Here is a 57,671-nt window from a genome sequence, read left to right as displayed (position 1 = left end):
GCGGCAGTTATCAAAATCATTCAGACGCTCAACCGGGACCGGTATAGCGGTAAAAGCCTCGGCGATGCCTTTTTGCACATCCGCAAGGTCAACACGTTTAAACCATTTATCCTGCTGTTCAATGTGCTCTATTTTTTGGACCTGCCCGTGCAAAACCCCGGCACTGACATCGCTCATTTCAACGCTCCAGCTCTGCCAGACCTTGAGCAAATGCTGATAAAAACGCTGCGTTTCCTGCCATTCCGTGCCGTGCAGTCGCACGACTTTTTCGTCCGGCAGTTCGAACTCCAGCTCACCCCAAACAATGCCGCGTTTGCAGCGGATTTGGATCAACTGATTGAAAGGGATCAGGTAGTGATGTTTGTCTCCGCTGACTTCAACGCCCGCGTTCAGCATGCGTACCCGGTTGTAGGGGTGCTGTGCCAGATGTTTCCCGAAAGAAGTCGATTTCAATTCCATATCATCACACCGTATTTTCTTTTTATTCCTGACGGAAAAATAGTATGCGTTATTTTACATGTTCGGATGAGTAAAGCGTATTTAGGAGTCCTCCTTTGAACAGCAGAGGCGATCCGCTCCACAAAACAAGGTAGAATAAAGCAGGTGTTTCCATTTAGTGAACATGAAATCTTTTAACATTTTTAATAACTTCGGGAAGATCCCAACATGCGCACTGTGCTCAATATACTTAACTTTGTTTTGGGTGGTTTTTTCACCACACTCGCCTGGCTGTTCGCCACGCTGGTCAGTATTGTGTTGATTTTCACTCTGCCGCTGACCCGATCCTGCTGGGAGATCACCCGCCTGTCATTACTGCCATTTGGTAATGAAGCGGTTCATGTCGATGATTTATATCCTGAGAGACGCAATGCTCTGCTTTCGGGCGGCGGCACCCTGTTGAATATTTTCTGGCTGATTTTCTTTGGCTGGTGGTTATGTATTTCTCACATCGTCGCAGGGATCGCTCAATGTATCAGTATTATCGGCATTCCTGTTGGCATCGCCAATTTTAAAATCGCCACGATTGCACTCTGGCCTGTCGGCCGCCGCGTGGTTTCTGTCGAACTGGCTAAGCAGATGCGTGAGGCCAATGCCGCCCGCCTTCGCGAAAATGGCCGTATTCGCTAAATAAAACCGCTTATTCATGACCGTAACTTTTTGTATATCGTGGGGTTTTCGTGCTCTCTATTGCACCAGGTTTAAGGCGTTACGCCTATAACAGCAATGTTCTTTATCACATCAGGATTTTCATTGCTTTGGCGGGTGCCGCAGCGGTGCCATGGTGGTTAGGTCAGATTACGCTGACCATACCTCTGACGCTGGGCGTGGTTGCCGCCGCGCTGGCCGACCTCGACGACCGGCTGGCTGGACGTCTGCGCAATTTGCTGATCACGCTGGTGTGTTTTTTTATTGCCTCGGCTTCAATAGAGTTGCTCTTTCCCCATCCCTGGTTATTTGCGCCCGGTCTGATGCTTTCGACCTGTGGATTCATCCTTTTAGGCGCGCTCGGCCAGCGCTATGCCACTATCGCGTTTGGCGCGTTACTTATCGCGATTTACACAATGCTTGGCACCAGTATGTATCATATCTGGTATCAGCAGCCGCTGCTCCTGCTGGCAGGTGCCATCTGGTATAACTTGCTGACTCTTGCAGGGCATCTTATCTATCCTATCCGCCCGCTTCAGGATCAGATTTCACGCTGTTTCACTCAACTGGCAGCCTATCTGGAAGCCAAAGCGACTTTGTTCGATCCCGATCAGGAAGACAATAATCAGCAGTTGGTGGAACTGGCAATGGCCAACGGACAACTGGTTGCCACGCTAAATCAAACGAAAAATACACTGCAAACCCGCCTGAAAGGTGACCGGGGGCAGAAAGGCACGCGCCGCACGCTGCATTACTATTTTGTCGTGCAGGATATTCACGAACGAGCCAGTTCTTCCCATGTGAAATACCTGAAACTCAGCGAACAGTTCCACCACAGCGATATCCTGTTTAGATTCCAACGCCTGATGAGTATGCAGGCACGCGCCTGCTTACAGCTTTCACAATGCATTCTTTATCGGCAGCCCTACTCGCATAACAGCCAGTTCGAACGCGCCTTTGTGCGGCTCGAAGAAGCACTCAAACGCCTGGAAACGCAGGGCGAGCATCGGGAAATGTTACAGGCATTGCGTCATCTTTTACGCAACCTGCATGCGATTGATGCACAGCTGGCAAACATCGAATCCGAGCAGTCGGAACCAGAGAACCAGTCAGGTAAGAGTCCATTTGCCGAAGACCGGTTAACCGGGTTGGATGATATCTGGCTGCGTATTTCGCGGCATTTTACACCGCAGTCGGTGCTTTTTCGCCACGCCATCCGCATGTCTGTCGTCCTCTTTGTCGGGTATGTGTTTATTCAGGTAAGCGGAATGAATCACGGATACTGGATTTTGCTGACCAGCCTGTTTGTCTGTCAGCCCAACTACAGCGCCACACGTCGCCGGTTGGCGCTGAGAATTATCGGCACACTGGCGGGTATCGCACTGGGTATTCCGATCCTGTATTTCGTCCCTTCCATTGACGGTCAGATGATCCTGATTGTCATCAGTGGACTGTTATTCTTCGCATTTCGTACCGTGCAATATGCGCAGGCCACCATGTTTATCACCCTGTTGGTATTGTTGTGTTTCAATTTGCTGGGCGAAGGCTTCGAAGTGGCCATACCGCGTATTATCGATACGGTGATTGGCTGTGGGATTGCGTGGGCGGCAGTGACCTATATCTGGCCTGACTGGAAATTCCGCCAGATTGACAAGGTGGTCAGCAAAACCTTTGAAGCTAACTGCCGCTATCTGGATGCTATTTTGGTGCAATATCATCAGGGCAAAGATAACAGCCTGGATTACCGACTGGCACGCCGCGATGCGCACAACTGCGATGCAGAACTGGCTTCCGTGGTCTCCAACATGAGTTCCGAGAAAAATAACGATCCTGCTACGCTCGAAGCCGCATTCAGACTGTTATGCCTCAATCACACCATGCTGAGTTACATTTCAGCGCTCGGTGCGCACCGAGAGAAACTTGAAGATACTGAAACACTTCGCCTGCTTGATGATGCAGCGTGTTGTGTGGATGGTGCTCTCAATCATATGCCTACAGAAACAGACCGGATACAGCGTGCGCTTAATCATCTGACTGCGCGGATCCAGTTACGAACGACAGAATCCGACAGTAAAGAACAACTTGTACTTCAGCAGATTGGTTTGCTGGTGGCTCATTTGCCTGAGCTCACCAGCCTGAACAACAAAATTCTGCCCGGACAAAGTCATCTCTGATACGCATACCCTATGCGAATCAACTTGCTGCGACGTTGTGTGTATTTTGTCGTTGCCGCTCCAGCTGCTCTTGCTGATGGTTATACCACTGAGTTAACAACTCACGGGATGCCATTGGCAGAGCCGCTTCATGAAAGCCCAGAATTGCGCCCTCAAGGGCCATCAATATATTAATACTCAGATCCTTTTTGACTGCGCAGAGCTTTTCATACGTTACGCATGCCCCTTGCAGGCGGAGATCATCTGAATTTTCGATACCCACTTCCCACAGCATTCTTTCCAATGCCAGCGTCAGATTAGGTAAGTCTTTGAGCCGCCCGGCTTCGTTATTTTTTCGTCTGTCGATATCACGTTGCATTCCTCGCAGAGAAAGGATTGCCATCTGACGCAATGTTCTGGGTTTCTCCCACTGGGTTTTGCTCACCTTAAAATAACGGAGTAGGACGGCCATCCCTCGTTTACGATAAATCAGCCTTTCCATGCCCTGCTCACAAAAATACTGTTCGGTTTCATGGCTCGCACGCAGATACAGCTCACCATCTGACACCAGGGCAAACATCACGCGATTGGCCGATAAACTGTACCCTCCAAACTGGGAACGGGCGCGAATATTGCCTAATGAGGCGAAGAGTTCCATACACTGAAGAATACGTTTTTTTGACTGACTTATCATTGCGTTATCCTTTTCACATTAATTCCATACACCCCATTTATGGGTTAGCTAAACAGCTAAAATCAAAATACGCAATGTGACGCATCCCGCCAAATACAAAATGCATTTGCAGCCTGTTACCTTCGAAATTTGCGAGATATCTTGGAAAAAATTGGGTTGATCTTTGTTCGCCGCCAGAGTACTGTACATTCATACAGTAACTCACTGGGGTATATCATTATGCGAACTCAACAACATGCAAATCATCATTTTAGTCAGCTTGCTTTGCCGGTAAGTCATTCACAGGTAAATATGTCTGCATCCCTGAATAATGGTCTGATCACAGAGTTCGTCTATAGTGCGAGCCAACCTGCTTTTGCCCAGTTATTATTGCCTCTGCTTCAACATCTCGGCACACAGTCCCGCTGGTTGTTATGGCTTACGCCACAACAAAAACTGAGTCGTGTATGGCTGTCTCAATCGGGTTTACCCGTCGATAAAATGGTTCAGGTGAATCAGATTACGGCGATGTCGACAGTAGATGCGATGGAGAAAGCATTACAGACAGGAAATTACAGCGTAGTGCTGGGATGGCTACCCGAATTGAACGATTTGGAGAGAGAAAGACTGCAAATTGCAGCACGTCAGGGAGAGGCTTACGGGTTCATCATGAAGCCAACAAATGAGCAAAGTTCAGCCAATGGACATCACTCAACAGTAAAAATTCACTCATCTGTATATCATTAGTTCAAATTAGGAATGTTCTGATGAAAATAATACGGAACTTAGTGATTTGTGCTGTAACAAGCGCCAAAGCCAGTAAAAACGGGCATTCCTGACGCAGATATCCTTCATGTTTTGTCAACAAAAGGTCAAACACGTTAAGAAATGTGTACATTTTTCCCTTTTTTTCCACGGTGTTAACACTTCAAGCTTGTAAGTTTCGCGCCACGTTGTAGACTTTACAACGCCAAGGTTGCTCTATAATGCCAACGTAAAGTGGCAAGTTCCTAATTGAAGCAATAACCTTGGCGTAAGGATTTTAACCAAGGGCTTACAGCTTAAAGCTCAATTGCCTATTTGGATGATAACGAGGCGCAAAAATGAAAAAGACAGCTATCGCATTAGCAGTGGCACTGGCAGGTTTCGCTACCGTAGCGCAAGCCGCCCCTAAAGATAACACCTGGTATACCGGTGGTAAATTGGGCTGGTCCCAATACCATGACACTGGTTTCGCAAATGCTTACGAAGGTATCGGCAACGGCCCTACCCACGAAAGCCAACTGGGTGCAGGTGCGTTCTTGGGTTACCAAGCGAACCAATACCTGGGCTTTGAAATGGGATATGACTGGCTTGGTCGCATGCCTTCTAAAGGCAGCGTAAACAACGGCGCGTTCAAAGCACAAGGCGTTCAGCTGGCTGCTAAATTGAGCTACCCACTGACTGACGATCTGGACATCTACACCCGTCTGGGTGGTATGGTCTGGCGTGCAGACTCTAAAGGTAACTTTGACAATGGTGCAGCTGGCCGCATCAGCGACCACGACACCGGTGTTTCTCCACTGGCAGCCGTTGGTGTTGAATACGCAGTTACCAAAAACTGGGCTACCCGTCTGGATTACCAGTGGGTTAACAACATCGGTGACGCGGCTACAGTTGGCGCACGTCCTGATAACGGCATGCTGGCTGTGGGTGTTTCTTACCGTTTCGGTCAAGATGAAGCCGCTGCTCCAGTTGTTGCTCCGGCACCAGCTCCAGCTCCAGTTGTAGAGACTAAGAAATTCACTCTGAAATCTGACGTTCTCTTCAACTTCAACAAAGCGACTCTGAAACCAGAAGGCCAACAGGCTCTGGATCAGCTGTACAGCCAGTTGAGCTCGATCGATCCTAAAGACGGTTCTGTTATCGTTCTGGGTTACACCGACCGTATCGGTTCAGAACAATACAACCAGAAACTGTCTGAGCAACGTGCTCAGAGCGTAGTAGATTACCTGGTATCTAAAGGTATCCCTGCTAACAAGATCTCTGCACAAGGCCAGGGTAAATCTAACCCAGTTACTGGTTCTACCTGTGACTCCGTTAAAGGCCGTGCTGCTCTGATCGACTGCCTGGCACCAGACCGTCGTGTAGAAATCGAAGTTAAAGGCTACAAAGATACTGTTACTCAGCCACAGGCTTAATAACACTCTTTAGCTTTTGCTATAGATATCAAAAACCCCGCCAAGGCGGGGTTTTTTTATGTCTTATTTTTATGACTGAAAGTGGGTTTTAATTCAGCAATGTCGCCATTATCCATGTCACATTGATCACGAGAATTTCAGCTGTCTTGTTTACCCAGAATTTGCTGTAAATCTTCTTTCAGTGAAGACATCTGATTTGCGTACTTCTCTTTGCGCTCAGCGTCTTCGAGCAGCTGAATAATCGTATCAGATAACGTCGCGCCACGCCGTTGAGCAAGTCCAGCCAAACGCTGCCAGACCAGAAACTCAAGATCGATGGACTTCTTACGAGTATGCTGATGCTCAGCGTTGAAATGACGTTTGCGGCGCGCACGGATAGTTTGTTTGAGACGATTTTCCAGTGCCGGATTCATATTGTTAGCAATCCAGTCCATGACCTTCACTGGCTCATTTTCCAAACTGAGAAGTTGATTCACCGATTCCTGAGCAGCGCTGTTTTCTAAATGGCGTGTGATCCGCTCACCTTCCCGGTGTTTTTTGACCAGGTACTTCCATTTCCAACCACTTTCAAGATTTTCCAGTTGCTGATATTTCATCGTGAACTCTTATGTGACCACGTAACTTTACTAAGCATAACAGCTTTATTTGATTTTTCACTGCAAATAAACCCGCATATTTTGTTTGTTTTTTGCGCACCCGTTCAGCAATGTGCAGTAACTCGGATTCGGTCGTGACTCTCATTGTATGCAGCCGTGTTTATTCTTGTATAATCGCACTTTCCCTTTTTATAGAAAACAGCTAACACATTGACCAATAACCGACTTGACTGGCAGCTTTTACTGCCCGACTCCGCGCCTTATGAGGCAATTTTTGCAACGGCTGCCCAGTTAGCCCCTGTCGATTTCGCTGGAACTCAGCCTCGGCTGGAAAATGGTTTAACGCTGTTTTGTCACCCCCGCTCGCGCCCCCGCTTTATGATCCTTAAAGCGCAAGAAAATCGCGAGTATCTTTCACGTATCTCCAATGTGGTCAGCGAGCTGGTACCTGAACCAGATGACGTCGTCGGGAACCGGTATCACATTGAAGGTAACAAAGTGACATTACTGGCGGCTAAATCGGCAGAAGATGCCTTTGCAGCCAGGTTTACCTGCCAGTACCGTGAATGGATTGAGCCCGAACAGCTGTTTGGTTGCGTCCGCGTGTATAAAGACCAGATTCAGCTTGAACCAGGTCTCGTACATCACATCAACGGTGGCGTGCTGGTATTGTCGATTCGCAGCCTGCTCGCTCAGCCCCTGATGTGGTTACGTCTGAAGCAGATGATTACTGAAGGGCAATATCATTGGGTTTCACCTGATGAAACACGGCCTCTGCCCGCGACCATTCCGCCGATGCCGTTGGATATCCGCTTGATTTTGGTCGGTGATCGCGTGTCTCTGGGGGATCTCAGTGATATGGAACCCGAGCTGATGGATTCTTCCATATACGGTGAATTCGAAGCTGATCTGCCACTGACCGAACCGAGCGACATGGAAACCTGGTGCGGATATATCAATACGCTGGCGGATGAGCTGGAGGTTCCCCGCCTTGCTCCGGATGCGTGGCCAGAGTTTCTGAAAATTGCAATCCGACAGAGTACCGATCAGGGCAGCCTGACATTAGATCCGGTTTGGCTGAATATGCAACTTAGCGAAGCGGCACTCTATAATGAAGACGAGCTTCTGAGCGCGAAAGCGTTAGAAGCGGCGTCCAATGCCCGTGCATGGCGTGAGAGCTATTTGCAGGAACGCATGCAAGATGAAATCGAGCTGGGGCAGATCCGCATTGAAACCGAAGGTGAAGTCGTTGGCCAGATCAACGGCCTCTCCGTTCTGGAATATCCAGGTCACCCGAGGGCGCTAGGTGAACCTTCGCGCATTAGTTGTGTCGTACACACCGGCGACGGTGAATTCACTGATGTCGAGCGTAAAGCTGAACTGGGCGGTAATCTTCATGCCAAGGGTATGATGATCATGCAGGCCTTTTTGATTTCAGAGTTAGAACTCGACCAGCCACTGCCCTTCTCCGCCTCGATTGTGTTTGAGCAGTCTTATGGAGAAGTGGATGGCGACAGCGCTTCCCTGGCTGAACTTTGCGCATTGATCAGTGCGCTCTCGATGCAGCCGATTAACCAGCAAATTGCGGTGACAGGTTCTGTCGATCAGTTTGGGAACGTGCAACCTATTGGTGGCGTTAATGAGAAAGTCGAAGGTTTCTTCGAAGTTTGTCAGCGTCGCGGTTTGACCGGTAAGCAAGGGGTCATTCTGCCAACCAGCAACGTGCGTAACTTGTGCCTGCATCCACAGGTCCTGGACGCCGTTCGCGAAGGCCAGTTTCATTTATGGGCAGTCGATAATGCAGCTGAAGCGCTGCCTATCCTGACCGGACTGATTTACTCAAACGAAGGGGAAGGTGAGGAAGAACGCCCGAGTTTGTTGGGGTTGATCCAGCAGCGCATTGCGCTGGCAACATCGCAAGGTGGCCCACGTTATCCCTGGCCTCTTCGTTGGTTGAACTGGTTTAATCACAGCTGATCGGAGTTGTTCAGCTTACAGCTGTAAGCTAATCTTCGCCCTTCATTAAAATAAGGCTTACATAGAACATGGTAGATAAACGCGATTCCTATACGAAAGAAGACCTCATAGCTTCCGGGCGCAGTGAACTCTTCGGCGCTGGCGGTCCTCCGTTACCGTCAGGCAACATGCTGATGATGGATCGCATCGTCAAGATGCAAGAAGATGGCGGCACCCATGGCAAAGGCTATGTAGAAGCTGAACTGGATATCAATCCTGACCTGTGGTTCTTCGGCTGCCACTTCATCGGTGACCCGGTGATGCCTGGTTGTCTGGGTCTGGACGCCATGTGGCAGTTAGTGGGCTTCTATCTTGGCTGGCTCGGTGGCGAAGGCAAAGGCCGCGCACTCGGTGTCGGCGAAGTGAAATTCACCGGTCAGGTTCTGCCTACGGCTAAAGTAGTGACTTATCGCCTGAACTTCAAACGTGTCATCAACCGTAAACTGATCATGGGCGTTGCCGATGGTGAAGTGCTGGTTGACGGTGTGGTGATCTACACCGCGACCGATCTGAAAGTCGGTTTGTTCAAGGACGCAGCAGCGTTCTAAACGTTAAAATACCGCGTTTGACAGAACGGCGAGCCTATAAGGTTCGCCGTTTTTTATGTCTAATGATTTTTATGTCTGATGATTTTTGTTTTTGATTATTTTCATTGAGAACATTTTCGGAAACCGCGTCTGTGCCACTGCCAGCCCCACAAACGAAAACCTCCGCACGTAGCGGAGGTTGTTCCTTATTCTGACAGAGTCGTCGCTTAAGCGTTTACGGCCCTGACCTCCATGGCTTGTCGCCAACCCCCGAGCCAATGTGATCGGGCATCTAATGATTGGTATGGGCAAATCTCTTTTGAGCGCCCGCCAATACCTGCTTGATAACCACGTGATTGTGCCCGTTCCAGGCGATCGCGTTTTTGTCTCTTCATGCCTTGTATCCCTCATTTATTCAGGTCTAGGTGGAAAGAAAACAGTGGTACGCTTCTGCGTCCACCTCTAACAAATAGCCGCTATCGCAGACGAGGTCAATGCTCAAAATTCACGCCAATGTCATAAATTTGAGATATTTTATCGGATTGCGCGCAAAACAATCGCGCCTTAAGATTCACATCTGGCTGATCACAAATAAAAAATCCCGGCGTCTAAAATTTAGATACCGGGATTTTTGTTATTTAGCTTAAATAAAATTAAGCTTAAAAAGTTTTTATCTTACCTGTGCTGCGATCTGGCTTGCTTCTTGCTGCCATCCAGTCGCCAGAGTTCTGACCAGAGCGTCATACCCGTCTTCCCCCTGTTTCAGATTCAGTGCGAAATCACGCTGAACGGTCTGCCCCTGGCGAGTCAGTGTCCAGCTACCGCTTACCACGACAATGCCATCATAACGGCCGTGGAAACCGGTGACGTTCACATTCAGCACATCTTGATCGTCAGAACTGGCAGGCTGACCGGATACCAGATAGCCTGGCAAATCCCGGCGCAGATAGGTCACCAGTGATTGCTGAAGCTGCTGATCCAGTGGGCTGGCCCACAGGTTATTTTGCGTCAGCGTGTATTGCACATCATTGGTCTGATATACCAGCCCTGACCCTGCCAGATAATCAGCCACGCTCACGTGCTCCACCCACAGCTTACGCTGCTCCATTATGCCTGATGACATCACGCTGCCCGTCGCCGGTGCACTGCTCATCACCGGTAACTGGTAGTAGGTTTTCTGATCGCTGCTACTACAGGCGGTCAGGAATAATGCTAAGACGACAGGTATCCATTTTTTCATTATTTGGCCTTCTTCGGCTGAGGATCATCTTGCCCTGGGGCTGCGAAAATCAAAGCGTTACTTTTCTGGTTCAGGGTTTTCAGGACCGGCTGAAGCTCACGCAAGGTCTTATCCAGACTTTGCATATCGCCCACCAGATTACCGTACGCAGGTGAACCCGGCTGGAAACCTTTCAGGCTGCGGTTCAGCTGGATCAGCGTCTGCTGCATATCCTGAGGCAACGCCTTCATCTCTTTGCTGCTGACAATCGCATTCAGAGACTCAATCGTTTTTTGCGTTGACTTCATGGTTCTCTGACTTTCGGCGAGCGTACTGGTGGCTTCACGCAACATAGGTTCAATCGGCAGATTGTTGATTTTATCCAGCGTGGTCATCAGTTTCTGCTGGATCTGCGCGAATCCGCCACTCACAGTCGGCAGCAGTTTATGTCCGGCAATTTCCAGCGGCCCTTTCCACGGTTTTTCATTCGGATAGAAATCCAGATCGATAAACATTGAACCCGTCAGCAGGTTGGCAGATTTCATCGAAGCGCGCAGGCCGTGCGCGATACCATCGCGGATATGATCTTCGATATTGAAATTACTACCCAACAGTTGGTCAAAGCGATCAGGCTCGATGCGGATCAGCACCGGAATGCGATAATCGTCGGTGATTTGCTGGTTCATCACATTCAGCGGATAAGGCACTTCGGCTACGGTCCCCAGACGGATGCCACGGAATTCAACCGGAGCACCCGGTTGCAGGCCGCGAACGGAGTCAGAGAAGAACATCACGTAATCCATGTGGCGTGTATACAGCGATTCCTGAATACTTTTCTGATCGTCAAACAGCTGATAATTGTCGCCGTTTTTGGCGGCCTGACCTTGCGTCCAGCCATTGGGAATATCAAAGCTGACGCCTCCGCTAAACAAGGTGGTCAGAGAGCCCATCTCCACACGCATACCCGCAGCTGACATATCAAAATTCACGCCGCTGTCTTTCCAGAAGCGAACATTGTCGGACACCAGCGTGTCGTAAGGTGCGCGGATGAACAGCTGATATTTGATGTTACGGGCTTGCGGATCAAAGTGGCTGGTTTCAACCGTGCCCACCTGGAAACCACGGAACAACACCGGGTCACCGGGGCTAAGCTGGCCAGAGCGTTCACTCTCCAGCACCACGCGGATGCCTTTAGCATCCGGCGAGGCCAGCGGCGGTGAGTCATCAAGTTTATATTCTGATTTTTCGCTGCCTTTATTGCCCGGTTGTAGCTGAATATACGCACCGGACAACAATGTGCCCAGACCGGAGACACCTTCGCGGCCGATTTGCGGTTTCACCACCCAAAACACGGAATCATTACGCAGCATTTTTTCCATACCGGTGTTCAAACGCGCCTTGATGATCACCTGCTGCAGGTTCTCGCTGAGCGTCACGGACTCTACTTTACCCACGTCGACGTTTCGGCTTTTGATGGTGGTTTTCCCGCCCTCAATCCCTTCAGCCGTGGTGGTGATCAGAGTGACTTCCGGTCCCTGATGGCTATAGTGGTAAAACAGGATCCATGCCCCGATTAGCGCAGTGACGATCGGGACAATCCACACTGGTGACCAGCGTTTTATCTTTTCTACTTTGGCCGTTCCGTCATGCTCTGCCATATTATTTCCTGCCATTTTTTGGCTCCTTTGTAGACTTCATTCCAGCACGATCCCAAATGAGCCTTGGGTCAAACGTCATTGCAGCGAACATAGTGAGGATGACGACGCCAGCAAAAAGCAGCGCGCCGATGTCCGGATAAATACTCATGAGCTGCCCCATTCTTACCAGTGCAGAAAGTACCGCGATTACAAACACGTCGATCATCGACCAGCGGCCGACAAATTCAACCAGTTCATAAATCACATGCAACCTTTCACGGTCGATTTCTTTATTGCTGTTTGCGTCCCAGCACAGCCACGCAATGGCAATCATTTTTAAGGTCGGCACCATGATACTGGCGATAAAAATCACCATAGCCACCGGGTACGAACCGTCACTCCACAGCAGCACAACACCGGCCATGATCGTTGAGGGCATCGGGGTTCCGAGAACCTGCGTGATCATGATAGGCAGCAGATTCGCCGGGAGATATAACAAAACTGAGGTGACCAGCAGCGCCATCGTCCACTGCAGGCTGTTTCTACGTCGCGCATGCCCTTTGCTTTTACAACGGCCACACTCGGTCTGATCGACAGGCAAAATTGCCATGCAGCAGTGACAAGAGCGAAGTCCCTGACGCAGACCGCTTTCACCCACGCGAACGGGTTGTTCCACCGCTGGCGCTGGCTCGATGTGCTGCCATAACCAGAAACGATCGGTACACTGGAAAGCCCGCAGTTGCAGCAAACAAAACAGAACATAAGGGATGAAACTGGTACCCACCCCCACATCCCCGTAGGCCATCAGTTTCACGAAGCTGACCAGAACGCCGGCGAGAAAAATCTCCACCATGCACCAGCTTTTCAGCCTGAACAGGGTGCGGGCGATACTGACTTTCCAGTGAACAGGGATATTCATCCCATGATAAAGGATGATGATCGACACCATGCAGATTGCCGGAAGCAATTGCACGACGATCATAAAAAGGGATGCCATACTGGCGTAATCTTCTGACACCAGTACCTGCGGGATCTGTACCAGCGTAACTTCGCTGCTCAGACCGGCAACGTTCATATTAACGAAGGGGAAAAGGTTGGCCAGCGCCAACATAAATAAGGCGCTGATTGCGTAACCGACAGGACGTCTGCGCGGTTCATTCCAGCGGGTTGTCAGCGTCGTATGGCAACGGGGACAAACGGCCTTTTGCCCGATATGCAAACCAGGTATTGCCACCAGCATGTCGCATTGGGGGCATAAGATGTGCGGGCCATGGGCATCAGAACACACAATCGACTCCTCAATAGCGGAAAGGCCAAAAATATCGGCAACCGGTTATCCATTAAGTCGGTTGCCGATAAGCGTGCAGTGTTAGCCGTTTTTCTGCGCTTCCAGCGCTTCCCAACGTTCGAACGCCTGCTCTAACTCCTGCTCTGCCGCAGCGAAAGCGGCAAGCACTTGCTGAGTTTCTTCATGAGGAAGTGTGAAGAAGTTCGCATCGCTCATCTGCTGTTGCAGTGCTTCAATTTTTTCTTCCAGTGTGCTGATTTGCAGAGGCAATTGTTCCAGCTCACGTTGTTGATTATAGCTGAGCTTGTTCGCCGTGCGTTTGGCCGGTTCTGCTTTAGGCTGCGCGGCCGGTTTACTTTCTGTCGGTGCGACCTGACGGATTGGCTTCTGGTTGCGACGCTGCTGCTGCGCATCAAAGTAACCACCCACATAACTGTTGATCACCCCGTTACCTTCGTAAATCCAGCATTCTGTCGCCGAATTATCCACGAATTCACGGTCATGGCTCACCAGCATCACGGTGCCCTGATAGCTGTCGATCATTTCTTCCAGCAGTTCCAGCGTTTCCACATCCAGGTCATTAGTCGGTTCATCGAGAATCAACAGGTTACTTGGACGCAGGAACAATTTTGCCAGCAGCAGACGGTTACGTTCGCCGCCTGACAGCGCTTTCACCGGCGTCATCGCGCGTTTCGGGTGGAACAGGAAGTCCTGCAAATAGCCCAGCACATGACGTGAGCGGCCGTTGACCATCACTTCTTGTTTACCTTCGGCAAGGTTATCCATCACGGTACGTTCAGGATCAAGTTCGGCACGGTGCTGATCGAAGTAAGCCACTTCCAGCTTAGTCCCGCAGTGAACGCGGCCGCTGTCGGCCTGAATCTGACTTAACATCAGTTTGAGCAATGTGGTTTTACCACACCCGTTCGGACCCACCAGCGCAATTTTATCACCGCGCATCACTTGTGCTGAGAAATGACTCACCAGTTGCTTACCGGCAATCGCGTAGCTGACATCTTCCATTTCGAAGACAATTTTGCCGGACGTTGAAGCTTCAACGACCTGCATTTTGGCGGTGCCCATCACTTCACGGCGATCAGAGCGCTCTTTACGCAACGCTTTCAGGGCGCGAACACGGCCTTCGTTACGGGTACGACGGGCTTTGATACCCTGACGGATCCAGACTTCTTCCTGCGCCAGCTTTTTATCGAACTCCGCATTTTGCAGTTCTTCAACGCGTAACGCTTCTTCTTTCGCCAGCAGGTAAGCTTCGTAATTACCTGGATAGGACACCAGTTTGCCGCGATCGAGATCGACAATACGTGTCGCCATATTGCGGATGAAAGAACGGTCATGGGAAATGAAGATGATACTGCCCTGAAACTCTTTCAGGAACTCTTCCAGCCACGCGATACTCTCGATATCCAGGTGGTTGGTCGGTTCGTCAAGCAACAAAATCTGTGGTGCGCTGACCAGTGCCCGGCCCAGCGCGGCTTTACGCAGCCAGCCGCCGGAAAGAGATTTCAATTCGGTATCCGCATCCAGACCCAGTTTCAACAAGACTTCATTAATCCGGCTGTCGAGCTGCCACAGCCCCTGATGATCGAGGATCTCCATCACCTGAGCCAGTTTGTTCATGTTCTTTTCACTCGGATCAGTTTCGACCAGATGCGAAATGGCGTGATATGCCTTCAGATGCTCAGCCTGCTCGAACACGCCCTCAGAGACGAAATCAAACACGGTACCGGCAACGTTGCGCGGCGGATCCTGTTGCAGACGCGCCACAATCAGATCCTGTTCGTACACAATGCGCCCGTCATCGAGCGGCACTTCGCGGTTCAGAATTTTCATCAGCGTCGATTTACCGGCGCCGTTACGGCCCACAAGACACACGCGCTCGTTTGGCTCAATGTGCAATTCGGTGTTATCCAACAGCGGCGAGTCACTGAATGACAGCCAGGCACCTGACATACTAATTAACGACATAAACTTTATTTTTCCTCGCCAGCATGGGACAGCAGCCAGCAGTTATGAATTTGACGATTACGGGCGAAATCCTGTGACAGGGTTTGGCTGGTGATTTCTTTCGCGCTCAGACCCAGCTTGCTCAGTCCGTCGAGATCCATCTGGAAACCGCGCTTGTTGTTGGAGAACATGATGGTACCGTTGCGACGCAGAATACGCTTCAAATCTTTCATTAATGAAAGATGATCGCGCTGAACGTCGAAACTTTCGGCCATGCGTTTGGAGTTAGAGAACGTCGGTGGATCGATGAAGATCACATCAAATTGTTCGTCGCACATGCCGAGGTAAGACAGGCAATCCGCCTGAATCAGGCGATGCTGACGTCCGGTCAGGCCGTTAACGCGCAGGTTTTTCTCCGCCCATTCCAGATAAGTACGAGACATATCGACGGTGGTAGTGCTGCGTGCGCCGCCCAGGCCCGCATGAACACTGGCAGTGCCGGTGTAAGCAAACAGGTTAAGGAAGTCTTTACCGTTGCTCATCTCGCCCAGCATTTTGCGCGCGATGCGGTGATCGAGGAATAAACCGGTATCGAGATAATCAGTCAGGTTCACCCAAAGCTTAGCGTTAAACTCTTCCACCAGCTGGAATTCACCTTTCTGCGCCAGTTTTTCGTACTGGTTGGTGCCCTTCTGACGTTCGCGGGTTTTCAACACCAGCTGGCTGGAGGAAATATCCAGCACGGAGAGCGTAGCATTTATCACGTCGAACAGACGCTGACGGGCTTTTTGCGCATCAACCGTTTTTGGCGGTGCATATTCCTGAACTACGACTTTGCTGCCGTAGCGGTCGACGGCCACGTTGTAATCAGGCAAATCAGCGTCATACAGACGATAACATTCGATCCCCTGCTGTTTGGCCCATTTTTCCAGCTTTTTGACATTTTTGCGCAGACGGTTGGCGTAATCTTCTGCCATCTGCACGCCTGCGGCGCCGGTCGGGTTTTCAGAAAGCTGATAATTTTTCTGTACGCATTCCAGCGGGCCGTTTTTAGCTTTGAACTGACGGTCGGCGCGCAGTTGCACACAACTCAGCAATTCAGGCGATGCGCTGAAAAGCGACAGCTGCCAGCCGCCGAACTGCATCTTCATGATGCGGCCCAGCTGGTTATGTAATGCAATCAGAGCCGGTTCGCTTTCCAGACGTTCACCGTATGGCGGGTTGCTGATGACGGTGCCTGTCGGGCCTTCAGGTAACGGATTCACCAGTTTGCCGACTTCAGCGGCTTCGAAACTGATCAACTCTGAAACACCGGCGCGGCGGGCGTTGGAACGTGCCATCTCGATCACACGGCGGTCGATATCAGAGCCAAAGAAACGCGAGGTGGTTTCCTGCACGGCGCGGCGGGTACGTACCTGCGCTTCCGCTGTCAGTTCACGCCACAGTTCGGTATCAAATTTATTCCAGCCGGTGAAACCCCAGTGCGGGCGATGCAGGCCGGGCGCGCGATCGGCGGCGATCATTGCCGCTTCGATAAGCAAAGTACCAGAACCACACATCGGATCCAGCATCGGTGTGCCGGACTCCCAGCCGGAACGCATCACGATAGCAGCTGCCAGGTTTTCTTTCAGGGGTGCCTGACCGGCAAGGTCACGATAGCCACGCTGATGCAGGCCTTCGCCGCTCAGATCCAGCGCCACACTGGCGGTGTCACGTTGCAGGAAGACGTTAACCCGGATATCCGGAAGCTGTTTAGCGACATTAGGACGTTCGTCCATTTTGCGGGTAAAGCTGTCAACGATGGCATCTTTTACTTTCAATGCACCGTACTGACTGTTGCGGATTTCGTCATTCAGGCCGCTGAAATGGACCGCGAAGGTTTTATCGACGCTGAAAATTTCCGGCCAGTCGATCGCCATCACGCCCATATACAGGTCTAAGTCACTGTGGACTTTGAATTCGTTCAGAGGCAGAAGGATGCGCGAAGCCAGACGGCTCCACAGCAAACTTTTATACATCAGGCGATCGTCACCTTCAAAATGCACCCCTCCCTGCACAACTTTGCAGGCTTGCGCACCCAGCGTTTCCAGTTCGCTTTTTAACAGTTCTTCCAGTCCACGCGCCGTGCTGGCAAACAAAGAGTTCATATCGACATATCACCAAAAATAAAATAGTTGCGCATTATAGCTAATCCCGGGCGCTTGTCATAAAGTCTCTGGTTCTCTTTTAGGATCAAAATCAGAGAGGCGATATTAAGTGCCCATTCTTTCACGTTTATTTGTTCACCCGATAAAATCCATGCGCGGCCTGCAAGTTTCACATGCACTGGTCACGGCGACGGGTCTGGCATTTGACCGCCAGTTTATGCTGACGGATCCTCATGGCATGTTTATTACCGCCCGCCAGTATCCGAATCTGGTGTTGTTCACCCCGGTTCTGTTACCCGATGGTCTGATGATCGCCGCACCAGAAGGCGACAGCATCAGCGTCAAATTCGCTGAATTCAACGGCCAGAACGCGCCGACAGAAGTCTGGGGCAATCAGTTTACCTCACTCATCGCGCCAGAACCGGTAAATCGCTGGTTAAGTGGTTATTTAAAGCGTGAAGTTCAACTGCGCTGGGTCGGCGAAGAACCGACCCGCCGGGTAAAAAAACATCCTGAAGTGCCGCTTTCATTTGCCGACGGATTCCCGTATCTGTTGATCAATGAAGCCTCCATGCTGGATTTGCAAGGCCGATGTCCAGGTGGCGTCAGAACGGAGCAGTTCCGCCCCAACATTGTGGTCAGCGGTGCTGAGGCTTATGCCGAAGATACCTGGCAAACGATCCGTGTTGGCGAGGTTATTTTCGATCTGGTTAAACCGTGCAGCCGCTGTATTTTCACCACGGTCAGCATTGAGAAGGGGCGCAAACATCCCGGCGGCGAACCGCTGAAAACGCTGCAAAGTTACCGGACGGCCAGCGACGGCGATGTTGATTTCGGTCAGAACATGATTGCCCGCAATACCGGCGTGATTCGCGCTGGCGACAGCGTGCAGGTGCTGGCGACTAAACCGCCGCGCCTTTACGGCGCCGGTAAAGTGGTTGAAAGCATTGAAGCACCTAAAAACAGCGCGCAGACTCTGACGATAAATTATCAGGGAACCGAATTTACCGGCAACAATCAGCAGATTTTACTCGAACAGCTTGAGTTACAGGGGTTACGCATCCCTTATTCTTGCAGGGCAGGGATTTGCGGAGCCTGTAAAATGACGCTACAAGACGGGCAGGTTTCGCCGCTGAAAGAAAGCGCGGTGGGGAAAGACGGGACGATTTTGGCATGCAGCTGTATTCCGGCATCAGACATCGTGCTCGGCTAAAATATTTGAAACAGGCAGGAAAGTCAGGCGGGCTTTATCAGTATTTGACTCAATCAAAAAGATAAAGGATTAAACCGCCTGATCGTAAAGGTCGCGATTACTGGTGCGGACAGTGGCTGGCATCAGACGATCGTGCATAATCTTAATCGCATCGCCCAACACCATTCCCCGCCCGGCCACCGTCAGTCTTTCCTGCGCCAGCAGGCACAGACTGGCATTGTCGCCGGATTCCACAATAAGTAATGTAGCCTGCTCACCGCTTTCCATCACCTGCACCTGGGCAAGTTGTCCGTTACCTGGCTGGAAAGGATGCACCTGGTGACTAAAGTGCCAGCTCTTAGGCATCAGCGGTTTTAAGAAGCGATAAGCGACTAAGGCGTTTAATACTAATTCGGCGCGTTGCTCGGCTCCGAGTTTAATCTGTTTACATTGCTCTTCGAAATCAAAATATAACGCGGCGTCATCAACGCAAAATGTCATTTCGCCGAAAGCGTCAGGCGTTAACATTTTAGCCGGGAAACGGGAACGAAAAATCATGCCATTGGCCAGATCCAGCATCAGCCGGTCGTGTTCAGTATCAAAATACCAACGCCAATTATCATCTGGTTTGATTTTCATTTCGTCATCCTGTTCACCCTCAATGCCCGCCAATCTGACTTCATTACCTGCTATTCCGTTAAGAATAGAATTTTTTATAATGAAAAGAAATCAGACAAATCCTGAGTCTTAATTAAGGTCAGTGGACAAAATATAGACGAGCCGGATTAATAAATAAACCCCTGACTCGTCTTCGGGATGAAAAATATTAGATGTGGGTGACAATATCTTTGATGAGACGCGGGCCTTTGAAGATAAATCCGGAATAGATTTGAATTAAAGATGCACCCGCCGCCATTTTTTCGCGCGCTGCGGTTAAAGAATCAATCCCTCCGACGCCAATAATAGGGAGGCGACCTTGTAATTCATTCGACAACATACGGATGATTTCTGTACTGCGCAGCTGCACCGGACGTCCGCTGAGGCCACCCACTTGTTCGCAATAATTAAGTCCCTGGACAAGTTTACGATCAAGCGTTGTGTTGGTCGCTATAACGCCATCTATATTATGACGCACCAGACTGTCGGCTATTTGGATCAATTCTTCTTGTGAAAGATCCGGCGCGATCTTCACGGCAACCGGCACATATTTCTGGTGCCGCTGCTGAAGCTCAAGCTGCTTATTCTTGATCGCCGCCAGTAAATCATCCAGCGCTTCGCCGTATTGCAGTGAACGTAATCCCGGCGTGTTTGGCGATGAAATATTCACCGCGATATAGCCCGCATACGGATATACCTTCTCCATACAGGTCAGATAATCGTCTTTACCTTGCTCAACCGGGGTATCTTTATTCTTACCAATATTAATGCCGATGATGCCGCCAAAATGGGATTTTTTGACGTTATTGACCAGATTGTCGACGCCGTGGTTATTAAAACCCATGCGGTTAATCAGACCTTCTGCTTCAACGATTCGGAATATACGGGGTTTTTCATTTCCGTCCTGCGCACGCGGTGTAACGGTGCCCACTTCTACAAATCCAAAGCCCATTGCCCCAAACGCATCAATACAGGTGCCATCTTTATCCAGACCTGCGGCCAGACCTAATGGGTTTTTAAAAGATAATCCCATGCAGCTGACAGGTTTAGTTGGCACAGACTGGCGGATCAAAAATTCAAGGGGAGTGCCGGAAATGCGGCTCAGCTGACGAAAGGTTAACTCGTGTGCGCGCTCTGGATCGAGCTGAAACAGTGCTTTCCTGACAAGAGGATAATACATGGAGACTCCTGGATTCCCGGTGGCTAGACGGGGCGGTATTATCGACTAACCGTCAGCCAATTGGAAACGTTAACCGAGCATTTGTGGCAATAAATGCGTTTCTGCGCAAACGATTACTTTCTATTTACTTTCGATTCACGTTTTACGCACTTCCCCCTGCCATCTCGACCTGTCCGTCTGCTGTCTTTATCCGTTTTGTGACTATGAATAGCCAAAATTAAGATTTCCGCTCCCACAGCGTTGCCTGCTAGTTTTAATCCACTTTGTTAAGAATAATGATGGTTCTATAACATATTGTTATAAGGAAGAATAAACATGCGCGTTATTTCCCTCGCAGGCAGCCCCCGACAGCCGTCCCGCTCTTCTTCCCTGCTGGCACTTAGCCACCAGTGGCTGGCAAGCCGTGGTGTGGAAGTCTTTACCTACAATCTTCAGGATTTCTCCGCTGACGATCTGCTATTCGCAAATTTCTCCAGCCCGCAACTCAAGCAGCTGATTGCTGAACTGGCGAGCGCGGACGGGTTGATCGTGGCGACGCCGGTGTACAAAGCGTCATTTTCTGGCGCACTGAAAACGCTGCTGGATTTACTGCCTGAACGCGCACTCGACCATAAAGTCGTGCTGCCGCTGGCGACCGCCGGTTCTATCGGCCACATGCTGGCGGTGGATTACGCTCTTAAGCCGGTTCTCGCATCGCTGAAAGCGCAAGAAGTTTTGCAGGGTGTATTCGCCGATGACAGCCTGATTACCGATTATCACACCTTCCCGGCAACGCTCGATCCGGCACTTGCCGAACGTCTGAACGAATCGCTGGAAAACTTTTATCTGGCACTCAGCCGTCGCCGACCGATTGCCACCTCCGCAGCTACGCTTTCAGCGCAAGTTTTGCGCGTCTGACTAAAAGGAATTCACCATGACTGCGTCATTCTCTTTGTCATCACTACGCCGCCTGCCAGTGGTCGCCGGTTTGCTTACCAGCTTTCTCCTAAGCGGCCACGCACTGGCCGAAGAAAAAGCGCCGGAACAACTGCGCATCGCTTACCAGAAGGGATCTGTCGGGCTGGTGCTGGCGAAATCGCACAAACTGCTGGAAACGCGTTTTCCCGATACCAAAATCACCTGGATCGAATTCCCGGCTGGACCGCAGATTCTCGAAGCACTCAACGTCGGCAGTATTGATTTAGGCGGCACCGGTGATTTGCCACCGCTGTTCGCGCAGGCAGCGGGCGCAGATTTGCTGTATATCGGCTCGGAACCGCCAAAGCCAAAAGCAGAAGTCATTCTGGTCGATAACGACAGCCCGATCAAAAGCGTCGCCGATCTGAAAGGTCATAAAGTTGCCTTCCAGAAAGGTTCCAGCTCGCACAATTTACTGATCCGCGCCCTGCAACAGGCGGGGCTTAAGCTCAGCGATATCCAGCCAGTCTATCTGACGCCCGCCGATGCGCGCGCGGCATTCCAGCAGCATGATGTCGATGCCTGGGCCATCTGGGATCCGTACTACTCTGCCGCACAAGTTCAGGGAAATGTTCGGGTGCTGATCGATGGTTCGTCGTTGCATCAGACCGGTTCCTTCTATCTTGCGCCGAAAAAATATACCGAAGCCAATCCGCAGTTTATCCAGCAGGTTCTGACGGTGTTAACGCAGGCGAATGCGCTGACCAAAACCGATCGCGATCAGAGCATCAAACTGCTTTCCCAGTCGATGGGGCTGCCGGAAAAAGTGGTGGCGTCGTATCTGGATCATTTGCCGGATTTGCCCATCACGCCGGTCAGTGCTGAAACGGAAAAGCGCCAGCAGCAAACCGCCGATCTGTTCTACGAAAACCATATTTTGCCAAAGCAAGTCGACATCAAAGACCGAATCTGGAAACCGACTGTACAAGCAAACTGAGTATCCAACTATTTAACCGCCACCCACGAGCGGAAACGAACGAGAGAGGAGTATCCCTATGAGTCTGAACGTATTTTGGTTTTTACCTACCCACGGCGACGGTCGCTATTTAGGCACGGAAGAAGGTGCGCGCATTGTTGACCACGGTTATCTGCAACAGATTGCACAAGCGGCCGACCGCTTAGGGTTCGGCGGCGTGCTGCTGCCTACTGGTCGTTCATGCGAAGACTCATGGCTGGTGGCCGCTTCATTGATTTCCGTTACCCAGAAGCTGAAATTCCTGGTGGCGCTTCGCCCGGGGATTATCTCCCCGACGCTGGCGGCCCGTCAGGCAGCAACGCTCGACAGGCTGTCCGGTGGTCGTGCGTTGTTTAATCTGGTGACCGGCGGCGATCCGGCCGAGCTGGCCGCCGAAGGTCTTCATCTTAATCACAAAGAACGTTACGAAGCTTCCGCCGAGTTTACCCGCATCTGGCGTCGCGTGCTGGAAGGCGAAACGGTGGATTACGAAGGCAAACACATTCAGGTTAAAGGCGCGAGCCTGATGCATCCGCCGGTTCAGTACCCTCGCCCGCCGTTATATTTCGGTGGTTCTTCTGAGGAAGCTCAGGATCTGGCCGCTGAACAAGTGGAACTGTATCTGACATGGGGTGAACCTCCGGCTTCCGTGAAAGAAAAAATTGATCAGGTTCGCGCGAAAGCTGCTGCCCATGGTCGCACGGTGCGTTTCGGTATCCGTCTGCACGTCATTGTGCGCGAAACGAATGAAGAAGCCTGGCAGGCCGCCGAGCGGCTCATTGCCAATATCGACGATGAAACCATTCAACGCGCACAGGCGGCGTTTGCCAAAACCGATTCCGTTGGGCAGCACCGTATGGCGGCGTTACACGGCGGCGATCGCAACAAACTGGAAATTTATCCAAACTTGTGGGCTGGCATCGGTCTGGTGCGCACTGGCGCAGGCACTGCGCTGGTAGGCGACGGTCCAACCGTAGCGGCACGTATGCAGGAATACGCCGATCTGGGCATCGACACCTTTATTTTTTCCGGTTATCCGCATCTGGAAGAAGCCTACCGCGTCAGCGAACTGCTGTTCCCGCATCTGGATCTGGCGACACCGGAAGAAGACAACGTGGTGAAGAAAGCTATTTTGCCACGCGGTGAACTGGTTGCTCACGACTTTGCCAACAAAAAAGTCGCCAGCCAGCATTAAGGAGTACGGATATGACCTCATCACAACGCTGGTTAAATCGTATTTTGCCGTGGATTGTGCCGGTCGCGCTGATTGGCGGCTGGCAGTTGGCCGTCGAAGCAGGCTGGTTATCCAATCGAATTCTTCCGGCGCCCAGCGCGGTGGTTGAGGCGTTCTGGACATTGGCGAAGAGTGGCGATCTGTGGCAAAACCTGAAAATCAGCACCTTCCGCGCACTGACCGGTTTTGCCATCGGCGGCAGCCTGGGTTTGCTGCTCGGCTTCATTACCGGACTTTCACGCTGGGGCGAGCGCCTGCTCGACAGCTCCCTGCAAATGCTGCGCAACATTCCCCATCTGGCCCTGATCCCATTGGTGATTTTATGGTTTGGCATTGATGAAACCGCCAAAATTTTCCTGGTAGCGCTGGGCACGTTGTTCCCGATTTATCTCAACACCTATCACGGTATTCGCAATATTGACCGCGGTCTGCTGGAGATGTCGCGCAGCTACGGCTTGTCCGGTTTCCCGCTTTTCATTCAGGTAGTTTTACCAGGCGCGCTGCCGTCGATTATGGTTGGCGTGCGCTTTGCGCTCGGGTTCATGTGGCTGACGTTGATCGTCGCCGAAACTATTTCAGCGAATTCTGGCATCGGTTATCTGGCAATGAATGCCCGCGAATTTTTACAAACTGACGTTGTGGTAGTTGCCATCGTGCTGTACGCAATTCTTGGCAAACTGGCCGATATTTTAGCCCGCCAGCTGGAAAGTGTCTGGCTGCGCTGGCACCCCGCTTATCAGAAAAAACAAGGAGACGCTGCATGAGCGCCCCTGCACGTATCCCGCAAGGCACGCCGGTCACGCTATCCGGGATCACTAAAAAGTACGGCAATCGTACCGTGCTCAATGACATTAATCTGCGCATCCCGCCCGGCCAGTTTGTAGCGGTAGTTGGCCGTAGTGGCTGCGGAAAAAGTACGTTATTACGCCTGCTCGCCGGGCTGGAAAAAACCACCCACGGCGAACTGCTCAGCGCCAGCGCCCCGCTGAGTCAGGTGCGCGATGATACGCGGCTGATGTTTCAGGACGACCGCCTGCTGCCGTGGAAGAAAGTGATTGATAACGTCGGATTAGGTTTAAAAGGCAAATGGCGTGAAGCCGCGCTGGCGGCTTTGGAAGAAGTCGGACTGGCGGATCGCGCCGAGGAATGGCCTTCAGCACTGTCAGGCGGACAAAAGCAGCGCGTGGCCCTGGCGCGTGCGTTAATCCATCGCCCTCGCCTGTTGTTACTGGATGAACCGCTCGGTGCGCTGGATGCCCTGACGCGCATCGAAATGCAAAGTTTGATCGAACGCTTGTGGCAACAGCATGATTTTACCGTGCTGCTGGTGACACATGATGTGAGTGAAGCAGTGACGGTCGCCGACAGGGTGATCCTTATTGATCAGGGGCAGATTGGGATGGATTTGACCGTAGATTTACCGCGTCCACGCCGTAAGAGTTCGGCAAGACTGGCAGAGCTGGAAGCAGAAGTGCTGGAGCGCGTTCTCACGCCACAGCCCGCTCAGACAGCTTCATCGGAGGCGAAACGCGCGCAGCGATAACTTTTTTAGAGATCTTTGAATATAAAAAGGGCGATGTTTCCATCGCCCTTTGCCATTTATACTTTTTGATTACGCGTCTAACGCTTTAGTGATTTTCTCGAACAAATCACCGGACAGGTTTTCCAGCCCTTTCAGCTGTTCCAACGCCTTGCGCATCTGCGCCTGACGGCCTGCATCATAACGTTTAAGACGAATCAACGGCTCGATCATACGTGCCGCCACCTGTGGGTTACGGGTGTTTAGATCTGTCAGCATTTCGGTCAGGAACTGATAACCGCTGCCGTCCGCTGCATGGAACGCAGAAGGATTGGCAGACGCAAATGCGCCGATAAGGGAACGTACGCGGTTCGGGTTACCCATACTGAACGAACGGTGATTGAGCAATGAACGCACTTTCTGCAGAACGTCGGCGGCCGGGCTGGTGGCTTGCAGGATAAACCATTTATCCATCACCAGACCGTCATGATGCCAGCGCTCATCGTAAGCCGCCATCAGCGCCTCACGGCAAGGCAGTTGCGCAGAAACCGCCGCAGACATCGCGGCCAGAGAATCGGTCATGTTGTCTGCCTGCTCAAACTGGGTTTTCACCAGCTGATCGGCCAGCGTCACATCGGCGAAGGCCAGATAGCGCAGGCAGGTGTTACGCAGGGTACGTTTACCGATATCCTCATGTACCACCCGATAGCCAGGCAGACGGTTGGCGTTATAAACGGCAAGGAACTCATCGGCCATTTCAGTCGCCAGACAGCGGGTAATCGCTTCATGCACGGCGCTTATCGCTTCCGGATCGATAATATCAAACAGTTCGGCGATTTCGTTATCCGACGGCAACGTGAGGATTTGCGCCGCCAGTCCCGGGTCGATGTTCTCATCCAGCAATACTGCGCGGAACGCATCAGCCACATGAAGTGGCAGAGACAACGGCTGTTTTTGCTGATGACGCGCAACGTTCAGTTTGATGTAAATCGCCAGCAGGCTTTGCGCCGCATCCCAGCGGGCGAAATCGTTACGCGCGTACTTCATCAGGAAAGTCAGCTGATGATCGCCCCACTTGTAATCGAGTTTCACCGGTGCGGAGAATTCACGTAATAAAGAAGGCACCGGCGGCGCTTTCACGTCTTCGAAGATGAAGGTCTGCTCCGCTTCGGTGACGTTGAGCACGTTGCTGACAATCTGACCATCCTGCTTCAATACAATGACGTTGCCCTGCGGGTCATACAGCTCGATATCCAGCGGAATATGCAGCGGCAGCTTTTCGGTCTGATCCGGCGTCGGCGGGGTTTTCTGGCTGACGGTCAGAGTGTACTGCTGCTTTTCTACATCATAATCGTCACGTACGGTAAGCACCGGCGTACCGGACTGGCTGTACCAGCGGCGGAACAGCGATAAATCGACATTGGATGCATCTTCCATCGCCTGTACGAAATCATCACAGGTCGCTGCGCTGCCGTCATGACGTTCGAAATACAGCTGAATACCGGCCTGGAATTTCTCTTCGCCCAGCAGAGTATGCAGCATACGGATGACTTCAGAACCTTTCTCATACACCGTCAGGGTGTAGAAGTTATTCATTTCGATGACTTTATCCGGGCGGATCGGGTGCGCCATCGGGCTGGCATCTTCAGAGAACTGCGCGCCACGCATTACGCGGACGTTATCGATACGGTTGACCGAGCGCGAACCGAGGTCGGAGCTGAATTCCTGATCGCGGAAAACAGTCAGGCCTTCTTTCAGGCTGAGCTGGAACCAGTCGCGGCAGGTCACGCGGTTACCGGTCCAGTTATGGAAGTATTCATGGCCGATCACCGCTTCAATACCGAGGTAATCTTTGTCGGTGGCGGTTTCGGCTTTCGCCAGCACGTATTTGGAGTTAAAGACGTTAAGGCCTTTGTTTTCCATCGCGCCCATATTGAAGAAATCAACGGCGACAATCATAAAGATATCAAGATCGTATTCGAGATTGAAACGGGTTTCGTCCCATTTCATTGACTGTTTCAGGGATTCCATCGCCCAGCCAGCACGGTCCAGATTGCCGCGGTCAACAAACAATTCCAGCGCCACGTCACGGCCTGAACGGGTTTTGAAGGTATCGCGCAGTACGTCGAAATCACCCGCCACCAGCGCAAACAGGTAGCAAGGTTTAGGGAACGGATCCTGCCATTTGATCCAATGCTTTCCGCCTTCCAGTTCGCCCTGATCGATACGGTTTCCGTTCGACAGGAGGTACGGGTAGCGGGCTTTATCGGCAACGATGCGGGTGGAGAAACGCGCCAGCACATCGGGACGGTCGAGATAATAGGTAATGTGGCGGAAACCTTCGGCCTCACACTGGGTACACAGTGCTTCGCCTGACAGGTAGAGCCCTTCCAGCGCGGTGTTTTTCGCCGGATAAATTTCATTGACGATTGCCAGCTCAAACGCTTCCGGCAGACCGTCGATCACCAGAGTCCCCTCCTGCAACTGATACTTCGGCCAGTCCTGACCGTTGATTTTCAGACTGACCAGCTGGAGGTCTTCACCATTGAGCGTCAGGGAAGCGCCTTCTGCGCCCAAACGTTTGATCTGGCTGATAGCCGTCACAACCGTCTTCTGTGCATCAAGCTCGAAATTAAGGTCGATATCCGTGATGGTGTAGTCCGGCGCACGATAATCGTGGCGGAACTTGGCTTGCGGCAGTTGAGTCATAAAAAACCTTTTGGCGTTTTCATAGTTTATGGTGATGACGATTTATGGCGTTGAAGGATGTTCTTGTCATCAGCACAGGGCTGCACAGAACCTGAGGCGACCTTCATACTTTCTCTCTAAACTCTAACACAGGCATCAGGAAATCCCAGATTGTTGCAAGGTTGTGAGTTCGTATGCGCACCTTTCAACCAAAACACAGAGTTTTGTTCGCGCAGCCCTCAGTGAAGGCTTATCCGCATCACAAAATGTAATCAATTTGTGCCTTATTTATTGCGTTAATTAGCTTAAATCGCCGTACACCCCGCCTGTGAGCACATTTTGGCCTCGACCCATCACGGACTATTATGATGTGATGAGGGTTCTTTGGCGGGATATTACGGTATACTTCACAGACTTTTGCTGTTTTATTCAGAACGTTTTTATTACGGAACGGTTGTTTGTGTTCAAACACTCAGTTTCTGACGAGGATGCTGTAAAGCGCTATGACTCCATACGCCTCCCCGATTTTGACTTCGCTGTTAGATACCGATGCCTACAAGCTTCATATGCAGCAAGCGGTTTTCCATCGTTATCACAGCATCAGCGTGGTAGCAGAGTTCCGTTGCCGCGGAGATGAACTGCTTGGCGAATACGCCGGCGAAATCCGTCAGCAAATCCAGTTGATGAGCGAACTGGCGCTGACCGACGATGAGTTCACCTACCTCTCCGGGCTGCCTTTCTTCACAAAGGACTATCTCAGCTGGCTTAAAGCGTTCCGCTATAATCCGGAACATGTCACCGTTTCCGACCGCGACGGACATCTGCACGTGCGCATCGAAGGGCCGTGGCGTGAAGTGATCATGTGGGAAGTGCCGCTGCTGGCAGTGATCAGCGAAGTGGTACATCGCCATCGCTCGCCGCAAATCACCGCGCAAATGGCGGTCGAACAGCTGCGTAAAAATCTGGTCAGCTTTAATGAGCAGGCCTCAGATATCGATCTTTCCGCTTTCCGACTGATGGATTTCGGTACGCGCCGCCGTTTCTCGGGCGAGGTGCAGGAAGCCATTGTCAGTACGCTTAAAAATGAGTTCCCTTATCTGGTCGGTACCAGCAACTACGATCTCGCCCATAAGTTGCAGCTGGCACCCGTCGGAACGCAGGCACACGAATGGTTTCAGGCGCATCAGCAAATCAGCCCGGTGCTGGCTAACAGTCAGCGCGCGGCGTTACAAGCCTGGCTGGACGAATATCCTGATCAACTCGGTATCGCCCTCACTGACTGCATAACCATGGATGCTTTCCTGCGTGATTTCGGACCGAAATTCGCCAACGCCTATCAGGGCCTGCGCCATGATTCGGGGGATCCGTTTGAGTGGGGTGAAAAAGCCATCGCGCATTATCAGGCGCTGGATATTGATCCGATGACCAAGACGCTGGTGTTCTCAGATAATCTCGACCTGGATAAGGCGCTGCATTTATATCGCCATTTCCACAAACGGGTGAATTTGGTATTCGGCATCGGTACGCGCCTGACCTGTAATATCCCCGGTGTGAAACCGCTGAATATCGTCATTAAGCTGGTGCAGTGTAATGGTAAGCCGGTGGCAAAACTTTCCGACAGCCCGGGTAAAACCATCTGTCAGGATAAAGCGTTTGTGAAAGCGCTGCGAAAAGCATTTGATCTGCCGCTGGTCAAAAAAGCCTCCTGATTCTTCGCTAAGTGCCGGAGAATGACTTCCGGCGCTTTGCTGCTTTTTCATCCCTATTATTTCTTTCCTTTATATAGATGATATTCAATTCGCTCGGCTTTCATTCATTCCTTCAATAATTTTCGCCTATCCCAGCCTCTGCCTGACAATTCTTGCGCCGCGACGTCGATTTCTGCTTGTGTCCTGAGAAAGGCTAAGTAACATAGCAAAATCCCTTTTTATAGGGTGTCCATTATTTCTTAGTCACCATCTGTATATAAAGAAAGAGAGAAATCTATGAGCGTTGTGCCTGTAGTCGACGTACTGCAAGGCCGTGCTGCGGTTGACAGTGAAGTCACCGTACGCGGTTGGGTACGTACCCGGAGAGATTCTAAAGCTGGTATCTCATTCCTCGCCGTTTATGACGGCTCCTGCTTTAATCCATTACAGGCCGTCGTCAATAATTCTCTGCCCAATTATCAGGATGAGGTTCTGCACCTGACGACCGGCTGTTCTGTTGAAGTCACCGGTACTGTTGTCGCCTCCCCTGGCGAAGGCCAGAGCTTTGAGCTGCAGGCGACTGCCATTAAAGTGGTCGGCTGGGTGGATGATCCTGATACATATCCGATGGCGGCTAAACGTCACAGCATCGAATATCTGCGTGAAGTGGCCCACCTGCGTCCACGCACTAACCTGATTGGCGCGGTGGCCCGCGTGCGTAACACACTGTCTCAGGCAATTCATCGTTTCTATCATGAAAACGGCTACTTCTGGGTATCGACGCCGCTGATTACAGCCTCCGATACCGAAGGTGCTGGTGAGATGTTCCGCGTATCCACGCTGGATCTGCAGAACCTGCCGCGTACCGATAAAGGTGAGATCGATTTCAGCGAAGACTTCTTCGGTAAAGAATCCTTCCTGACCGTTTCCGGGCAGCTGAACGGCGAAGCTTACGCTTGTGCGCTGTCTAAGGTTTACACTTTCGGGCCGACGTTCCGTGCAGAAAACTCCAACACCAGCCGTCACCTCGCTGAGTTCTGGATGGTTGAGCCAGAAGTGGCCTTTGCCACACTGGACGATATCGCATCTCTTGCTGAAAACATGCTTAAGTATGTTTTCCAGGCTGTGTTGAACGAACGTTCAGACGATATGGCCTTTTTTGCTGAACGCGTAGACAAAGATGCGGTAGCCCGCCTTGAGCGTTTTGTAACCTCTGATTTCGCGCAGGTGGATTACACCGAAGCAGTAGAGATCCTAATGAATTGCGGCCAGAAGTTTGAGAACGCCGTTTCATGGGGTGTCGATCTTTCTTCAGAACACGAACGTTATCTTGCTGAGCAACATTTTAAAGCGCCTGTGGTGGTGAAAAACTATCCGAAAGATATCAAGTCCTTCTACATGCGTTTGAACGATGATGGCAAAACTGTGGCGGCGATGGACGTACTAGCACCGGGCATCGGTGAGATCATCGGCGGTTCTCAGCGTGAAGAACGTCTGGATGTATTGGACGCGAGAATGGTCGAAATGGGACTTAAAACTGAAGATTATTGGTGGTATCGCGATCTTCGTCGTTACGGCACTGTGCCACACTCCGGTTTCGGTTTGGGCTTTGAACGTTTAGTCGCTTATGTGACCGGCGTACAGAACGTCCGGGACGTGATTCCGTTCCCACGCACACCACGTAATGCAACCTTCTAATTAATTAAACTATTTTTAATTAACAAAAAGATTACAAAACTAAGGCCAGCATTGCTGGCCTTAGTCATTTTTAAAAATAGATCCCCGTCACAAAGTTCCCTAAAATACACATTTTGTAATACATTCTTTCTCGCTGAAACATATTTAGTAATTTAGTAGCATTTTCGCTGTAGATTAAGCGAACCTCGGATGGAATAGTGCGTTCAGACACAGGAGACACCAAACTTTCATGAATAGTTCCCCAAAGAATTATTGACGGCAGTGGCAGGTGTCCGAATAAAACCAATGAGGGTAATAATAATGATGAAGCGCAACATTCTTGCAGTAGTAATCCCAGCTCTGTTAGTCGCTGGTGCAGCTAATGCAGCAGAAATCTATAACAAAGACGGCAACAAACTGGATTTGTACGGTAAAGTTGACGCACGCCATAACTTCTCTGACAACGCTGGTGATGATGGCGACCAGACCTATGTTCGTTTCGGCTTCAAAGGCGAAACTCAAATTACTGACCAACTGACCGGTTACGGCCAGTGGGAATACAACGTTCAGGCTAACCATGCAGAAAGCGCTGGCGACGAAGGCAACAAAACTCGTCTGGGCTTCGCAGGTCTGAAATTCGGTGATGCAGGTTCATTCGACTACGGTCGTAACTACGGCGTAATCTACGACGTAATGTCCTACACCGACCAATTGCCAATCTTTGGCGATGACACCATGTACCAAAACAACGACAACTTCATGATTGGTCGTTCTAATGGCGTGGCAACTTACCGTAACAGCAACTTCTTCGGTCTGGTTGACGGCCTGAGCTTTGCTGTACAGTACCAGGGCAAAAACGACGAAGGTCGTGACGGTCGTGGCGCAGTTGACTCCAACGGCGACGGCTGGGGTACTTCTGCTGCATACGCACTGGGCAACTCTGGTGTTAGCCTGACGGGTGCTTACTTCTCCTCTAACCGTACCTCTACTCAGAAAACTGATGGTACTGGTGACAAAGCTGACGCATACGCATTCGGCGCGAAATACGACGCTAACAACCTGTACCTGGCAACCTTCTACGGTGAATCACGTAACACCACTGATTACGGCAACCCAGATGCGATTGCTAACAAAACTCAGAACTTCGAAGTGGTTGCACAGTACCAGTTCGACTTCGGCCTGCGTCCATCCATCGCTTACCTGCAATCTAAAGGTAAGAGCCTGAATGGCTTCACTAACAACGGCGCAACTTACGCTGGCGGCGATGCTGACCTGGTTAAATACGTAGAAGTTGGTACTTACTACTACTTCAACAAAAACATGTCTACCTACGTTGACTATAAAATCAACCTGCTGGACGACAACAGCTACACCAAAGCAGCCGGTCGCAGCACCGACGACGTTGTTGGTGTTGGCTTGCAATACCAGTTCTAATATCGCTTAACGATGCGCTTACGGGCGCATCAAAGTGGATATCAAGGCAGAGCTTCGGCTCTGCCTTTTGCATTTTTCATCTACTGAAAACCCGCTTTTCCAAGCCCTTCTCATAAAATATTTTAATCTCGGATTCGCCTTCACAACTCTGCTTACTTTTTCCCGCAAACGGTTGGCAAAACGGCCGCTCTGGCGTTACCCTTAAGGCCTCTTTCGTACTATCAGGCTAATGGAAGTTTCCAACATGTTTGAAAAAATCACTGCAGCACCTGCCGACCCAATTCTGGGCCTTTCCGATCTTTTCCGCGCTGACGACCGCTCTGATAAAATCAATCTTGGAATTGGTGTTTATAAAGATGAGACAGGTAAAACGCCGGTTCTGGCCAGCGTGAAGAAAGCCGAACAATTTCTGTTGGAAAATGAAACGACCAAAACCTATCTGAGCATCGACGGATTGCCTGATTTTGCGCACTGCACACAGGAACTGCTGTTCGGCAAAGACAGCGCAGTGATCGCTGAAAAACGGGCCCGCACCGCCCAAACTCCCGGCGGCACCGGCGCATTGCGTATCGCAGCAGATTTTATCGCCACCCAAACCAGCGCTAAACGCGTATGGGTTAGCAACCCAAGCTGGCCTAACCATAAAAGCGTATTTAATGCTGCAGGTCTTGAAGTGGCTGAATACAACTATTATGACGCGCAGGACCACTCCCTTGATTTCGACGGTATGCTTAAGAGCCTGAGTGAAGCACAAGCGGGTGACGTAGTGCTATTCCACGGGTGCTGCCATAACCCAACCGGTATCGATCCTACGCAGGAACAGTGGTCCCAGCTGGCAGAATTGTCTGTCTCGAAAGGCTGGTTGCCGCTGTTTGACTTCGCCTATCAGGGCTTTGCGAAAGGTCTGGAAGAAGATGCGGGTGGCCTGCGTCTGTTCGTGGCAAAACACAAAGAATTACTGGTTGCCAGCTCCTACTCGAAAAACTTCGGTTTGTATAACGAACGTGTGGGTGCCTGTACGATTGTGGCATCTGATGCCGAAACTGCCGACCGCGCGTTCAGCCAGGTGAAATCCGTTATCCGTGCAAACTACTCTAACCCACCGGCACACGGCGCAGCCGTCGTGGCGACCATACTGGGTAACCCATCACTGCGCGCGCTGTGGGAGCAGGAACTGAGTGACATGCGTCAGCGTATTCACCGCATGCGCCAGTTGTTCGTCACAACCTTGCAGGAAAAAGGCGCGAAACAGGACTTCAGCTTTATTATTAATCAGAACGGTATGTTCTCATTCAGCGGCCTGACCAAAGATCAGGTCCTGCGTTTGCGTGATGAATTCGGTGTTTACGCGGTGAACTCCGGACGCATTAACGTAGCCGGTATTACGCTCGATAATATGGCACCGCTGTGTGAAGCCATCGTCGCTGTGCTGTAAAAGATAAGCAACCCTGTTCCATTAAAAAAGCCCGTCAGGAAACTGACGGGCTTTTTGCTGTTCGTGAGGCGGGAATTAAATCACCAGACCGGTAATTCATCCTGCAGGAAAGGATTGGTTTTACGTTCATAACCAAAATCTGACATCGGTCCGTGACCTGGGATAAACACGATGTCATCGCCCAGTGGTAATAATTTGGTTTTGATCGAATGGATCAGCGCCTGATGATCGCCCCGCGGGAAATCACTACGGCCAACGCCACCTTTAAATATGACGTCACCGGAAACGGCCAGACGCGCCTTATCATTAATGAAGACAATATGGCCCGGGGTATGCCCAGGACAATGCAGCACGGAAAGTTCTTCTTCTCCCACGCTGACGTTATCGCCCTCTTCCAGCCAGGTATCGGGCGTCAGCGGGTCACAATGATCTAATCCAAACATCTGACTTTGGGTTGGCAGTGCATCCAACAGGAATTGATCTTCTTTTTGCGGGCCAATCACCGGTACCTGATAATGTGCAGCCAATTCTGCAGCAGCACCAACGTGATCAAGATGACCGTGGGTCAGCAAAATTTGTGTGACCAGTACGCCCTGAGCGGAGACTTCGCGGATGATTTTAGCTGCTTCGCCGCCCGGATCGACAAGCGCGGCCTGATTGGTTTTAGTACACCAAATCAGTGAGCAATTTTGGCTGAACGCCGTGACGGTAATGAGATGGGTTTTCATAAGGCTCCACAAAATGGCCTGTTCATTTGGGCAGGCCATTAATGACACACATCACCAGGTCCTTGCAGGGCCGGTATCGATGTGCACAAAGTTACTTCGTGGATAATATCCTACACCACCCATCCGCATTTTTAATGCTGCTTTGCGGATATTGCTCAGTTCGATGCCCTGAATGTGGAAATCCATCGCCTGACCCAGGGTGTGGTAGCTGTGCTTCGCCACGCCACTTCCCGGTTCACGCATGCTGTTATTAGTCGCCAGCGAGCGGTAGCCAGAAATCAACTGCACGGGTTTATTCGTTCCCCCGAGCATGACCTGTAAGCGATAGAGATGATCGAACAAAGCAGGGTCAATGGACTTCACCTTTTCTGCCCGATAGTCCCTGAACAAATGATTCAACCGGGCCAATTCATCCTTGTTGTAACGCTTTCCATCAAAAAACTCAGTTTTGAGGGTTTCGCCAGTATTAAGATTGTTAACGACCAAAATACGTGGACGAGGAGTGGAAAGAGTGGCGAACGCACGGCTCGGAAGCAATGCAATCCCCATAGCGGCACTGCCTAATGCCAGCCATTTACGGCGATGTTTGTCGATTTCATTCATGAACAGTTTACTATCCGGTAAGAGAGTCAAAAAGGTGCAATGCCAGCACCGCCTCGAACCTTAACTTCCTAAATTGGACGAGTCAAGGGACCCAAATAAGCAAAACGAGCGTGCCAGTGGCTCACGCTCGTTCAATGGCCAAATACTCAGACCTTTATCAGACTAGTTTTACTGCATTTATTGCAGTAGTTTTTCTGCCTGAGGCAAAATTTGTGCGCCGGATCTCACAGTAGAATCATAATTGTAAATATCTGTACGGAATTGCGGCTTACCATCCTCCGCTACCCACGCCGTCAGATAAAACAGTTTTACCGGTATGCGATGACGAATAGAAACGTAAGTCGTATTACCGCCCTGCAATGCAGAGGAAATACGCGTGTCATTCCAGCCAGCGTCCTGCAACAACATATTGGCCAGTTCAGAAGCTTTATTCACCCGAACACAACCTGAACTGAGCGCGCGAATATCTTTACTGAAAAGATTGTGATTTGGCGTGTCGTGCAGGTAGATAGCATCGGAACTTGGCATGTTGAATTTGTATCGACCAAGGGAGTTACTTGCGCCTGGTGCCTGACGAATGCGATATGGGAAATGGCTCGGTGACACCATGGCCCAGTCAATCATCGTCGGGTCGATTACTTCCGCATCATTACTCCAGCCGGATAACACCTGATAACCGTGCTGCTGGAAGTACGTCGGGTTATTGCGGGCTTTCGGCACAATATCTTCACGCACTAACGTCGTCGGCACGTTCCACGGTGGGTTCACCACCACGTTATTTAATGCACTACTCATCAGTGGCGTTTTACGGCTTGGACGGCCAACAATCACCCGCGATGACAACACTTCATTACCGTTGAGATAATACGTCAGCTGGTAGTTCGGAATGTTCACCATGATACCGGTGTTCACATTGCCCGGCAGAATACGCAACCGTTGAATGTTCAGCGCCAGCAAGGTGGCACGCAGCTGCGGAGATGAATTTAGCCACTGGCGCGTACGGGCACCGATAATGCCATCCGCTTCAAGCCCCTGCCATTTTTGAAAACGCTTAACGGCCTCGACCAGATCCGGCGTGTACTGATTGTTGGATACCACAACCGGTGTCGCCGGAGCCGGGCTTTCCGATGACTGTACCGTTGGCAGAACATCTTGTACTGAAGTCGCCGATGGGCTCACCGCAGGGGTGGCTGCCTGCGCTTTATCGGCGCTTTCATCCACCGATAGATCGTCATTTGCCGCACTACCTGGCACGTTTGGTGCGATGGTTTCATCCGTCGGCTTCGGCGCTTTGGCTTCCTCTGGCGTCGCAACCATCATGCCGGTGCGGTTGAGAATTTCACGCAGTGCAGGAATGTCGTCACTGATCTGATCTGGACGCAGGCTGGTTGCGCCAGTCATCACTGGCCACGGGCGGTTATCCGCCAGCATGGTTTTCAGTGCGTCGTGCATTTTTGCATAATAAGGATGTTGCGGTGTCAGCGTCGACAAGTACTGTGCCGTAGTGCCCTGACGCACAGCCAGCTGCCACTGATTAATGACCGTCAGCGGTGGTGTCGTCATTTTGTAAGGCACATTGCTGTAAAGCCAGGTATCGCCTTTGGCCTCTACGCTGCTGGTAAACTGCAAATAGCCCAGCATCGCATCAGAGAGGACGACATCGCGTGCCATGCCAGTGACGTCGGGATCCGTCAGCCATCTTACCCATTGTGTGAACTGCGGCTGAATACCGGAAATAGCCAGCTCAGCAAGCTGCTGCTGAAATATCTGGACGGTTTCCCTGTCCTTCCACATAGGCTGCATATGGTTTGATGCATACAGTGAAGAGAGGGAAGACAAATACAGCGGACGAATGCCTCGCGGTAATAGTTCAGCTTGCAGCTGGCTCATGCTCTGAACGCTGGAGAGCGTGGCAGTGCGCACCGGCATGGTCGGTACTGTCGCCCAGGCAGCAAACCACGGAGACAGGCCGCTTGCCAGCAGGCAGCTGGCCACTAAAAACTTGAGAGACCTTTGATTCATTAACATCTTCCTTTGCCTCCCGGTAAATTGCTCAATTTCATCCCCGAAATATTCCAGCGACTCTGCGATTAAGTATATAAAGAAAATTTATTTTTTGCGTAGAAACTCAATGAAATAGAGCCCTCGTCTGACTTAAAGACTCTAAGCCAGCAACCAGCCGAAATAAAGCTTTCATTAAAAAGTTTCCGTACTGTTTTCAGCAAGTCGCTTACATTTCACGCGGTGCGTCAGAAATGTCTCAGCAGATATAAGTAACCGACGATTATTCGCAATAAAACATAATTTAAGTGAATAAAAACCTGTAAAAAAAGCCCCGGCATTTTTAGCCAGGGCTTTTAAGATTCAGAAAAAATCTTGTCTGAAAAGGATCAGGAAATATCAGCTTCTGTATTTGCCAGCACGGGTAATTCAGGTGGCGCAAAACCACGCAGCCCCACGACGTGGACATGTTCATTGTTACCAAACATCTTACGTACCAGTTTGTAGGTGGTGCCTTTTTCCGGGCTAATGTTTTCAGGTGCAGCGATGATTAGCTGCATTTCCAGACGGTCGCATAGCTCGAACAACGTCGCGATGGATTTGGCATCCAGACGCGCCGCTTCATCAAGGAACAACAGACGACAAGGTGAAATATCTTTACCGCGCATACGGCTCGATTCGTCTTCCCAGCTTTGAACCACCATAACCAGAATAGACATACCGGTACCGATAGCCTCACCCGTCGACAGCGCACCACTCTCTGCACGCAGCCAGCCGTCGGAGCCTCGGTTAACTTCCACTTCCATCTCAAGATAGTTGCGGTAGTCCAGCAGCTCTTCACCAATGGTTTGCGGCGTGCGCTGACCCATATCGATTTGCGGATTGAGGCGCTGATACAACTTCGCCAGCGCTTCGGAGAAGGTCAGACGGTTGCTGCTAAACAGATCCTGATGCTGTTCCTGCTGTTCGGAAAGCACATCCAGCAAACCAGCATGAGCTTCGCGCACGTTAACGTTCAGACGAACGCTTTTCACCTGGCCGAATGCCACGGCCTGCAAACCCTGGTTCAGCTGGCGAATACGATTCTGCTCACGCTGAATGGTTTTACGGATGATGTTCGCCACGCTCTTAGAGCTTATCGCCAGTTGTTGTTCCCGGGCAGTCAGTTCTTCCGTCAGGCGACCCAGTTCAATTTCCATCTGTTCGATGGCTTCTACCGGATCATCGGTACGGATAATGTCCTGACGGATGCGTTCACGCAGATGCTGATATACAGCGATATAAAACTGAATTTTGCGTTCCGGACGTTTCGGATCTTCGGACAGGCGCAATACATCACGCAAGTGCTCGTTATCCGACACCGCCAGACGCAGCGCACCCAGTGATTTATCCGACATCGAGCGCAGTTCGTCACCGTCCATGTAAGCCAGTTCACGACGGTGCAGGCGGCGCTCAACTCCGTTATCTTTCACCAGACGCATGACTGCACACCAGCCAGCTTTCGATGTCACCACCTGTTCGCGGCTCTGATGGTAATCACGTTCCAGCTTACGGAGTTTCTTCTGCAGGTTATCCATTTCGGCTTCGCAGAAGGTGATCTGTTTTTCAAGTTGATTGCAGCGTGCACGGTTGGTACTGAGCGCGGCATGCAGTTCATCGCGACGTGTTTTAGCACGCGCTTCAGCATTCGGATCGGCCTGAACGCCGATATCCTGCAATTCCTGCCCCAACTCTTTAAGCATGTCACGCTTGGCATCGAACGAACTCTTAAGCGAGGCGAGAACCTGACTGTATTGCGTGAACTGAGCCTGATGCTGACGCATTTGCTCACGGGCGCGGGTACGTTCCGCTTCCGCATGTTCAAGACGCTGACGCAGCTTGTCGTTCAGGTCAGCGTTTTCATTCAACATGCCGGCAGAGTCGGTGTAGCTGAAATGAGCACGACGCTGAACCACTTCAGTCAGTGCAAAGGCCTGTTGTTTCGCCAGACGCTGCGCGTGCTGCGCCTGCGCGTAATCTTCCTTGAGCTGTTCGTGCTGTTGCGGATCGCTTTGCAGCACTGATACCAGCGGTTCCAGCTTATTCAAAGAAATGCCATGTTGCTGAATGAAACGGGCGGCGTCCTGCGCCTCTTCCATTTCATCACGGATTTCTTCCACACGATCGATCAACGTTTCATCGCACAGCAGTCCAACGCGCGGCTGCAATTTGTTGAGCATGCCAACAGCATCTTTCGCCTGCTCGTACTGCTGACGCTGCTGCTGATTCTGTCCTTCGTGCGCGTTCAATGCACGTTCCAGTTCGCCACGGCGACCACTCAGGGTCCGGATGTCCGCTTCCGGATCGGCATCAAAAGCAACGGCCAGATGGCTGCCGATAAACCGGCTGAAAGCCTGATGCGCACGCTGGATTTTCTGCACGTCAAACGACAGCGTGGCATAACGTTCGGACAGGCTTTCACGTTCTCTATGCAGCGTTTCCAGACGGTTCTCACGTGCCGCACGGCCAAACAATGGCACCTGCGGGAAATGAGAATATCGCCACTGGCGATCGCCGGTTTTTACCAGCACCGCGCCTTGCATTTCATCGACTTCGAAAACGTTGTCATCGAACGATTGCGGATCCCCTTCAATCAGATAAAGATCTTCCGGACAATCGTCCAGACCGTCTAACTGGTCGCGGATAAGCGATAAATCGGGTACCACAATCGCGTGGCGCGACGGACCGTAGAGCGCTGAAAAGTAAGGCGCATCGTCAATGGTCACGTCATCATAAATCTCAGACAGCAGCACACCACCAAAACGCTCTGCCAACGCGATCATGCGGGAGTCTTCAGCCCCACTCGGCTGGCTGAGGCGGGTAATCTGGCCTTCAATGCGACGTTTACGCGCAGCCACTTCGTCACGTTCAACGGTGGTATCGCGCTCGCTTTCCAGCAACTGCTGCATGTACTCAGTCACCTGCTGGCTGTTTTCCAGCGGCTCTTTGCTCTGCTCGCTTAACTGGCTCAGGGCTTCCTGAGCTGCCAGCCAGACTGGCGCGCGGGCAGTCAGTTCGCGGATACGCGCTTGTACCTGCTCCAGCTCCTGACGCATTTCCATGCGACGTTCACTGGCCTGAGATACCACGAGCTGCAATTCTTCGATCTGTACTTCCAGCTCGCGTTGCATTTCGTCCAGATCTTCCGGCTGGACGTCCTGTCCGGTACGTTTGCAAAACTCCTGCAACTGACGCTCAGCGTCCTGTTGCTCACGCAGACGCCCTTCCAGCTCGGACAGTCGCATACGCAGCGGCTCAACGCGCTCTGCCTGGTGCACTTGCGAAGGCCACTCGCGCAGCAGCTCACGCGCGGTTTTCCAGGCATCGCTGCGGCTGACTTCACCGACGATTTTCACCACCAGCTGATAAGCCGTTTCGAACTGGCTGTGAGCAGCTGACGCTACACTCATTTTTTGCTCGAGCATCAGCAGGATATCTGTCGCTTCCTGCTCCTTACTCTGAAAAGTTTCCAGCCATTCTTCGCTGTTCTTCGTGGTCAGATCTGGGATCTGACACAGCTCGCGGGCGCGTTCGAGCGCCTGTAACGCCTGCTGATACTGAATCGCACGGGTCTGTTGAACATCCAGCGCCTGCTGGTAATCCGCCAGCTGGCTTTTCAATTCATCCACTTCCAGCTCGGCCGCTTCAGCCCGGGCTTCGTGCTCGGCGTGCAGCTCACTGGCTTCTGCAACCACTTCGTTCTGCTCTTCCAGACGATAGGTCAGCTCTTCAAGGTCACTTTCGTAACGCTCGATTTTTTCCTGCTGACGCATGGCGGTCTGAACCAGACTCAGATGGTCGCTGGCAGCCTGATAATCGGTTTCCAGATCGCTTTGCGAACCGCCTTGCTCGGCCAGCTCACGCGCCATTTCAACGTGGCGATATTGCTCACTGGACTGCTGTTTACGGCTCGACAGCAATTCGTTACGTAACACCAGTGCGCCATCTAAATATTTACGGCGCTCGTTGGCATGACGCATATAGTCAGCAGCCACGTAGGAGGTCGCTTCAGAAATCAGATGCTTAAACAAATCACGGTCGGATTGCGTAACGCGGATCGCTTCCAGCGTCATGCGGTTTTCACGCAACGCAGCTTCCATATCCTGGAAGGCTTTACGCACGCCGCTGTTCTCCGGCAACAGATAGTCGCGCAGGGAACGGGTGATGGCGCTGGATATCCCACCGTACAACGAGGCTTCAATCAGACGATAGAACTTACTGCGATCAGACGCCGAACGTAGGCGACGTGGGATCACGCCCAGATCGAACATTAGCGCGTGATAATCAGTGATGGAGTTGAACTGCTTAAACTGCACACCTTCCATCGCTTCTACGCGGTCTTTTAATTCCTGCAAAGACAGTACGCGCGCCTGACGCTCTCCGACAGTTTCGGTCAGCATTTCGGTCGGATTTACCGCAACCGGCAGCCCCTGAATAGTGAAAGGCTTGATGTCCACTTTACGATCGCGCCCGGCGATTTGTTGCAGACGAACGCCAACCACAACGCGCTGATGGCGTGAGTTCACGACATCCAGCACCGAGTAACATACGCCAGCACGTAATTTACCGTGCAGACCTTTGTCGCGTGAACCCGAGGTAGCGCCCGCTTCCGTGGTATTACGAAAATGCAGTAAGGTCAGATCGGGGATCAGCGCCGTAACAAAAGCGGCCATGGTGGTGGATTTACCCGCACCATTACCGCCGGATAGCGTAGTGACCAATGAATCCAGGTCAAATGTGCGGGCGAAGAAGCCGTTCCAGTTAACCAGCGTCAGTGAGCGAAATTTACCGCGTTCAATCATTCCTGTTCATCCTCTGCGCTTTCATTTCCTTGCTGCACGGTCTGCGCTTCACCGTCTTCCGGCTCGTCGTTTAATGACAACGCACTGTCTACCGGCATCGCTTCACCGTCACGGATCATCCGCAACTGGGCTTCGCGGGCATCATCGCCGCTGCGAACATCGGCACCGAATCGGAATACCGCTTCGGTAATACGGAATTTGGTACTGTCGACCCCCATGAAAAACACCATGCCCAGACGGCGCAGACGGTTCAGGGAAGTTCTGACTTTATCCTGCAACTTCTGACGGTCTAAATCCGAACCGGTTGAGCGCTGGTTAACGTATTTCAGCAGCTTGTTTTCATCGGCCAGGCTCAGCAATTCGTCATAAAGCTCCTGCTGGGTGAAAATACCTTCGTGCGCCAGACGCTCGGGGCTGAGATACAAGTAGCAGAGAATTTTCCCAACCATCATGTCCAGCTCAGATAAGACCGAACGCGAAATAAGCGTCGTGGAGCGCGGACGTAAATAGAAGAAACCTTCCGGCGCCCGGATCAATTCCACGTGATAGCGGCTGTAAAACAGCTCCATTTCTTCCTGATAGTCCATTAGGAAGGCGTGATTATCCAGTTCATCAATGCCAATATGGCGACCAGAACGTAACTGACTGTCGAGAGCAGGAAACACTGAGTTCGCCAGTGCCTGCGCCAGCTTAGCTGGCATTATATGTTCAATATTTGTCGATGACATGGGCCTGCACCTTGGCTCCGTAATCATTGATTGCCTGCCATTCGGCGTGCAACCCTGAAAAATCTGCTTCAGCCACACCAAGGCGCACAGCCTGGTCGACCACAATTCGCGCGACATCAAAGTGTCGGGCACGCGGATACTGTATGAGGTATTCGCGCATCACCATGCCCAGATTGAGCGGCGTTTTCTGTTGTTGGTAAACTTGTAATGCCTGTTCAATCAATGCCGCAAGTTGTTCGCGGATTTCGTTAAATTCTTCAAATTCGAGATCAGGCGGAAGTTCGCCGGTCACTTCTTCGCTTCGCAGCGCCAGTTCTTCGTCACGCATATCCAGCAGACGGTCCGCATTGGCAAAGGTTAGCGTCCATGGCTGATCGAAATAATTCTGCACCGACTGGCGCAGGCGCTGAGCAAACACGCGATTTTTATCCATGTCGATCGCAGTACGGATAAATTTATGCACGTGACGGTCATAGCCGATCCAAAGATCAATCGCCTGCTGGCCCCAGCTAGTGATACGGTCAAGTTTGTTCTGCAAATCGAAGACCAGTTTGTCGACAAAACTCAGATCCATGTCGATCATCGTGGCGTCCTGAATACGCATTAGATGCGCCTGCAACAAATCACCCGCCGCTTCCAGCGTATCCTGTAACTCACGCAGCGTTCCGGAGGTTTCTGACAAAAGAAGTTCACAACTGGAGATAGCCGCGCGCCAGTCTTTATTGAGCAGACCGGCGATATCGTCTTTCACCCCCTGCTGCTGTTCATCCATGATGCGCTGGGTCATATCGATGCTGTCGAAAATTTCCGCGACGGAGTATTTAAGCGGTGCGTAAACATTGCGATGCCAGTGGAAATCATCGCCGCCTTCGTCAGCGGCGTCGGCCGCACGCTTAAGTTCCTGCGCCACAATCGACAACTGCATAGAGAGACGCAGCGTGGAAAATTCACGCTGACGGATATAATAATCTGAAATGCCGATCGCCAAAGGAGTCAGGCGATAAATGGCATTGCCGTCTGCCAGCTCGCTAACAAAACGGTTGAGCAAACGCTGACGCACCATATCATTGATGGCGTTGTTGGCACGGACGGTGACGGTCTCATTTGTCTGCTCAAAACCTTTGCTGACATGACGAAATGCATCGACCAGTTCACCCTCACTCATTTCCCCATCAAGACGCTCGCTGTTTAATGTGGCAATCGCCAGAAGAAAAGCCAGCCGCTCCGTTGGCAGCGAAATTGAGAAATCATTTTTCCGTGCCCAGGCGACCAGTTCGGGTACAGTCTGGGAAAATTCACTCATAATTCGTCCTTCAGAATGGGTTTGTGCGCCATCACGTGGATGTAACGTCCCAAACTAACAAAAGGTTCCTGACGGCAATAACGCTGTTCCAGCGCCAGAAGCTCGTCAAAATCCTGTTTATGTTGTTGTCTGTTTCGCAAATAATCGTGGAACACTCTAACACCGGTCTTGCCGCTGATCTGCATCCCCAGCTGTTCGAGCCACTGATAAACCTGCGCAGGTTCCAACGGGTGATCGGGTAACAGGGAGCTTTTTTTGATTTTGGGCACACCCGCTTCTACATGACCGAAGTTACCGAGGATCATGTGCCGCATGACCAGACCGTGGATATTGTAAAACATCAGCGATAATGCGCCACCGGGTGCCAGACAATTGACCAGTGCAGCCAGCGCTTCCCGAGGCTCAGCCAGCCATTCGATGACCGCATGGAACAATATCAGATCAACCGGCTGTTCTAAATGTTCTGCGATGTGCTGAGCAGGGCATTGTACAAATTGCATGTTGCCGCTCACACCTTTTTCGATCGCCGCCGCCTGAGCGCGACGGATCATCTCACCTGACAGATCGCACAACAAGACCTGATGTCCTAAAGCGGCCAGTTCGCAGGCCATTTGTCCTTCACCGCCACCCGCATCTAAAATACGCAACGGTCGCTGAGGCAAACTTTTCATCAACCCCTGCAGATCCTGACCCAGCACAGCCTGACGGATACGTCCCTTCGTTGTGCCGTAGATATTGCGCGAGAATTTTTCGGCGATATCGTCAAAATTACGATCCTGCATGAAGTGATACCTGTTCGCGGTTGAGCATTTTGCTGGAGACATACCTGCTGAATAATTCATAGTACAGCTATGTGGCTGCTATTTTGGCACAGGCAGACATAGAATAAATCATCCTGACGCGGAATCACGCCCGGATGTCGTTTTTTCACCCAAAAGGACCGGTTTCCAATGTTGTTTATCCTTAAAAAGACCGTGGGCGGCCTGTTGCTCCCCTTGCCGTTTATTTTGCTGATCATGGCAGTTGCGCTGGTGTTGCTGTGGATGACCCGCTGGCAGAGAACCGGAAAAGTCTGTTTTTCGCTGAGTTGGCTCTTGTTACTGCTGCTGAGCCTGCAACCGGTCGCTGACAGTCTGCTGCGTCCGATAGAATCAGAATATCCGACGTATCAGCCACAGGCACATCCGCCGGTGAAATTCATCGTGGTACTCGGCGGTGGCTATACATTCAATCCTGACTGGGCACCCAGTTCGAACTTGATCAGCAACAGCCTGCCACGCGTAACAGAAGGGATCCGAATTTACCGTGCTAATCCGGGGGCAAAACTGATCTTTACTGGTGGCCCTGCGATGACCAATCCAGTCAGCAGCGCAGCGGTTGCTGGAAAAGTGGCGGAAAGTTTAGGCGTGCCGGAGAGCGACATCTTGTTGCTGGATAAACCAAAGGATACCCAGGAGGAATCAAAGCAAGTTAAGGCGCTGATCGGGGAGCAGCCATTCGTGCTGGTCACCTCGGCCAGTCATCTGCCGCGCGCGATGATTTTCTTCCATCAGCAAGGTCTGTCGCCGATACCTGCTCCGGCTAACCAGCTGGCTATTGACTCTCCGCTCAATCCCTGGGAAAGAGCATTGCCACAGGCCTTGTATTTATCTCACAGCGAGCGCGCATGGTATGAAACTTTAGGTCGCGGATGGCAGTGGTTAACCGGACGCAAGGCTACGGCAGACTGACTTAATTCAGCCACGGCAGCAATTGTTGCCGTGCATAATCAAACTGACGTCGATCAAGCTTACCGGTGTGAATCAGATGCGCCACCGATTCCCAGACCAGATAAAGCCAGCGACGGACAAGGAAGGTGTCCGAAACAGGCGCTTTCTGCAAATAGCTGAACAGCAGCTGTTCACTCATGCCCTTTTCCCACAAACGGAACATATCAAACTCACGCGGTGCCCACAGCACGGTGCCGGGATTGATCATCGCCAATAACTGATCGCTGCGCGGATCTTTGAGCATGCTGCGCAGCGAAAGATTGCCGTGAACCAGCACTGGCGTATCGTCAAACCCATCAAACATGGCATCCAGGCACTGGCGCGAGCGGAATAACAGCGTGCGGTCCTCAGGCGTAAGTTCCGGTGCCTGTAAGTTCGACAATGTGGCCCATAACACTTCTACACGCTGCGGATACCAGTTTGCCCAGCGATTCTCCTGGGTACTGTCAACCGAGCCTACGCAGCCATGGCTGTCGATGCGGTGCCAGGCCAGCATCGCTTCAACGATTTGATCCTGTAATACCTGCCAGCGCTCAGGCGTTCGCGTCGGCGCTTCCGCCGAAACGCCCCGAAGGCGTTCTATCAGCAAAATTTCCTGATAAGGTTTCTGGTGCGTCGTCACCATGCCGTAAACCGTCGGCACGCGCACCACGCCTTCGCGCGCCAGCATCGAGAGTTTGTAAGCCTCTTGTCCGGCAATGCCAAGACAGGTAAAGCTTTTCGCCATCAGCGGCATTGCGTAGCCCTGCTCATCATAAAGTGAAAAAAGATGAGCATAAGGTTGTTCACTGACGCACTCCAGCCGGGATAAACGCTCGCCCAGTACAATACTTAATTCGGCTTTTAGCTGTTCCATAAGGTGTTCGCTTTGACGAAATGAGTGGCTGTTATGATGAAAGCTTCAAGGCAGGAATACCCCGTTTCAGATCAAACAAAAACCGGATAGTCGAAAGAGAGAAAGGGAGAGATCACGCAAAAAGAAATGAAATTCATGTAAATCAGGAAAGAGTAAACGGAATGCGCTGGCATTCCGTTTGGGAATCATCAGCGACTCAAAATTGCGCGAACACGTTCCAAATCTTCCGGCGTATCGACCCCGACCGAAGGAATGGCTTTCGCTACGCCCACGTGTATTTTTTCACCGTACCACAGCACTCGCAGTTGTTCGAGGAGTTCGATATGTTCTAACTCGCTCGGCTCCCACTTAACATACTGGCGGATAAACCCGGCGCGATAGGCGTAGATACCAATGTGGCGAAGGAATACATCGCCAATGGTCTCTTTTGATAATGCAAAGCGCTCACGTTCCCAGGGAATTGCCGCCCGGGAAAAATACATTGCGTAGCCCTGTGCATTGCGCACAACTTTCACTGCATTTGGGTTGAACGCTTCTTCGGCGGTTTCAATCGGCACGGCCAGCGTGGACATTCCCGCTTCACTGTTAGCCAGATTTTCAGCCACCTGACAGATAATGACCGGCGGGATTAACGGTTCATCCCCTTGCACGTTAACGATAATTTCATCATCGGCAAACTGGCATAATTCGATCACTTCGGCCAGACGCTCAGTCCCTGACTGATGATCCGCCCGCGTCAGGCAGACTTCACCGCCGGCGGCTTCAACGGCTTTAATAACATCAGGGTGATCGGTCGCAACGATAACGCGCTTAGCCCCGGACTCTAACGCACGCTCCATGACATGAACAACCATCGGCTTACCATTGATATCCGCCAGAGGTTTACCCGGCAAACGGCTCGAACCATAACGAGCAGGAATGATAGCAATAAAACTCATGGATGCGTCTCATCAACAGAAAGTGGGCGGGCCTCGTTTTCTAATAAAACGGGAATGCCATCCCGGACGGGATACGCCAGGCTGTCCGCTTTGCAGACCAGTTCCTGTGACTCTTTATTGAAGTACAACTTTCCGTTGCACACAGGGCAGGCAACGATTTCAAGTAAACGGTGATCCATAAAATTCTCCCGGAGGCGAATACGCCCGTTATCAGTGTGGCGCAGCGCGAAAATGTATTGGAAAACACAATACGACGGTGCCAGAGAATAGCATAACCGCCTTATCAGCGTTAATGCTCACATACTCAAAGGGAGGTAGAGAGAGACCGAAATGTAACGATAAAATTTTCACCTTGTGATGATTGCGTTACAGACAGCGGCGGAGTAGAATTTTTTGTGAGATACATCACATAAATAACTTTCGATACGAGTACTGAAATGAAAACCATTAACAAAATCATCGCAATGTTCGCAAACTTCTGCAATTAACATTGTGTGACACCTGCAATCATCGTGAATCAACGGCTGCCTGAGGCAGCCGTTTTTACTTTTTCAGCTTAACAGCCATCCGGCGTTCCAGTAATCTATTAACAAATCAGGAATTTTTCCGACACTCACCTGCTCGGCCCCTTGCCATAATGCAAAACGATTCACAGCACCAGTAATATCCTGCACCCGTCGGGACGTTATTTTTGTACCTGGTTCCAGATGCAAATTTTTGACCTCAAGGATTTTTTCCTTGCGATGCATTTTGGCATCAATACGGCCTATGAGTTCGCCGCGTTGTAAAATAGGTAAGGTGAAATAGCCATACTGACGTTTCACTTCGGGCGTATAACATTCGATCCGATAGTCAAAGTTAAACAACGTCGATGCACGCTTGCGGTCCCACACCACGGGGTCAAAAGGCGACAACAGCGTGGTCACGGTTGAAGAAATGCCAGAATCAAGTGCCTGCTGTAACAGCGGCCATTGCTGCTGGTGCACATAAAAAACGCCCTCCAGTCCGTCAACTTCAACGGGCGTAATTTCCTTATACGCCAGCAACTGCGCAATCACCTTTTTAGTATCGACACGCTTAAGTCGGTAATAATCCGCCAGCCATTCCGCTTTGAATAAGCCGAGACATTGCGCTGACCTTCTGAGCATTTGAAATTCTGCTGCTTCCTGAGTCAACGCCTGTGTCGCATCATCCCAGCCGGGCTTAACACGTTCAGCCAGATCATAGACCCGGTGAAAATTACGCCTTTCAGCGACCATCAGCTTGCCCGACGTGAACAGGGTTTCCAGATGCTTTTTATGCGGCTTCCAGTCCCACCAGCCGCTGTTTGATTTCTTTTCCGCACTAAAATCCGCTGATCGAACAGGGCCATTCTCAGCAATATGGACCAGTAATGCCTGAATATCATTCTGATGCTCATCGAACCATGTCTGCGAGAATTTCCATCCCATTTTTTCTGGATTCAGCATGCGGTGGCGCAGCAGGCCGTAATCTTCGCTGGGGATAAAACAGGCCTCATGCGCCCAGTATTCGAAAATTTTACCCGCTGAAAGCGCCTCTTCCAGCCACTGAGCTGAATAATTGCCAAGCCGGCTGAATAACACCAGATACGGACTACGGGCAACCACGCTTATTGTGTCGATCTGCAACAACCCCATAGTGCGGATTGCCTGCACAACATCGTCGGCAGACGGTTTTTTGATCCGAGGTTTATGAAGGTTTTGAGCAGACAAATGTAGGGTGCGGGCTGAAACGAGAGAAATAACCGGGTGAGACATATCGGTATCCATGGCAGCAAATAAACTGTGGATACCGATAGCATATTTTTACCGGAGCGTAAAATTCAGCTCAACGGGGAATAACAAAATTCAGACTCAGAACGCGATAACGTCAGCCGCTGAAGGGCCGTGCGCTACGCTGCGGTACGTAGTGAATTCGACACGTTGACCGGCACTCAGGGATTTATTTTTGGTATTCGCAATGGAAGTACGCTGAACATAAATCTCAGAAGAACCGTCGAGCGGGCAAATAAAACCATAGCCTTTAGCCTGGTTGTACCATTTAACTAAACCCATTTTTAACATCATAATTTCTATCCTTTCTTTTGGGCATCCATGAACACACTTTTTTATTATTGTTCGGATGCGTTTGCCCATTTCTAAGTTTATTTTTTTATAAAAAACCTCTAATGAGCGAATTTGTTTCAACGATTATTTTTACTACTTTTACGACGCGATCTTCACGCCGTATTTAACTTTACAGACATTAAAAACCCGCCATCCGGCGGGCTTTACTCTGCTGATATGAATAACGGGTAACGTTGTTTCATATCATCACGTTAGCCTCTTATCAGAGAGCAATAACGTTAGCAGCAGCAGGACCGCGCGGGCTATCCTGAATGGTGTATTCTACACGCTGACCTTCGGCCAGAGTTTTGAAACCATCGGTCGCGATTGCAGAGAAATGTACGAAGACATCTTTACCGCCATCAGTCTGCTCAATAAAACCAAAACCTTTGCTTTCATTGAACCACTTAACCTGACCCATTTTCTTAGACATGTTTAAAACCTTTTTTTACGAAATATAAAATCCTGCCATCCGGCAATGTTGGCCAATAGTTCAGACAATTACTTATGGGGAGGACTTAGAAGGTTCGTCTTGGAAGCGGAATCATCGGGAAAGAGATAACGTCTGGGAGGAACTGCTTTACTCTACACTCATACATAAATAGCGCTGCAACACAGGCTGCACGCATTAACTCACACCCCTGAAATAATAGCAAGCGATGTACTGAAACAATCGTTATGATTCTCTAAATAAAGATAAATAGTCTATATAAATCATGCAGTTTAAATTCAAAAAAAATACGTAAAATTTGGCCAGGAAAGGTGGCGCAAGTGAGTTTAAGGCAAATCAATGCGATTTTTTAAGAATGAGATCAGTGATTCTTTGCAGTAATTTCTCAGCAACTCTACCCTGAATTTTTGCTTCAACGGGTAAATACCACCAGTTGGCTTGCGCAAAATTACGGCATTTCACGGCGTCTTTTTCGGTCATCAGAAGCGTTTGATCCGACTGAGCCAATCCAGAAAGCTGCTCAATCTGATAGGCCTTATGGTCCGCAAAAGCGATCTCTTTTTGCAACGGCAGCCCCAATTGTTTCAGCGTGGCAAAAAAACGTGGTGGATGCCCTATTCCGGCCATTGCCACCACATTACGCAATGTTGATGCATCGCGCTGTTCACCCGTCAACAGATTGACGGCTTTACCAGGCTGTAAAACCATCGCCATCTCACCTGTTTCCGCAGTGCCACCGTTAGTAATGATGGCGTCCACGGAGCGCAGACGGGACGCACGTTCACGCATAGGACCAGCCGGTAACCAGTGACCATTGCCAAAACGCCTCACACCATCCACGACGACAATTTCGACATCCCGCTTAAGTGCGTAATGCTGTAAACCATCGTCGGTAATGATCACATCTAACTCATGTTCAGCAAGTAACGCCTTAACCGCGTCAGAACGCAGCGGTGACACCGCAACCGGCGCCCCCGTCCGCTGATAAATCAGCACTGGCTCATCACCAGCCTGCGCTGTCGTCGAGCTTTCAGACAGCACCAGCGGATAGTGCGTTGATTTCCCACCGTAGCCGCGTGATACCACGCCAACGCGGAATCCATGCAGTTGCAGCGTTTCCACCAGCCAGATCACCACCGGCGTTTTACCGTTACCTCCAGCGGTCAGATTACCGACCACCACAACGGGCACAGGTGCCCGCCAGCTTTTTTTTAGCCCTGATTTATAGCTGTAACGGATGATCGTGGCGATCAGTCCATACAGCCATGAAAGTGGCAGAAGTAACCAATAAAGCAGTGACTGACCTGACCAGATGCGCTCAATCATTGGCCAAACTGCATCCGGTAAAGCTGTGAGTAAACGCCACGCTCTTCCAGCAGGACCGAATGAGAACCACGTTCAACAATGCGTCCGTCTTCAATCACCAAAATTTCATCGGCTTTTTCAATGGTAGACAACCGATGCGCAATCACCAGTGAGGTACGGTTTTTCTGTAACTCATCAAGAGCGGCCTGAATTGCACGCTCAGATTCTGTATCCAGCGCCGAGGTAGCCTCATCGAGGATCAGGATTGGCGAATCACGCAGCAATGCGCGGGCAATGGCAATACGCTGACGTTGACCGCCGGAAAGCAGCACACCATTCTCGCCGATAACGGTATCCAGCCCCTGATCCATCTTGCCGATGAAGTCCATGGCATACGCCATAGTCGCCGCTTTTTCGATTTCTTCGCGGGAATAGATGTCAGTACGGGCGTAAGCGATGTTATTGGCGATGGTATCGTTGAACAGGTGGACATTCTGGGAAACCAGCGCCACCTGATCGCGCAATGAAGACAATGTGTACTCACGCAGATCATGACCATCCATCAGGATTTGTCCTTCCTGGATATCATAGAAACGCGTCAGCAGGTTGGCGATGGTCGATTTACCTGAACCAGAACGCCCTACCAGTGCCACGGTTTTTCCTTCAGGCAAGCTGAAGGAAATTTCACGCAGTGCAGGAATGTCGCGACCCGGATAAGTGAAGGTAACATTTTTGAATTCAACGTCGCCTTTAGCGCGCTTCACTTCCAGTTTCCCTTCGTCTTTCTCCTGCTCCATATCCAGAATAGAGAACAGTGTCTGGCAGGCAGCCATACCGCGCTGGAACTGGGAATTCACGTTCGTCAGGGATTTCAACGGGCGCATCAGGGCGATCATCGATGAGAACACCACGGTGATCGTACCGGCACTCAGCGTTTCCATCACGGACGGGAAGCTTGCGGCATAGAGCACGAATGCCAGAGCCAGAGAAGCAATCAGCTGAATGATAGGGTCTGAAATTGAAGAAGCAGAGACCATACGCATGCCTTGCTGACGCATACGGTTACTGACTTTATCAAAGCGCTGAGTTTCGACTTTCTGACCACCAAAGATAAGCACTTCTTTGTGGCCTTTCAGCATCTGCTCGGCGCTGGTCGTAACTTGCCCCATGGTGTTCTGCATGGATTTACTGATGTTACGAAAACGTTTTGACACCACGCGGATAACAACAGAAACGATCGGCGCAATCACCAGCAGGATCACTGACAGCTGCCAGCTGTAGTAGAACATCATGATGAACAACCCGATAATCGACGCCCCTTCACGCACCACAGTAACCAGCGCGCTGGAGGAAGACGAAGCAACCTGCTCGGAGTCGTAAGTAATACGCGAGAGCAAGGTACCGGTAGACTGTTGGTCAAAGAAAGCGACAGGCATTCTCATCATATGGCCGAACAGACGGCGGCGCATATGCATGACCACTTTGCCTGAAACCCATGAGATACAGTAACTTGAAATATATCCGCTGACGCCACGTACAATCATCAGGCCGATAACAACCAGCGGCATCCACAGTAAAATTGAGCGGTCGGCTTTACCAAACCCGTCATCAAGCAGTGGCTTCAGCAAAGACAGCATGAATGTATCACTGGCGGCGTTGGCAACCAGTGCAATAGCCGCAGCAATCAGCCCGGCCTTAAAAGGTGTGATCATCGGCCATAGGCGACGGAATGTCTGCCACGTGGAGAGATCTTTATCGTTCATCATGCAATATCAACCAGCATCGAAAGAAATAGCGGTCTATTCTACTCATTATCTTCTGATACTCCAAACCGGTGGTGGTACCAACGGGGGATTAATTGCTCACGTAAGCCCTTAATTGCCCAATAATCGTTATAAATGAAGATACTCAGCTGGCCTGATACAGAGGTGGAATGCCAGTCATAGCGGGCTTTGATGTATCTGCTAACAACTTTATGCGCCGGAAGATGCCATTTATTAAATCGCGCTGCCGATGCCATTGCCATTACCGGCTGAACGGCCCGCAGGAAAGGGGGGGAAGAGGACGTATTGCTGCCGTGATGTGGCACCTGAAGCCAAGTGGACTGTAACCCCTTTCGCTCCTTTTTGATTAACGCTTTTTCGGTACCGGCCTCAATATCCCCCGTCAACAGCAAACTGAAAGTGCCGTCATCAACGCGAATAACACAACTGTCATCATTACGTGCATCCGTCGTCGACTTCAACGGCCACAAAATGTTGAAGTTAAGCCCTTCCCACTTCCAGTGTTCTCCGGCAATACAAGAGAGATGCCCCGCAGAGTAGGAACTGTCACGCAGACTCGCTTTCGGATACATCGCCTGTAAAATTTCGAGCCCTCCACGGTGATCCATATCATCATGACTAATGATTATCTGCTCTAACCGGATATTCCTCCCGCGCAGCAGTGGTGCAATATTTTGCTCAGCCGCCGAGCCCCCTTCCCAGCGATTGCCGGTATCGTAAAGAATTCCTTTACCATTTTTGCTGATAAGCACCGATAGCCCATGCCCGACATCCAGCATATCCACCCGCCAGCGCTCAGGTGCCATGCGAGTGACCCAACACAGAGAGACCACGCCTAATGAAATCAGCAACGATAAGCGATGCCTGATGTCGCTCATTCGCCAAAAAAGAACGGCCAGCCAGCCTGTGAAACTGATGATCAAGAAGGATCCCGCCAGTGTAAACCAGCTGTCTGAAAAGGATTTAACGCCCCACATCGCCAGGCTAAGGGTGTGATCCGCCATTTTCCAAAAGATGATTTGCATCCCTGACATCCAGCCAGAAGGGAATAAATTGAAGATTAGAAGCATCAGGACTAACGGAACAGTCACCATCGACACAATCGGAACCGCCCACATGTTTGCCAGAAATGACGATGGATTCAGGCCATGAAAAATCGCGACCTGTAAGGGTAACAGAAGCAGCGTCATACCCGCCTGAAGATGCCCCCAGCGTAAGAAAAACCAATACCAGTCATGCTGAAAACGTGCAGATAACGGCATCCATTGAAACCAGAAAACCAGCGACCCTACGGCAAAGCAAGACAGCCAGAAACTGTCCGAAAGAATATTCATCGGGTCAGCCAATAATAATAACGCGACGCCCCACAACCAGACCTGCCATGGATGGCAACTTATACGAAAAAACCTCAGCATAATCCACAGCGAGACTGCCAGCGCGGCGCGTAATGCGGGGGCATTACAACCTGAAAGCCAGGTATACATCAGCAGAAATATCTCGCTGACCAGTAAAGGAAAGCGGTAGTCAATCTGCTTTACTGGCAGGAAAAACTGCATTCCCCGCGCCACCCACCAGCCAAATAAGGCAGCAATACCAATGTGCAGACCTGAAATCGCCACGAGATGAGCGACGCCGGTTCTTTGCAGTAAAATTTTCTCATCACCATTAATTAATCCCTTCTCACCAAAAGCTAAGGCAATAAGCACCGGCGTATTCGCCAGTTCAGGCATTGCAGCTTGTACGCGATGGATGAATTGCTGGCGGAACGTGCTCCCGCCCTCCAACATTTCGCCTTGCCGGATCGTCGCCGTCAGCGGTGCATGTTGCGCCAGCGCCCAGCGTTGGGCATCGAATCCCCCTTCATTCAACAGGCTGTGAACAGGACGGAGGCTGGCGATAAATTTCCACTTTTGTCCTGCAGAGAGAGGGGTTTCTGCACCTCCCCATTTGGCACGAAATAGCACCACGGGGAAAATTTGCTTTCCATCTACCTTTTCAATTTTGAAAAACTGAGATTTTGCATCGCCCTGCCCCAGATTAATGCTCTGCACGCTAGCGATAACCTCACGATTGGCGCCCACAAGCGTGAGCGTCTGCTCAATCATGCTACTGCCCTGCATGCTGGCCCAGGCGAAACTCAGCAAAGCGATCATCGCCAGCCTGATTATCTTTCGATGTGAGCCCCATAGTATCCATACGAAAAGGCATACCACCACAAGCCACAGATTCGAGGGAAGTTGAGCAATAAACACCAACGGCGTCATACCCGCAATGACCGCGACAGCGACCTCGTCCAATGAGATTTTGATGGCATTCCCTCTGCGTTCATCATACGACCACCTTGGTCAGATTCTGGCAGGAGTATGGTATTGAGATTAATAGGGGACAAGCAGAAGAACGACGGAATGCGGGACGTTACGCAAATAAGGGACAGAGATTGAGGAATTAATTTAGAGAATTTAAAGCAAAAAAAACGGCGCCTTAAAAAGGCACCGTTTTAGCATTCGCTATAGGCAGTCATTCACGATTCAGGCCGAAACCTTAACCATAAATGTTCGCGCGATCACGCAGCTCTTTGCCCGGCTTGAAGTGAGGGACATACTTGCCATCCAGCTCAACTTTGTCGCCAGTTTTAGGGTTGCGCCCAACACGCGGAGCACGGTAGTGAAGAGAAAAACTGCCAAACCCACGGATCTCGATGCGTTCACCATCAGCCAAGGTTGCAGCCATATGTTCAAGCATCTCTTTCACTGCATCCTCAACGGCTTTCGCCGGGATATGAGAGTGCTGGCCAGCAAGTCTTTCAATAAGTTCAGACTTGGTCATAGTACCTCCAAGCTTTGCAGCTAAACTACCGTATCGGGGCGGCAGAACCGCCCCCCGTCATTACTCGCCTTTTGCCGCTTTGAACGCTTCAGCCATAGCGTTAGAGAAGTTGCTTTCTTCTGCTGGTTTGTTGTTAACCACAGCGATTGCATCTTTCTCATCTGCTTCGTCCTTAGCACGGACGGAGAGGCTTACTACGCGGTTCTTACGATCAACACCGGTGAATTTAGCTTCAACTTCATCACCAACGCTCAGAACCAGAGTTGCGTCTTCAATACGGTCGCGAGAAGCTTCTGAAGCGCGCAGGTAACCTTCTACGCCGCCAGCTAATTCAACTGTAGCACCTTTGGCGTCAACTGCAGTGACTTTACCAGTAACAATAGTACCTTTCTTGTTAACAGACAGGTAGTTATTGAATGGATCTTCAGCCAGTTGCTTCACGCCCAGGGAGATACGTTCACGTTCTGCGTCAACCTGCAGGACCACAGCTGCGATTTCGTCGCCTTTTTTGTATTCACGTACTGCTTCTTCGCCTGCAACGTTCCAGGAGATGTCAGACAGGTGAACCAGGCCGTCGATGCCGCCGTCCAGACCGATGAAGATACCGAAGTCAGTGATTGACTTGATTTTACCTTCAACACGGTCGTTTTTGTTGTGGGTTTCGGCAAACAGCTGCCATGGGTTAGATTTGCATTGTTTCAGGCCCAGGGAGATACGACGACGTTCTTCGTCGATGTCCAGAACCATAACTTCAACAACATCACCCACGTTAACAACTTTAGATGGGTGGATGTTTTTGTTAGTCCAATCCATTTCAGAAACGTGAACCAGACCTTCAACGCCTTCTTCGATCTCTACGAAGCAGCCATAATCAGTCAGGTTGGTAACGCGACCAGTCAGTTTAGTACCTTCTGGGTAACGCTTAGCGATAGCAACCCATGGATCTTCACCCAGCTGTTTCAAGCCAAGGGATACACGAGTACGTTCACGGTCAAATTTCAGAACTTTAACAGTGATTTCGTCGCCCACATTGACGATTTCGCTTGGGTGTTTAACACGTTTCCAAGCCATATCAGTGATGTGCAACAGGCCATCAACGCCGCCCAGATCAACGAATGCACCGTAGTCAGTAAGGTTCTTAACGATACCTTTAACTTCCATGCCTTCCTGCAGGTTTTCCAGCAGCTGATCGCGCTCTGCGCTGTTCTCAGACTCAATTACTGCACGACGGGAAACAACAACGTTGTTG

General features: G+C 51.0%; 47 protein-coding genes (2 of these 47 running past the window's edge). 17 read left to right on the top strand and 30 right to left on the bottom strand.

The window, feature by feature from the left end; genetic code table 11:
- Positions 1 to 459 carry the beginning of a DNA helicase IV gene (gene helD / locus GE278_07825; protein ID QLK60678.1) on the bottom strand. It extends 1,596 nt beyond the left edge of the window, so the window shows 459 of its 2,055 coding nt (coding positions 1-459); it begins with the start codon at positions 457 to 459; the stop codon falls past the left edge of the window.
- A gap of 207 nt (positions 460 to 666) precedes the next feature.
- On the opposite strand from helD, the gene GE278_07820 reads away from it, so the two are divergent.
- Together GE278_07820 and yccS are read left to right on the top strand one after the other, a co-directional pair.
- On the top strand, positions 667 to 1,128 hold the full coding sequence (locus tag GE278_07820; protein QLK60677.1) for a YccF domain-containing protein: 462 nt from the start codon (positions 667 to 669) through the stop codon (positions 1,126 to 1,128).
- A gap of 50 nt (positions 1,129 to 1,178) precedes the next feature.
- Positions 1,179 to 3,320: a TIGR01666 family membrane protein gene (yccS, locus tag GE278_07815; protein ID QLK60676.1), complete on the top strand. Its 2,142-nt coding sequence runs from the start codon at positions 1,179 to 1,181 to the stop codon at positions 3,318 to 3,320.
- A gap of 19 nt (positions 3,321 to 3,339) precedes the next feature.
- Here yccS and GE278_07810 read toward each other — a convergent pair whose 3' ends face one another.
- The gene (locus tag GE278_07810; GenBank protein ID QLK60675.1) at positions 3,340 to 3,993 is read right to left on the bottom strand and encodes a competence protein; all 654 of its coding nucleotides are present in this window, start codon (positions 3,991 to 3,993) and stop codon (positions 3,340 to 3,342) included.
- A gap of 219 nt (positions 3,994 to 4,212) precedes the next feature.
- Between GE278_07810 and sulA the strand changes: the two genes are divergently transcribed.
- Together sulA and ompA are read left to right on the top strand one after the other, a co-directional pair.
- The gene (sulA, locus tag GE278_07805; GenBank protein ID QLK60674.1) at positions 4,213 to 4,719 is read left to right on the top strand and encodes a cell division inhibitor SulA; all 507 of its coding nucleotides are present in this window, start codon (positions 4,213 to 4,215) and stop codon (positions 4,717 to 4,719) included.
- A gap of 356 nt (positions 4,720 to 5,075) precedes the next feature.
- The gene (ompA, locus tag GE278_07800; protein ID QLK60673.1) at positions 5,076 to 6,152 is read left to right on the top strand and encodes a porin OmpA; all 1,077 of its coding nucleotides are present in this window, start codon (positions 5,076 to 5,078) and stop codon (positions 6,150 to 6,152) included.
- A gap of 137 nt (positions 6,153 to 6,289) precedes the next feature.
- On the opposite strand, the gene matP is transcribed toward ompA, so the two are convergent.
- A complete protein-coding gene (gene matP, locus GE278_07795) occupies positions 6,290 to 6,748 on the bottom strand; it encodes a macrodomain Ter protein MatP (GenBank protein ID QLK60672.1) in 459 nt (152 codons plus the stop codon).
- Positions 6,749 to 6,958: 210 nt separating this feature from the next.
- Between matP and GE278_07790 the strand changes: the two genes are divergently transcribed.
- Together GE278_07790 and fabA are read left to right on the top strand one after the other, a co-directional pair.
- Positions 6,959 to 8,725 (top strand): AAA family ATPase, encoded by a 1,767-nt coding sequence (locus tag GE278_07790; protein ID QLK60671.1) that lies wholly within the window; start codon positions 6,959 to 6,961, stop codon positions 8,723 to 8,725.
- A gap of 68 nt (positions 8,726 to 8,793) precedes the next feature.
- A complete protein-coding gene (gene fabA / locus GE278_07785) occupies positions 8,794 to 9,312 on the top strand; it encodes a bifunctional 3-hydroxydecanoyl-ACP dehydratase/trans-2-decenoyl-ACP isomerase (protein QLK60670.1) in 519 nt (172 codons plus the stop codon).
- 206 nt (positions 9,313 to 9,518) lie between these two features.
- Here fabA and GE278_07780 read toward each other — a convergent pair whose 3' ends face one another.
- From GE278_07780 to rlmKL, 6 genes are all read right to left on the bottom strand, one after another.
- A complete protein-coding gene (locus tag GE278_07780) occupies positions 9,519 to 9,686 on the bottom strand; it encodes a ribosome modulation factor (protein ID QLK60669.1) in 168 nt (55 codons plus the stop codon).
- Between the two features lie 275 nt (positions 9,687 to 9,961).
- The gene (pqiC, locus tag GE278_07775) at positions 9,962 to 10,531 is read right to left on the bottom strand and encodes a membrane integrity-associated transporter subunit PqiC (protein QLK60668.1); all 570 of its coding nucleotides are present in this window, start codon (positions 10,529 to 10,531) and stop codon (positions 9,962 to 9,964) included.
- Positions 10,531 to 12,183 carry an intermembrane transport protein PqiB gene (gene pqiB / locus GE278_07770; protein QLK60667.1) on the bottom strand — a complete coding sequence of 551 codons (1,653 nt, stop codon included), beginning with the start codon at positions 12,181 to 12,183 and terminating at the stop codon, positions 10,531 to 10,533. The genes pqiC and pqiB overlap by 1 nt, the downstream gene beginning before the upstream one ends.
- Positions 12,170 to 13,435, bottom strand: a complete 1,266-nt coding sequence (gene pqiA / locus GE278_07765; GenBank protein QLK60666.1) for a membrane integrity-associated transporter subunit PqiA — start codon at positions 13,433 to 13,435, stop codon at positions 12,170 to 12,172. The genes pqiB and pqiA overlap by 14 nt, the downstream gene beginning before the upstream one ends.
- A gap of 81 nt (positions 13,436 to 13,516) precedes the next feature.
- Positions 13,517 to 15,421 (bottom strand): ABC transporter ATP-binding protein, encoded by a 1,905-nt coding sequence (locus GE278_07760; GenBank protein QLK60665.1) that lies wholly within the window; start codon positions 15,419 to 15,421, stop codon positions 13,517 to 13,519.
- Positions 15,422 to 15,426: 5 nt separating this feature from the next.
- The gene (rlmKL, locus tag GE278_07755; GenBank protein QLK60664.1) at positions 15,427 to 17,547 is read right to left on the bottom strand and encodes a bifunctional 23S rRNA (guanine(2069)-N(7))-methyltransferase RlmK/23S rRNA (guanine(2445)-N(2))-methyltransferase RlmL; all 2,121 of its coding nucleotides are present in this window, start codon (positions 17,545 to 17,547) and stop codon (positions 15,427 to 15,429) included.
- A 109-nt stretch (positions 17,548 to 17,656) separates the two neighbouring features.
- Here rlmKL and GE278_07750 point away from each other — a divergent pair, with 109 nt between their 5' ends.
- Entirely contained in the window at positions 17,657 to 18,760 is a 1,104-nt protein-coding gene (locus GE278_07750; protein QLK60663.1) for an MOSC domain-containing protein, read from the top strand.
- A gap of 69 nt (positions 18,761 to 18,829) precedes the next feature.
- Here the strand turns inward: GE278_07750 and GE278_07745 are convergent, their stop codons facing one another.
- Together GE278_07745 and pyrD are read right to left on the bottom strand one after the other, a co-directional pair.
- Positions 18,830 to 19,378: a cell division protein ZapC gene (locus GE278_07745; protein ID QLK60662.1), complete on the bottom strand. Its 549-nt coding sequence runs from the start codon at positions 19,376 to 19,378 to the stop codon at positions 18,830 to 18,832.
- Between the two features lie 187 nt (positions 19,379 to 19,565).
- Positions 19,566 to 20,576 (bottom strand): quinone-dependent dihydroorotate dehydrogenase, encoded by a 1,011-nt coding sequence (pyrD, locus tag GE278_07740; protein QLK60661.1) that lies wholly within the window; start codon positions 20,574 to 20,576, stop codon positions 19,566 to 19,568.
- Between the two features lie 315 nt (positions 20,577 to 20,891).
- Here pyrD and ssuE point away from each other — a divergent pair, with 315 nt between their 5' ends.
- The 5 genes from ssuE to ssuB are packed head-to-tail and all read left to right on the top strand — an operon-like array spanning position 20,892 to position 25,265.
- Complete coding sequence (gene ssuE / locus GE278_07735) at positions 20,892 to 21,473, top strand: NADPH-dependent FMN reductase (GenBank protein QLK60660.1); 582 nt, start codon at positions 20,892 to 20,894, stop codon at positions 21,471 to 21,473.
- A 16-nt stretch (positions 21,474 to 21,489) separates the two neighbouring features.
- On the top strand, positions 21,490 to 22,470 hold the full coding sequence (locus GE278_07730; GenBank protein ID QLK60659.1) for an aliphatic sulfonate ABC transporter substrate-binding protein: 981 nt from the start codon (positions 21,490 to 21,492) through the stop codon (positions 22,468 to 22,470).
- 58 nt (positions 22,471 to 22,528) lie between these two features.
- Positions 22,529 to 23,683 carry an FMNH2-dependent alkanesulfonate monooxygenase gene (ssuD, locus tag GE278_07725; protein QLK60658.1) on the top strand — a complete coding sequence of 385 codons (1,155 nt, stop codon included), beginning with the start codon at positions 22,529 to 22,531 and terminating at the stop codon, positions 23,681 to 23,683.
- A gap of 11 nt (positions 23,684 to 23,694) precedes the next feature.
- Positions 23,695 to 24,486 carry an aliphatic sulfonate ABC transporter permease SsuC gene (gene ssuC, locus GE278_07720; protein QLK60657.1) on the top strand — a complete coding sequence of 264 codons (792 nt, stop codon included), beginning with the start codon at positions 23,695 to 23,697 and terminating at the stop codon, positions 24,484 to 24,486.
- Positions 24,483 to 25,265 carry an aliphatic sulfonates ABC transporter ATP-binding protein gene (ssuB, locus tag GE278_07715; protein ID QLK60656.1) on the top strand — a complete coding sequence of 261 codons (783 nt, stop codon included), beginning with the start codon at positions 24,483 to 24,485 and terminating at the stop codon, positions 25,263 to 25,265. Before ssuC ends, ssuB begins: the two co-directional genes overlap by 4 nt.
- Before the next feature lie 69 nt (positions 25,266 to 25,334).
- Here ssuB and pepN read toward each other — a convergent pair whose 3' ends face one another.
- A complete protein-coding gene (pepN, locus tag GE278_07710; protein QLK60655.1) occupies positions 25,335 to 27,950 on the bottom strand; it encodes an aminopeptidase N in 2,616 nt (871 codons plus the stop codon).
- A 482-nt stretch (positions 27,951 to 28,432) separates the two neighbouring features.
- On the opposite strand from pepN, the gene pncB reads away from it, so the two are divergent.
- From pncB to GE278_07690, 4 genes are all read left to right on the top strand, one after another.
- Positions 28,433 to 29,638: a nicotinate phosphoribosyltransferase gene (gene pncB, locus GE278_07705; protein QLK60654.1), complete on the top strand. Its 1,206-nt coding sequence runs from the start codon at positions 28,433 to 28,435 to the stop codon at positions 29,636 to 29,638.
- Between the two features lie 276 nt (positions 29,639 to 29,914).
- Complete coding sequence (gene asnS, locus GE278_07700) at positions 29,915 to 31,315, top strand: asparagine--tRNA ligase (GenBank protein QLK60653.1); 1,401 nt, start codon at positions 29,915 to 29,917, stop codon at positions 31,313 to 31,315.
- 303 nt (positions 31,316 to 31,618) lie between these two features.
- Positions 31,619 to 32,728: a porin OmpC gene (gene ompC / locus GE278_07695; GenBank protein QLK63236.1), complete on the top strand. Its 1,110-nt coding sequence runs from the start codon at positions 31,619 to 31,621 to the stop codon at positions 32,726 to 32,728.
- Positions 32,729 to 32,972: 244 nt separating this feature from the next.
- Complete coding sequence (locus GE278_07690; GenBank protein ID QLK60652.1) at positions 32,973 to 34,163, top strand: aminotransferase class I/II-fold pyridoxal phosphate-dependent enzyme; 1,191 nt, start codon at positions 32,973 to 32,975, stop codon at positions 34,161 to 34,163.
- Positions 34,164 to 34,243: 80 nt separating this feature from the next.
- Here the strand turns inward: GE278_07690 and GE278_07685 are convergent, their stop codons facing one another.
- From GE278_07685 to cmoM, 7 genes are all read right to left on the bottom strand, one after another.
- Positions 34,244 to 34,891, bottom strand: a complete 648-nt coding sequence (locus GE278_07685; protein QLK60651.1) for an MBL fold metallo-hydrolase — start codon at positions 34,889 to 34,891, stop codon at positions 34,244 to 34,246.
- A gap of 51 nt (positions 34,892 to 34,942) precedes the next feature.
- Positions 34,943 to 35,494 (bottom strand): DUF882 domain-containing protein, encoded by a 552-nt coding sequence (locus GE278_07680; GenBank protein ID QLK60650.1) that lies wholly within the window; start codon positions 35,492 to 35,494, stop codon positions 34,943 to 34,945.
- A 177-nt stretch (positions 35,495 to 35,671) separates the two neighbouring features.
- On the bottom strand, positions 35,672 to 37,522 hold the full coding sequence (gene ldtD, locus GE278_07675; GenBank protein ID QLK60649.1) for a L,D-transpeptidase: 1,851 nt from the start codon (positions 37,520 to 37,522) through the stop codon (positions 35,672 to 35,674).
- A 362-nt stretch (positions 37,523 to 37,884) separates the two neighbouring features.
- The gene (gene mukB, locus GE278_07670) at positions 37,885 to 42,336 is read right to left on the bottom strand and encodes a chromosome partition protein MukB (protein ID QLK60648.1); all 4,452 of its coding nucleotides are present in this window, start codon (positions 42,334 to 42,336) and stop codon (positions 37,885 to 37,887) included.
- Positions 42,333 to 43,064, bottom strand: coding sequence for a chromosome partition protein MukE (mukE, locus tag GE278_07665; protein QLK60647.1), 732 nt, complete (start codon positions 43,062 to 43,064; stop codon positions 42,333 to 42,335). Before mukE ends, mukB begins: the two co-directional genes overlap by 4 nt.
- The gene (gene mukF, locus GE278_07660) at positions 43,045 to 44,367 is read right to left on the bottom strand and encodes a chromosome partition protein MukF (GenBank protein ID QLK60646.1); all 1,323 of its coding nucleotides are present in this window, start codon (positions 44,365 to 44,367) and stop codon (positions 43,045 to 43,047) included. The genes mukE and mukF overlap by 20 nt, the downstream gene beginning before the upstream one ends.
- Positions 44,364 to 45,149 carry a tRNA uridine 5-oxyacetic acid(34) methyltransferase CmoM gene (cmoM, locus tag GE278_07655; protein ID QLK60645.1) on the bottom strand — a complete coding sequence of 262 codons (786 nt, stop codon included), beginning with the start codon at positions 45,147 to 45,149 and terminating at the stop codon, positions 44,364 to 44,366. Before cmoM ends, mukF begins: the two co-directional genes overlap by 4 nt.
- 168 nt (positions 45,150 to 45,317) lie before the next feature.
- On the opposite strand from cmoM, the gene elyC reads away from it, so the two are divergent.
- Positions 45,318 to 46,097, top strand: a complete 780-nt coding sequence (elyC, locus tag GE278_07650; GenBank protein QLK60644.1) for an envelope biogenesis factor ElyC — start codon at positions 45,318 to 45,320, stop codon at positions 46,095 to 46,097.
- Between the two features lies 1 nt (position 46,098).
- On the opposite strand, the gene GE278_07645 is transcribed toward elyC, so the two are convergent.
- The 11 genes from GE278_07645 to rpsA all read right to left on the bottom strand — a co-directional run.
- Complete coding sequence (locus GE278_07645) at positions 46,099 to 46,992, bottom strand: phosphotransferase (protein ID QLK60643.1); 894 nt, start codon at positions 46,990 to 46,992, stop codon at positions 46,099 to 46,101.
- Between the two features lie 188 nt (positions 46,993 to 47,180).
- Positions 47,181 to 47,930: a 3-deoxy-manno-octulosonate cytidylyltransferase gene (kdsB, locus tag GE278_07640; protein QLK60642.1), complete on the bottom strand. Its 750-nt coding sequence runs from the start codon at positions 47,928 to 47,930 to the stop codon at positions 47,181 to 47,183.
- Positions 47,927 to 48,109: a hypothetical protein gene (locus GE278_07635; protein QLK60641.1), complete on the bottom strand. Its 183-nt coding sequence runs from the start codon at positions 48,107 to 48,109 to the stop codon at positions 47,927 to 47,929. Before GE278_07635 ends, kdsB begins: the two co-directional genes overlap by 4 nt.
- 372 nt (positions 48,110 to 48,481) lie before the next feature.
- Positions 48,482 to 49,708: a hypothetical protein gene (locus GE278_07630; protein QLK60640.1), complete on the bottom strand. Its 1,227-nt coding sequence runs from the start codon at positions 49,706 to 49,708 to the stop codon at positions 48,482 to 48,484.
- Between the two features lie 96 nt (positions 49,709 to 49,804).
- The gene (locus GE278_07625; GenBank protein QLK60639.1) at positions 49,805 to 50,017 is read right to left on the bottom strand and encodes a cold-shock protein; all 213 of its coding nucleotides are present in this window, start codon (positions 50,015 to 50,017) and stop codon (positions 49,805 to 49,807) included.
- 262 nt (positions 50,018 to 50,279) lie between these two features.
- Positions 50,280 to 50,489, bottom strand: a complete 210-nt coding sequence (locus GE278_07620; protein QLK60638.1) for a cold-shock protein — start codon at positions 50,487 to 50,489, stop codon at positions 50,280 to 50,282.
- Between the two features lie 354 nt (positions 50,490 to 50,843).
- On the bottom strand, positions 50,844 to 51,833 hold the full coding sequence (gene lpxK / locus GE278_07615; protein QLK60637.1) for a tetraacyldisaccharide 4'-kinase: 990 nt from the start codon (positions 51,831 to 51,833) through the stop codon (positions 50,844 to 50,846).
- Positions 51,830 to 53,578, bottom strand: coding sequence for a lipid A ABC transporter ATP-binding protein/permease MsbA (msbA, locus tag GE278_07610; protein QLK60636.1), 1,749 nt, complete (start codon positions 53,576 to 53,578; stop codon positions 51,830 to 51,832). The genes lpxK and msbA overlap by 4 nt, the downstream gene beginning before the upstream one ends.
- Before the next feature lie 38 nt (positions 53,579 to 53,616).
- Positions 53,617 to 55,860 carry a DNA internalization-related competence protein ComEC/Rec2 gene (locus GE278_07605; GenBank protein ID QLK60635.1) on the bottom strand — a complete coding sequence of 748 codons (2,244 nt, stop codon included), beginning with the start codon at positions 55,858 to 55,860 and terminating at the stop codon, positions 53,617 to 53,619.
- Between the two features lie 277 nt (positions 55,861 to 56,137).
- On the bottom strand, positions 56,138 to 56,422 hold the full coding sequence (gene ihfB / locus GE278_07600) for an integration host factor subunit beta (protein QLK60634.1): 285 nt from the start codon (positions 56,420 to 56,422) through the stop codon (positions 56,138 to 56,140).
- A 60-nt stretch (positions 56,423 to 56,482) separates the two neighbouring features.
- Positions 56,483 to 57,671, bottom strand: partial view of a 30S ribosomal protein S1 gene (rpsA, locus tag GE278_07595; protein QLK60633.1) — the 3' portion only. 524 nt of this gene lie beyond the right edge of the window; 1,189 of the gene's 1,713 nt are visible here — the last part of the coding sequence; the start codon falls outside the window, past its right edge; its stop codon occupies positions 56,483 to 56,485.

The sequence above is a fragment of the Enterobacteriaceae bacterium Kacie_13 genome (genome assembly GCA_013457415.1).
Taxonomy (GTDB): Bacteria; Pseudomonadota; Gammaproteobacteria; order Enterobacterales; family Enterobacteriaceae; genus Rahnella.
Note: the sequence above shows the minus strand (reverse complement) of the source record. Positions and strands in the feature narration are given on the sequence as shown.

Bases quoted from the DNA above. Each gene is read 5' to 3' on its own strand.
- GE278_07820 (QLK60677.1), top strand. From the start codon at position 667: ATGCGCACTGTGCTCAATATACTTAACTTTGTTTTGGGTGGTTTTTTC.
- GE278_07810 (QLK60675.1), bottom strand. From the start codon at position 3,993: ATGATAAGTCAGTCAAAAAAACGTATTCTTCAGTGTATGGAACTCTTC.
- sulA (QLK60674.1), top strand. From the start codon at position 4,213: ATGCGAACTCAACAACATGCAAATCATCATTTTAGTCAGCTTGCTTTG.
- ompA (QLK60673.1), top strand. From the start codon at position 5,076: ATGAAAAAGACAGCTATCGCATTAGCAGTGGCACTGGCAGGTTTCGCT.
- matP (QLK60672.1), bottom strand. From the start codon at position 6,748: ATGAAATATCAGCAACTGGAAAATCTTGAAAGTGGTTGGAAATGGAAG.
- fabA (QLK60670.1), top strand. From the start codon at position 8,794: ATGGTAGATAAACGCGATTCCTATACGAAAGAAGACCTCATAGCTTCC.
- GE278_07780 (QLK60669.1), bottom strand. From the start codon at position 9,686: ATGAAGAGACAAAAACGCGATCGCCTGGAACGGGCACAATCACGTGGT.
- pqiC (QLK60668.1), bottom strand. From the start codon at position 10,531: ATGAAAAAATGGATACCTGTCGTCTTAGCATTATTCCTGACCGCCTGT.
- pqiB (QLK60667.1), bottom strand. From the start codon at position 12,183: ATGGCAGGAAATAATATGGCAGAGCATGACGGAACGGCCAAAGTAGAA.
- GE278_07760 (QLK60665.1), bottom strand. From the start codon at position 15,421: ATGTCGTTAATTAGTATGTCAGGTGCCTGGCTGTCATTCAGTGACTCG.
- rlmKL (QLK60664.1), bottom strand. From the start codon at position 17,547: ATGAACTCTTTGTTTGCCAGCACGGCGCGTGGACTGGAAGAACTGTTA.
- GE278_07745 (QLK60662.1), bottom strand. From the start codon at position 19,378: ATGAAAATCAAACCAGATGATAATTGGCGTTGGTATTTTGATACTGAA.
- pyrD (QLK60661.1), bottom strand. From the start codon at position 20,576: ATGTATTATCCTCTTGTCAGGAAAGCACTGTTTCAGCTCGATCCAGAG.
- ssuE (QLK60660.1), top strand. From the start codon at position 20,892: ATGCGCGTTATTTCCCTCGCAGGCAGCCCCCGACAGCCGTCCCGCTCT.
- GE278_07730 (QLK60659.1), top strand. From the start codon at position 21,490: ATGACTGCGTCATTCTCTTTGTCATCACTACGCCGCCTGCCAGTGGTC.
- ssuD (QLK60658.1), top strand. From the start codon at position 22,529: ATGAGTCTGAACGTATTTTGGTTTTTACCTACCCACGGCGACGGTCGC.
- ssuC (QLK60657.1), top strand. From the start codon at position 23,695: ATGACCTCATCACAACGCTGGTTAAATCGTATTTTGCCGTGGATTGTG.
- ssuB (QLK60656.1), top strand. From the start codon at position 24,483: ATGAGCGCCCCTGCACGTATCCCGCAAGGCACGCCGGTCACGCTATCC.
- pepN (QLK60655.1), bottom strand. From the start codon at position 27,950: ATGACTCAACTGCCGCAAGCCAAGTTCCGCCACGATTATCGTGCGCCG.
- pncB (QLK60654.1), top strand. From the start codon at position 28,433: ATGACTCCATACGCCTCCCCGATTTTGACTTCGCTGTTAGATACCGAT.
- asnS (QLK60653.1), top strand. From the start codon at position 29,915: ATGAGCGTTGTGCCTGTAGTCGACGTACTGCAAGGCCGTGCTGCGGTT.
- ompC (QLK63236.1), top strand. From the start codon at position 31,619: ATGAAGCGCAACATTCTTGCAGTAGTAATCCCAGCTCTGTTAGTCGCT.
- GE278_07690 (QLK60652.1), top strand. From the start codon at position 32,973: ATGTTTGAAAAAATCACTGCAGCACCTGCCGACCCAATTCTGGGCCTT.
- GE278_07685 (QLK60651.1), bottom strand. From the start codon at position 34,891: ATGAAAACCCATCTCATTACCGTCACGGCGTTCAGCCAAAATTGCTCA.
- GE278_07680 (QLK60650.1), bottom strand. From the start codon at position 35,494: ATGAATGAAATCGACAAACATCGCCGTAAATGGCTGGCATTAGGCAGT.
- ldtD (QLK60649.1), bottom strand. From the start codon at position 37,522: ATGTTAATGAATCAAAGGTCTCTCAAGTTTTTAGTGGCCAGCTGCCTG.
- mukB (QLK60648.1), bottom strand. From the start codon at position 42,336: ATGATTGAACGCGGTAAATTTCGCTCACTGACGCTGGTTAACTGGAAC.
- mukE (QLK60647.1), bottom strand. From the start codon at position 43,064: ATGTCATCGACAAATATTGAACATATAATGCCAGCTAAGCTGGCGCAG.
- mukF (QLK60646.1), bottom strand. From the start codon at position 44,367: ATGAGTGAATTTTCCCAGACTGTACCCGAACTGGTCGCCTGGGCACGG.
- cmoM (QLK60645.1), bottom strand. From the start codon at position 45,149: ATGCAGGATCGTAATTTTGACGATATCGCCGAAAAATTCTCGCGCAAT.
- elyC (QLK60644.1), top strand. From the start codon at position 45,318: ATGTTGTTTATCCTTAAAAAGACCGTGGGCGGCCTGTTGCTCCCCTTG.
- GE278_07645 (QLK60643.1), bottom strand. From the start codon at position 46,992: ATGGAACAGCTAAAAGCCGAATTAAGTATTGTACTGGGCGAGCGTTTA.
- kdsB (QLK60642.1), bottom strand. From the start codon at position 47,930: ATGAGTTTTATTGCTATCATTCCTGCTCGTTATGGTTCGAGCCGTTTG.
- GE278_07635 (QLK60641.1), bottom strand. From the start codon at position 48,109: ATGGATCACCGTTTACTTGAAATCGTTGCCTGCCCTGTGTGCAACGGA.
- GE278_07630 (QLK60640.1), bottom strand. From the start codon at position 49,708: ATGTCTCACCCGGTTATTTCTCTCGTTTCAGCCCGCACCCTACATTTG.
- GE278_07625 (QLK60639.1), bottom strand. From the start codon at position 50,017: ATGATGTTAAAAATGGGTTTAGTTAAATGGTACAACCAGGCTAAAGGC.
- GE278_07620 (QLK60638.1), bottom strand. From the start codon at position 50,489: ATGTCTAAGAAAATGGGTCAGGTTAAGTGGTTCAATGAAAGCAAAGGT.
- lpxK (QLK60637.1), bottom strand. From the start codon at position 51,833: ATGATTGAGCGCATCTGGTCAGGTCAGTCACTGCTTTATTGGTTACTT.
- msbA (QLK60636.1), bottom strand. From the start codon at position 53,578: ATGATGAACGATAAAGATCTCTCCACGTGGCAGACATTCCGTCGCCTA.
- GE278_07605 (QLK60635.1), bottom strand. From the start codon at position 55,860: ATGACGCCGTTGGTGTTTATTGCTCAACTTCCCTCGAATCTGTGGCTT.
- ihfB (QLK60634.1), bottom strand. From the start codon at position 56,422: ATGACCAAGTCTGAACTTATTGAAAGACTTGCTGGCCAGCACTCTCAT.